The sequence below is a fragment of the Selenomonas sp. oral taxon 149 str. 67H29BP genome, assembly GCF_000146365.1.
Taxonomy (GTDB): domain Bacteria; phylum Bacillota; class Negativicutes; order Selenomonadales; family Selenomonadaceae; genus Centipeda; species Centipeda felix.
In genome coordinates, this window is the sequence record NZ_GL397087.1 from 1,813,455 (window position 1) to 1,870,192 (window position 56,738).

Sequence of the window (56,738 nt, forward strand, 5' to 3'; positions counted from 1 at the left end):
GGCATGGAGAGAGGATAGACACTATGTTCGCTGTCGTGCTATACTGAATGTGTTGCCGCCTCCAATACCGGCACCGAAAGGAGGTGTGCTGATGGAGCAGTGTACGTCATTTTTACTTTCCGTTATGGCGGGCATAGTCACCCACTATGCCTGCAAATGGCTAGACGGAGAGTAACGGCAATCAGCCTGAGGTTTCTTGAACTCTTTCCTCGTGTCAAATAAGAGAGCCCCCGCAACGGCAATTGCGGGGGCTTTTTCTGTGCAGATGGATGTACGTCATTTCTGCGTACCCTTATTATACCACAAACAGCGGCAGAATCAAGATCTTAGTCTCACGCGCACGTCCGCCGCGATCTGTGGGGCGGTGAGATGATGCGCGCGTGCGAGAGTGGCTGGGTCGTAGCGGTTGAAGAAGGCCTTCGGCAGGCCGTAGCTCTTCACCTCGACGTCCCTGTCCACCCCATAGAACGCCGCGACCTTTTCCCCAAAACCGCCGTCCAGGATGCCGTCCTCGACAGTGACGATGAGACGGTGCTTTTCCTTGAGACGTGTGAGGAGCGCCTCGTCCAGTCCCGAGAGGTAGAGCGGGTTCACGACGGTGGCGTGGATGCCGTCGCGCGCGAGTTCCTCTGCCGCCGCCGTAGCGAGCGCGGCAAAGTTCCCCACGCCGATGAGTGCGACCTCCGCGCCCTCCGTGACGACGATGGAGCGATGGAGCGCGCTGTAGTCCGCGCGGACGGGATAGGGGCTCTCCGCATAGCCGCCGAGCGGCGTGCGGATCATGACGGGATGCTCCGTCTGCGCGATGGCCCAGCGCAGGACAGCGAGGTGCTCTTCGATGCTCGTCGGTGCGAGAAAGACGAGGTTCGGAACATGGGAGAAAATCGAGATGTCATAGAACCCGAGATGCGTCACATCGGTCGAGCGATAGAGCGACGCCCCCGTCACGAGAAAGACCGCAGGGCTGCGGTTGATGCAGACGTCCTGCGCCATCTGATCGTACGTGCGCTGATAGAACGTGCTGTATGTGCCAAAGACGGGGCGCGCCCCGCCGCGTGCGAGCCCCGACGCCATCGCGACGGCGTGCTCCTCGGCGATGCCCACATCGACGTACTGCGCACCGAGTTCTGCACGCTCAGCAGGCGTGAGCCCGATGCCGCCGACGATGCCCGCTGAGAGATAGACAAAGTTCGGATTTCGCTTTGCCTCGGCTAGGACAAAATCGACCGTTGCAGCAAGACACGGATCGGGCGCAGACGGATGTTTGACCGCGCCGCTCTCCGTGTGGAACGGCGCATGACGATGCCAGTCCTCGGGATCATCCTCGGCAAAGGAGAGCCCCTTGCCCTTCTGCGTGTGGATGTGAATGACGACGGGCTTTTGGCTGTCCTTTACCGCAGCGAACGCCGCGATCAGTGCCTCGGTATCGTTTCCGTCCGCGACGTAGCGGTAGTCGAGCCCCATCGCGCGGAAAAGATTGTCCGCCCCCGTCCCGTTCGTCTCGCGCAGACGGCGGAGCATCTCGTACATGCCGCCGTGATTCTCGGAGATCGACCAGTCGTTGTCGTTGAGGATGATGATGAGGTTCGACCGCATCTCGCCCGCAACGTTCAGCCCCTCAAGCGCCTCGCCGCCCGAGAGCGCACCGTCGCCGATGAAGGCAACGACATTCTCACTGCGTCCCGCGAGATCACGTGCCTTCGCGAGCCCCGTTGCGAGACTGATCGAGGTCGAGGTGTGCCCGATGTTAAAGTGGTCGTACGGGCTCTCCTCCGTATTCGTAAAGCCCGACACCTCGCCGTAGTGCGTGGGATCGAGGTAGGCGGCGGCACGTCCCGTCAGCATCTTGTGCGGATAGCACTGATGCGACACATCGTAGATGATCTTGTCCGTCGGCGCGTCAAACACCGTGTGCAGGGCGATAGTCGCCTCGATCACGCCGAGGTTCGGCCCAATGTGCCCGCCGACACTGCTGGCTCGTGTGATGAGCGCCGCGCGCATCTCCGCTGCGAGCGCACGCCGCTGCGCGGGGGTATAGCCCTTGATGTCCGATGGGCTGTGGATCTGTTCAAGATACAAGGGGAAAGCCCTCCTAGAGAACGTGCGGCGACATCCGCACGCCTGATCATGAAATACACTCCTATCATTATATCATATATTCTAATAACTTGTTGGAAAAAATATTGCTTACGGGAAAATACGATGAAAAAACAGGACACACGGGATCCATTGGCCGGAAAAGCCCATGGATGCCGTATGTCCCGCTTATTTTGTCGTGGATCGTACGCTCTCAGGTAATCGACGCGGCGTAAATTCCGTCGACCGCCTTTTCCAGTACGGCGTTGAACTCCGCGTCGCTCTGGCTCACGCGCAGATCCTGCGCGAGTGCACGCGAGAAGCTGGCGATGAGGCCGTGATTGCGTGCGAGCTTCTCATTCGCCTCGCTCTGGGAGTAGCCGCCGCTGAGCGCGACGATGCGGACGACGTGCGGATCCTTCATGATCTCTGAGTAGAGATTGTCGACGCTCGGGATGGTGAACTTGAACATGAGCTTTGCACCAGAGGAGAGCTTGGTGAGATTCTCCTTGATGATGCCGAGCATGATATCCTCTGCCATTGCCTTATCGGGGCAGTGGATATCGACCTCAGGCTCGAGGATGGGGACGAGCCCCTTTGCGATGATGTCCTCACCGAACGCAAACTGTTGGTCGATGATGGAGCGGATGCCGCCGGGATTTGCCTCCTTGATGACGGAGCGCATCTTCGTCCCGAATATGTGACGTTCATTTGCACGGTCGAGGAGTGCGCCGAGCCCCGGGATGGGCTTCATGAGCTGAACGCCGTCCGCCTCAGGCGCGAGCCCCTTGTCGACCTTCAGGATGGGGATAATGCCCTTCTTCTCCCAGAGATAGTCGGCCGTGTAGAGTCCGTCGATCTTGCGGTCCATCGTGTTCTCAAAGAGAATGGCGGCAAGGATCTTGCTCTTGTCGAATGCGGGACTCTTGATGATGCGCGTGCGCATCTCGTGAACTCGCGTAAACATCTCCTCATCGCCGTGGTAGGCGCTCTCATCGATGCCGTATGCCTTCAGAGCCTTTGGCGTCGAGCCGCCGCTCTGATCGAGTGCGGCAATAAAGCCCTTATCGTGCTCCATGCGGGTGAGCTGCTGCTGATTCATGGTGGATTCCTCCTTGTCGTATCCGTGGGGCAGACAGCCCGCACACAGATCCATTCGGCTCCATGTTCTTCCGGACTGCACCCCGATCGAAATCCTTACGCGTCCTATTATACCGCAATGAGATAAAAAAGGCAATGAATATGAAAGTACCTATCAGAGACACTGCACTTTCAATCTTGCACATATCTTAAAATCATGTTGCAATTTTATATTATCGATGGTGATCCATGCTTCCTGAAAAAAGGAGGGGAGTTCATGGCAGAGACGAAACTAATGCAGATTCGCGTTGACGCCGCCGTCCGGGCGGAGGTCGATGAGATCTGCCATGCACTTGGGCTCTCGACGAACGAGGCGATCAATCTGTTCTTTCACCAGATCCTCCTGCACGACGGCATCCCATTTCCCCTGCAGAAATCGCGCCCCGACGGAGGCGTGTTCGTCGCGCTGGACGACGCCGACGCGGTCGCGTGCGGTGTCCTGCATACAAAGTCTTGCGCGAACGCCTCCAAGGCACGCGGACGGAGTTTCATGCTGACGATCAAACAGATGTCACAGAATAAAAAGTCGAACAAGAAGAAAAAAAAGAGATGACAACACCGTTGCGGAGGACAAAAGGGGGGGGACGACGCCCCATTGCTCTCCTGCGTCGTTGACGTGCATGCATAGGACTGCTTTGTGGGCATACCGCCCGCACGGCAGTTCTTTTTCTTTACTCTCTGCCCCTAAAATGGTAAAATTTGAGCAGAATGGGATTCGAAAGGGAGATCGTCATGCAGAAGCAATATACCGCCCTCGTGTTCGCGGCATCACTTATGCTGCTCACCGGCTGCGGCAGCGATACAGCCAAAGAGCCGCCGCCCCCCGTCGTGCGCACGATGGCGCTCAGCGCAGCAGGTGCATCGGAGGCAGACTACAGCGGGATCGTCCGCGCACGCTATGAGACGAAGCTCGCCTTTCAGGTCGGCGGGCAGATCCTCTCGCGCAATGTGAGCTTGGGTGCGCACGTCCATGCAGGCGACGTGCTCATGGTCATCAACGCACGCGACATACAGCAGCAGGTGAATGCGGCAGGTGCAGGCGTCGCCTCCGCGCGCGCACAGCTTGATCTCGCCCGCGCCAACCGTGCGCGCTATGAGGAGCTCTATGCCGCACAGGCAATCTCGGAGGCGATGCTCGATCAGTACCGTACAAACGAACGCGCCGCCGAGGCCGCCTACCGTCAGGCACTCGCACAGAACACACAGAGCAGCAACGCGCTCGGCTATACGAACCTCATCGCAGGCGCGGACGGCGTGATCTCGGGCATCGCCGCCGAGGAGGGACAGGTCGTCGCCGCAGGGCAGACCGTCATGACTCTCACACAGGATGGAGAACGTGAAATCGAGATCGCCGTCCCCGAGAGCCGCCTCGCCGAGGTCTCCATCGGCATGCCCGCCGCCGTCTCCCTCTGGGCAAACCACGCGGCACTCACGGGCACGGTACGTGAGATCGCGCCCGTCGCTGATGCCGCAGGCGGCACATACGCTGTACGCATTGCCCTCGCGGATGCCCCCGCCGACCTCCCGCTCGGCATGACGGCACACGTGCGTCTCGGTGCATCGGACGAGGCCGGTGTTGTCCTCCCGCTCTCCGCCATCTATCAGACGGGTGACACGGCAGAGGTTTTTGTCGTGGAGGACGGCATCGTACACCTGCGCCCTGTCACCGTGACTGCATTCCGCGACAACGACGTCGTCGCCGCAGGGCTTCCGCAGGATGCCGTCGTTGTGACGGCAGGCATCCACCGTCTCCATGACGGAGAGGCGGTGCGCACGAAATGAGAAACCTCACCGAGCTCTCCCTGCGCCACCGCACCCTTGTCTGGTACTTTATCATCGTCTTTGCCGTCGGCGGCATCTTTGCCTATACGTCCCTCGGCCGCATGGAGGATCCTGCCTTTACCATCCGCCAGATGGTCGTCTCCGCCGCATGGCCGGGCGCGACGGCAGAGGAGATGCAGGATCAGGTCACGGATAAACTTGAGCGGCGTTTTCAGGACACGCCGGGACTCAAGGAGATCACAAGCGAGACGCGCGCAGGTCAGACCATCATCTACGTCAGACTGCGCGACGACGTAGATACGGACCTCATCCGCCCGACATGGCGCGACGTCCGCAACTTCGGCGAGGACGTCAAGGGAGACCTGCCGAACGGCGTTCTCGGTCCATTCTACAACGATCGCTTTGACGACGTATTCGGCTCGATCTATGCCGTTACAGGCGAGGATTACTCCTATGAGGAGCTGCGTGCCATCGCGGAGGACGTGCGCCGCCGCATTCTCACCGTGCCAAGCGTGCAAAAAGTCGAGCTGATTGGCGTCCAGCGCGAACGCGTCTACGTCGAGATCAGCCGCGACCGCCTCGCCTCCCTCGGCATCGCCCCGACGGCGATCACGGACGCCCTGCGCACGCAGGACACCGTCCTTCCCGGCGGATCGATCGAGACGGCGGACGGGACGCTCAACCTGCGCGTCTCGGGTGTCTTTGACAGCCTCGACGACATCCGTGCCCTCCCCATCCCCGCAGAGGGCAGAGTCCTCCGCCTTGGCGACATAGCGGACATCACGCGCCGCCCGATCGACCCGGCCGACCCCAAAATGATGTATAACGGCGCACCTGCCATCGGCATCGCCGTCTCCATGGAGAATGGCGGCAACATCCTCGCCCTCGGCAAAGACCTCGATGCGCTCACCGCGCAGATTCGGCAGGATCTCCCGCTCGGCACGGAACTGAGCGAGGTGTCGAACCAGCCTGCCGTCGTTCAGCACTCCATCCATGACTTTGTGGAGACGCTCGCCATCGCCATCGTCATTGTCCTCGCGGTCAGCTTCCTCTCACTCGGTCTGCGCACCGGACTTGTTGTCGCATGCTGCATCCCGCTCGTCCTCGCGGGCACATTCGTCTGTATGTACGCCCTTGGCATCGACCTGCACAAAGTCTCTCTCGGCGCACTCATCATTGCACTCGGGCTTCTCGTCGACGATGCCATCATCGCCGTCGAGATGATGAGCGTCCAGCTTGAGCGCGGCAAGGATCGCTTCGACGCCGCGTGCTACGCTTTTACCCAGACGGCAAAGCCCATGCTCACGGGCACGCTCATCACCTGCGCGGGCTTTATTCCTGTTGCCTTCTCCAAAGGCATGGCGAGCGAGTTCTGCTCCGCCCTCTTCCCCGTGATCGGCATTGCCCTCCTCCTCAGCTGGATCGTCTCTGTCATGGTCGCACCGCTCTTCGGCTGCCATCTGATCCGCGTCAAGCAGAGGGCGGACGGTGCACTGCACGATCCGTACGCAACACCCTTCTACCGTCTCTTTCGCCGCGTGCTCACCCTCTTCCTCGCACATCGTGCCGTCGTCCTCATCGGCACCGTACTCCTTTTCGCCATGAGCCTTGTCGCCTTCCCGCACATCAAGCAAACCTTCTTTCCGCCCTCCCTGCGCCCTGAGCTGCTCGTCCGCCTCACCCTGCCGCAGGGGGCATCCTTGAAGGCGACGCAGACAGAGGCGGATCGCCTCACGGCCATCCTTGACGCGAACAGCGAGAAGGTATCCAACTACGCCGCCTATATCGGGCGGTCCACGCCGCGCTTCGTCCTCACCGTTGAGCCGAAGGCGGACGCCGCGAACGAAGCACAGTTCGTCATCACGGCAAAGGATACAGAGCAGCGCGAGGCGCTCGCCGCCATCATCCGCAGTGCCGCCAACGACGAGCTCTCGGGCGCGCGCGTCACGACGCAGTACATTCAGACGGGGCCGCCTGCGAGCCACCCCGTCATGCTGCGCGTCTCTGCACCGACAACCGATGCCGTGCGCCGCGTCGCCGAGCAGGTCGCCGCCATCGCCGCCGCCGACCCTGTGACCGACAACGTCCATCTCGACTGGACGGAAAAAGCAAAAGGCATCCGCATCGACCTCGACAAGGACAAACTGAAACGTTATGGACTCAGTGCCAAGGATGTAAAGCAGATGCTCTACACCGAAATCTCGGGCGCACAGGCAGCGGAGTTCTACACGGGCGACCGCACCCTCGGCATCGTCCTGCGTCTCACGGAAGAGGACCGCACGAACCTCGGGCAGCTCGGCGCCCTCCCCATCCCTACGCGCGGCGGCACGATCCCGCTGGATCAGATTGCCCGTCTCTCCTACGAGGCGGAGGACGGCCTGATCAAGCGGCATAACCTCCTCCCATCCATCATGGTCGAGGCGGATATCAAGGACGGCGAGGGCAACGATGCCGCTCTGCGCATCTACGACGCGACGAAGGAGCTGCGTGAAAACCTCCCCGCCGGCACCACCATTGTCCCGTCGGGCGCACTTGAAAACGCGGACGACTCCATGGGCTTTCTCGTAAAGCCCGTCCCCGCAATGATCTTCATCATCATGACGCTGCTCATGTTCCAGGTCGGCACCATGGGCAAGATGGCGCTCACCATCCTCGTCGCACCGCTCGGGCTCATCGGCGTCGTCCTTGCCATGCTCCTGACGGACTCTGCCATGGGCTTCGTCGCCTACCTCGGCGTACTCGCCCTCTTCGGCATGATCATCCGCAACTCCGTCATCCTCATCGACCAGATCAAGAAACATGAGGCGGCGGGCGAGAAGCCCATGGACGCTATCATCGACTCCGCCGTTCTGCGATTCCGCCCCATCATGCTCACTGCAGCTGCTGCCATCCTCGGCATGCTCCCCCTCATGCGCAGCATCTTCTGGGGGCCTATGGCCGTCGCCATCGCAGGCGGCCTCATCGTCGCCACCGTCCTGACCCTCCTCGTCCTCCCCGTCATGTACGCCGCGGCGTATCGGATCAAATAATTCCATCAACGAAAATAAACTGCCGTACGAGACATCCTCGTGCGGCAGTTTTTTTGCGCTTCTCCCGCTGTGCTAAGCCCCCGCCGCAGCGGGAGAGGGGCATGCGTTAGCGTGACGGAGCGGGCGCCATGAGCGACATCTCGATGTCTGTGAAACACCAAATACAAACTCCACGTATGTTCCTGCATAAAAGCAGGACAACGATTCATCCGTGGCGAATGATAAAAAGATATTGTTGCTATTGGGACATCGGAGGATTTGACATGTCAGAGACAATATTTACGTGTGACGAGATAAAACAACGCCTGCAGCCGATTCTGGCAGAGCATCAGATTCGGCAGGCGATACTCTTTGGCTCCTACGGCAAGGGGACGGCGACGAAAAACAGCGATGTGGACTTGCTCGTTGACAGCAATCTCCGTGGGCTGCAATTCATGGGGCTTGTTGAGGATCTGCGTGAGGCACTGGATGATAAGGACATGGATGTGTTCGATATCACTCATATCGAGCCGAAGTCTCGCCTCGCTGAGGAAATTCGACAAACGGGGATTCAGATTTATGCGCGATAAGGTCATCATTGACAAAATGCTCCGTTATACCGACAAGATATGTGCATACTGCGAAGGCATGTCTTATGAGGAATTTCGCGTGAACGATATGCTCGTTGAGGCCTGTGTGTTCAATCTTGGTCAGATCGGAGAATTGACGGCGAGGCTGGGCCAGTCATTCAAGCAGGAGAACGCGCAGGTGGCATGGGCGCAAATCTACGGCTTGCGAAATCGCATCGTCCACGACTACGAGGGCGTGAACCTGCGGTTGATTTGGGAGATCATTGCCGATGATATGCCGGAACTGAGAAACTCATTGATCTGTATAAAAAAGCATTTCGCGAAAATGGATCATGATACGGGCGGATGCCCTCACTTATAACGACGCGATTCTGTCGACGGAGGAAAGACCATGGACAACAAGAAAGAAGTAGAGCGGGCGGAGCTGCACCGCGCCATCTGGCAGATCGCGAACGACCTGCGCGGCAGTGTGGACGGCTGGGACTTCAAACAGTACGTCCTCGGCACGCTCTTCTACCGCTATATCTCAGAGAAACTGACCGACTACCTCAACGCAGAGGAGCGCGAGGCGGGGGATACAGACTTTGACTATGCCGCCCTGCCTGATGATGAGGCAATGGCGGAGAAGGACAACATCGTCCAGATCCTCGGCTTCTTCATCCCGCCGAGCGAGCTTTTTCAGAACGTCCTCGCACGGGCGGAGACCAACGAGAGCCTCAACGAGACACTCGAGCAGGTCTTTCGTCACATCGAGAGCTCGGCGACGGGCACGCCTAGTCAGGATGACCTCACGGGACTCTTTGACGAATTCGACGTGAACAGCAGCAAGCTCGGCGCGACCGTCAAGGAGCGCAACGCCAAGCTGACGAAACTCCTCAGCGGCGTCGGCGCGATGCGCCTCGGACACTATCAGAACAACACCATCGACGCATTCGGCGACGCGTACGAATACCTCATGCGGATGTACGCCTCGAACGCGGGCAAGAGCGGCGGCGAGTACTACACCCCGCAGGAGGTCTCCGAGCTCCTCACGCGCCTCACCGTCATTGGGAAAACGCAGGTGAACAAAGTCTATGACCCCGCCTGCGGCAGCGGCTCACTCCTGCTGAAATTCGCCAAGGTCATTGGCAGGGAGAACGTCCGCAACGGATTCTACGGGCAGGACGAGAACATCACCGCGTACAACCTCTGCCGCATCAACATGTTCCTGCACGACATCAACTTCGACGACTTCGACATTGCGCATGGGGACACACTCATCAACCCCCACCACTGGGACGATGAGCCGTTCGAGGCGATCGTCTCCAACCCGCCGTACTCAAAGAAATGGGCGGGGAAAGACAACCCTCTGCTCATCAATGATCCACGCTATGCGCCTGCCGGCGTGCTTGCACCCGTGAGCAAATCGGATTTTGCGTTTATTATGCATGCGCTTGCATGGCTTGCGAACAATGGGACGGCTGCAATCGTCTGCTTCCCCGGCATCATGTACCGCAGCGGCGCAGAGAGGAAAATCCGTCAGTACCTCGTGGACAGCAACTACGTCGATGCCGTGATTCAGCTGCCGGACAACCTATTCTTTGGCACAACGATTGCGACCTGCATTATGGTGCTCAAGAAGTCAAAACCAGATACCACGACGGTCTTTATCGACGCATCGAAGGAATGTGTCAAGGTCACAAACAGCAACAAACTCTCACAGGAAAACATTGAGAACATCCTAAAGCTCTATACGGATCGGGTAGATGTGGAGCATACCGTGTGCGTCGCAAAGGGGGCGGAGATCGCTGCCGAGGACTATAACTTCTCCGTCAGCACCTATGTCGAGCCGGAGGATACACGCGAGATCATAGATATCGTGCAGTTGAACGCCGAGATTCGCACCCTCGTCGCACGCGAGACTGTTCTGCGTGACGAGATTGAGAAGATCATCGCCGAGATCGAGGGAGAGGAGGGCATCGCGCTATGAGTCGGCTGCGTGAGATGATAAAGGAACTGTGTCCCGATGGGGTGGAGTATAAAAAATTGGGGGAGATTGCGACTAATGTATTTCGTGGTGCAGGAATCAAACGGGATGAACTGACCGCAATGGGAATCCCATGCGTTCGATACGGTGAAATTTATACGACCTATGGCATCTGGTTTGACTCCTGTGTTTCGCATACCGACGAAACGTTTCTCACAAATCCTAAATATTTTGGGCATGGTGATATCTTATTTGCCATCACGGGGGAGAGTGTCGAGGAGATTGCAAAATCGACGGCGTACATTGGACATGATAAATGTGTGGCAGGTGGCGATATTGTCGTCTTACAGCATGAGCAGAATCCCAAATATCTTTCCTATGTATTGTCTACCGAAATGGCACAGCGGCAAAAAAGCAAGGGGCGCGTCAAGAGTAAGGTTGTTCATTCGAGTGTTCCTGCCATTAAGGAAATCGTCATTCCTGTCCCGCCGCTCCCCATCCAAAATGAAATTGTGAAAATGTTGGACAATTTTACGGAGCTAACAGCGGAGCTAACAGCGGAGCTAACGTTGCGAAAAAAGCAGTATTCTTTCTATCGTGACAGTCTTTTGAACTTTTCGCGGGATGATGTAGATGTTGAGTGGAAAACGTTGGGGGATGTTTGTGATATTTTATCAGGTTATCCCTTTGACAGTTCACAATTTGTCAACAATGGAATTCGATTGATGAGGGGTATGAACGTAAAAAGAGGTGTCCTTGATTTTCAGGAGGGAAATAATAGATATTGGAAAAATACTGACGGCTTAGATAAATATAAACTGAAAGCGGATGATATTATAATAGCGATGGATGGCTCTTTGGTTGGACAAAGCTATGGACTTGTCAAAAAGGAGCACCTTCCCCTCTTGCTTGTTCAACGTGTTGCAAGGGTTCGTTCAAAAGAATCAAATTCACATTATGTATATCACTATATTTCTAGTGGAAAACTTACTGAATATGTAAATGCAAAACGTACCGCTGGCGCAGTTCCACATATCAGCTTGAAGGATATTGAGAAGTTTGAGATCCCTTTTCCTGATATTGAAAAGCAAAATAAAATAGCGGAAATCCTCGATCGTTTCGATGCGCTCTGCAATGACCTCACGCAGGGGCTTCCCGCCGAGATCGCCGCACGCAAGAAGCAGTATGAATACTATCGGGATAAGCGCCTCACGTTTCGACGGAAGGAGGCATGAGGTGCGCTCCTGTCACATCCTTTGTCAGTTTTACAATCGGTGCGGTCGCCATCTCCCACGTTACGTTCGTGGCATAGCTATATTTTGACTGATAGCGTCGCCACAGCTCACGCATCTGCGGACTGTCTGCTACCATGTGAATGATGGTGTCCATCTCAGTCATTTGCGCCGATGTGCCTCGTCTTTCGGCGGTGTTTTGCAGTGCGGTTCGGAATATCTCCGGATCGAATGGATGAGATACAGTCAGAATGTATATATCGTAAAAATCTCTCATGCGTGTGTTGGCGGTGCTACGTGTGATGATTGTTTCAAATTTCTCGGCGAGGATCGTCTCGACGTTGTACGCCATGATGTCGATGCTTCTGTCCTCGAACATCAACTTAAATGGATATATGATTTCCCTTGGCGTGACGAAATCTCCTGTTGTAATGTCAATCTTTAGCATCTGCCGCGTCTTATCCAGACGTGCGCTGATGGAGATACGAAAGCCAGGATAGTCGGTCTCCTCACGGATTTCCTCAATTCCGTGCATGGTGAGAAAAACACCGTCATCCATTGGAATGGAGAGAATTTCCTCAATCATGGCAGTAATTTCAGATGCGTTCAGCGTCCTGCCCTTTAGGGTTGCATCCATATCCATTGTCGTCCGTTCCGCGATGCCGACCATCGCCGCAATTAGCATACCTCCTTTGAGAATGAAGTGGTGTCGGTAGGAAGAGTGGGCGATGCGTTCCAAGAAGCGCTCCATCATAAAGCTGCGCAGAAGAATCTCGGCCTGCACATTGGTCGCCTTTGCGCGGTTGCGAATGTGCGCCTTCAATTGCTCCGATGTCCTCATAGCAGTGCCTCCATATAGCGGTGAAGTAGCTGTTCTACGCGGAATGTTTTCGCCATCTTCATGAGTGTATTTAGGTTTTTATCCTTTCGTCTAACATAGCGTCTGAGCGCATTGGTCAGCAGTGTCACATCCATCCTGCTGCGACTGCGCAGACAATCACAGATGGTGCGCTCCATGGTGTAAACTCGTACCGTGTGTCCAAACATCGTCTCTGCTTCCGTTGTTCCAACTGTGTGCAGGTCGCGTTTAATGGTATATACTGTAAAGCCCTCCTTGCGCAGTTTTACAGTATTATACCCCGTTGGGACGGTCACGGCGTAAGAAATGGGATCGCGGTCGGTCAGGTCGTGGAGAAATAACGCTGTTTCATGGGAGTAGATGATTTTCGGGCGGCGTTTCTGTATGGCATACATCCGATCGACGAAATCATGCGGCAGGACATATACGCCGAAGGAGGGGTGTTCTAATACTCCCCCCTGAACAAGCAGGCGCAGACGCTCGTTTGAGATGCCCGCTGCGTTTGCTTCAGCTGCTGTGATTGTATTACCGTTTTGTGTTAAAATCGTTTTAAGTTCTGCGGGAATCGTCATTTCATTCACCTTGCTTGATTTTCATGCTTACTTTATAACCTAAATAAGCATGAAAATCAAGATGTTGTATTATTTTATCAAGAAACGAGGGTCATCATGTACTACAATCTCATCGCGAGTGCGGAGGAGAGTACGGTGCTCGCGCAGTATGTGCGGGAGGAGCGTGCGCCGTACGGCTCGTACCAGTCGGAGGCGGCACTGGAGCGGGCGCTCATCCGTCTGCTGGAGGAGGAGGGCTATGCGTATCTCCCCATTCACGATGAGGCGGAGCTGATCGCCAATCTCCGCACGCAGCTCGCGGCGCTGAATGGCTATGACTTTACAGATGCGGAGTGGGAACGCTTTTTCAAGACATCGATCGCACCCGCGAGTGACGGAATTGTGGAGAAGACGCGCCGCATCCAGACGGACTATATTCAGAATCTAAAACGTGACGATGGCACGACGAAAAATATACGTCTGATTGACAAGGATCATATCCACAACAACCGACTGCAGGTGATCCATCAGTATGCGGTGGAGGGCGGCGCGGGCGTGGGGGAGAATGCGGCGGCGCATGCGAATCGCTACGATGTGACGATCCTCGTGAACGGGCTGCCGCTCGTGCATCTGGAGCTGAAACGGCGCGGCGTGGAGATCCGTCAGGCGTTCAACCAGATCAAACGCTATCAGCGGGATTCGTTCTGGGCGGGCACAGGGCTCTATGAATACGTCCAGATTTTTGTGATCTCGAACGGGACGAATACGAAGTACTATTCCAATACGACGCGCGAGAGCCATATCCGTGAGACGGATGCGGCGGGGCGCAAGGCGAGCAAAAAGACGAGCAACAGCTTTGAGTTTACGTCCTATTGGGCGGATGCGGGCAACCGTCTCATCACCGATCTGATGGATTTCGGGCGGACGTTCCTCGCACGCCACACGCTGCTCGCGCTCCTGACGCGCTACTGCATTTTCACGACGGAAGAAGTGCTGATGATCATGCGCCCGTATCAGATCGCGGCGACGGAGCGGATTCTCGCCCGGATCAAGATTTCGTCGAACTACAAGACGTGGGGGCGTATCGAGGGCGGCGGCTATATCTGGCACACGACGGGCTCGGGCAAGACGCTGACCTCGTTCAAGACAGCGCAGCTCGCTGCGGCGATGCCTGAGATCGAGAAGGTGCTCTTCGTGGTCGACCGCAAGGATCTCGACTACCAGACGATGAAGGAGTACGACCGCTTCGAGAAGGGCGCGGCGAACGGCAATACGTCGACGGCGGTGCTCGCGCGCCAGCTGGCGGACGATGGCGCACGCATTGTAGTGACGACGATCCAGAAGCTGTCGAATTTTATCCGGCAGAACAGGACGCACCCGATCTATGGAAAACATGTGGTGTTGATTTTCGATGAGTGCCACCGCTCGCAGTTCGGGGAGATGCACACGGCGATCACCAAGGCGTTCAAGAAGTACCACGTCTTCGGCTTTACGGGGACGCCGATATTTGCGCCGAATGCGGCAGGTGCGGGGCGTCCCTCGGCGCGGACGACGCCGCAGCTCTTCGGGGACAAGCTGCACACCTATACGATTGTGAATGCGATCAATGACGGGAATGTCCTGCCGTTCCGCATCGACTACATCAATACGATCAAGAGCAAGGAGGCGGTCGATGACAAGGAGGTGCGCGCGATTGATCGGGAAAAGGCACTCGCTGCACCCGAGCGCATCCGTGAGGTGACGAAGTATATCCTCGCGCATTTCGATCAGAAGACGATGCGGAGCAAGGCGTATTCGCTGAAGGGGCAGCGTGTGCTCGGCTTTAACTCGATGTTTGCCGTCGCGTCGATTCCCGCCTGCATGGCGTACTATGAGGAGTTTCGCCGCCAGCTGAGCGCGGCGGGGCGCGACCTCACGATGGCGACCATTTTCAGCTATGCGGCGAACGAAGACGATCCCGAGGATGCGCTGCCCGATGAGGATTTTGATACGGCGAGCCTCACCCCAACGAGCCGCGACTTTCTTGCGCATGCGATTGCGGACTACAACGCGCACTTTCACACGAATTTCTCGACGGACGGGGATTCGTTCCAGAATTACTACAAGGATCTCTCGCAGCGGATGAAGAAACGCGAGATCGATCTCCTCATCGTGGTGAATATGTTCCTCACGGGCTTTGACGCGACGACGCTCAATACGCTCTGGGTGGACAAGAATCTGAAATACCACGGGCTGATTCAGGCGTTCTCGCGGACGAATCGGATCCTGAACTCCGTCAAAACATTCGGCAATATTGTCGCGTTCCGCAATCTCGCGAAGGCGACGGACGATGCGATCTCGCTCTTTGGTGATGAGAATGCCGAGAGCGTCGTGCTCCTGCGCGGTTTCCGCGACTACTACGATGGCTATGACGATGAAAAGGGGCAGCACCACAAGGGCTATGCGGAGCTCATCGCAGAGCTGCGTGCGAAGTTCGCCGTCGGTGAGCAGGTCTTAGGCGAGGCGGCACAGAAAGACTTTGTGCGGATCTTCGGCAGCATCCTGCGCCTGCGGAATATCCTCACGGCGTTTGACGACTTTGCGGAGGACGATCCTCTGCTGCCGCCGCGCGATCTGCAGGACTACCAGAGCGTCTATCTCGATATACACCGTCTGCTGACGGGGCAGGGGAATGCCGAGAAGGAGAACATCAACGACGATGTCGTGTTCGAGCTGGAGCTCATTCGTCAGGTGGATATTAACATCGACTACATCCTCATGCTCGTGGAGAAGTATCACGCGTCGAACGGCGCGGATAAGAGCATCATCGGCGCGATTGACCGCGCCGTCGGATCGAGCCCCGAGCTCAGGAGCAAGAAGGAGCTGATCGACGGCTTCCTCGCGACCGTCAATACGGATACCAAGGTGATGGAGGACTGGCGCAAATACGTCGCGGAGGAGAAGGAAAAGGAACTCGCCTCCATTGTGGCGGAGGAGAACCTGAAACCCGCCGAGACGGAGAAATTCGTCGCAAGCACGTTCCGTGACGGACGGCTCAAGACAACGGGCACCGCGCTCGACGCTATCCTCCCACCCGTACGCCGTTTTGGCGGCGGACGCGCCGCAAAGAAGCGCAGTGTCATTGAGAAGCTCAAGGCGTTCTTCGACAAGTTCATGGGGGTTGTGGAGGCGTAGAAAAAGGGACTGCTGGCGAATGGGAGGAGGGCCCATTCTCTGCTATATCAGGGAGATGATTCCCCAGTCAAAATCACTGGAGAACGAGAGCAGGCGTCCACTTTCGAGACGAAGCTGCATTTCCTTGATATACGAAGGCAAATCGTCTGGAAGATCAATCCCGCAGGATCCTGTAAAATCAAAGTCTGCTGCATTGAAGGTCTGCTCGTGTACCGTGATGCCCGTTATTTTTTCGCCAATCAAATGGGACAATAGGTCTTGCAGATGAAAGCAAGCTAACTCCTCGGTGCTGCAGTAAAATTTTTCCGGAATGCAGTCTTTGGATATGCGAACAGAACTTGATTCAGCATACTCAATTTCAAATTTTCCGTGTGTGGTTATCAGAACGATCGGATTGCAAAGCTCAAATGACCATGCGTTTTCCCATATCGAAGGGGGGCCAAACATACAAGGATACTCTACCATAGCGACCTCTTGTATCACGGCATCAAAGATGCCGAGCAACTGAACGTATTCCTTCAAATGGTTTGGTTGTTGGATGACAGGAGCTGGCCACTTGTAGGGAGAAAATCCATCCTTGAGTAAAGGATCCTTATCCTTTACCATTTGAATATGGTTGTCCATAATGAACTGTTTTATTTGGTCCATACAAGCACCTCCTGAATTTGAAAAATTCCTTAGGTCATATATTTGGTTAGCATGATGTAGTCCATGCGGTTGCCGAATGCAAGATACTCGTCAGCGCCGATGGAGTAAATCCCGCTGCTGGAATAATGCGCGTCATAGTTGATCACGGGAACACGCTTCATGTGGTATGCCTGTGCAAACTCATACGGTGTATTTTCACAGTTTAGTCCGGAGCGTTCCAGAACCGCGCTGCTCCCTTTGAACAGCAGGATACGGTCAACGGTATCTGCATCGAACGTAATAGCGATGCGGCGGTCGGAGTAGTACCAACCGTACGTATTTACATAGGGGCTCAGATTCCCTGCTTGTGTGGGTGAGCCAAGCACGGCGAGCACTTCTCCTGAGGTCATGCCGAGGTGGATGCCTGCAACTGATTCATTGAAGGACGGCTTTGCTGTTCGATGCAGCATCTGACGATCATTCAGCTTGACGCTGTCCTTGTCCGAGTGACGGATATCCCAAGTGAGGTATAGATTGCGCGGTCCCGTACGCTCCAGAATCTCAAAGCGCCCGGTACCATTTGGTTTGCTTCCTGCAAAGTCGTATGCGGCAAGGACTTGACATCCGTTGATATACCCTCCTTTAATTTGGAGGATACAGGCGCCGGAAGTATCATACCAATCGCCCTCCATCAGTTTCAACACAGATGTTACATATTGCTGCTCCATCCGTGCCGCATATACAGGCTGCGTCTCAGAAAGTCCGATCAGGAGAATAGCGACGAGAAGCGAGGCGTAGAGGGCTTGTCGAACTGCATTCATGGGGAATCTCCTTTCTCTTTATCGTATGGTAGGCGTACGTTCATATTACTTGTTTTCCAGTTGGATCGGCGCGACCTTGCCGTATCCTTGACTTGGAATGAGGAGAGGACCGACCGAGCAATCCCACAGAATATATACATTATTATAGCACAAATAAAGTGAAATTAGAGAATCAACATGCTCTTGATCAGGAATACAGAGGCTTCTGCAAAGCTATTCAGCAAATTCTTCCACCGCAGGATAAGCCCAAAAGTCATCTGTAAAAGCACCACATACACATGAAAAACGGGGCGTCGTACGAAGCCAGAACTTCGTACAATGCCCCTTATTTCTGCCCGAAGGCATTCACTCAAAGGCTCCAGCGTTTTTCTCTGTGACGCATGTCCGCATCAATGCGGTCTTTCCACGTGCCCGTCAGCGGCGCGGCACAGGTCCGCACGTGGTGTATGGCTTCCTGCAAGACCTCGTAGTTGAGCGCTGTCCCCTGCTGGTCACTTTGGTAGGTGACCGCACGATCCGCGCAGATGCCGATATCGCTCGCCGCCGCGATGGCGTCCATGTTCGCCCCGAGGAAGAGGAACTCCCAGCCGTATTTTGCCTTTTGTCGCTCGACCATCTGCTTCACCTTGTCATAGGTATAACGGTGGCTGGCATTCTCCATGCCGTCCGTGGTGATGATAAAGAGCGTCTTCTCTGGCCGGTCCTCGTCGCGGGCGTATTTGTGAATGTTGCCGATGTGATGGATCGCACCGCCCACGGCATCAAGGAGCGCCGTACACCCCCGGACAAAGTAGGTGTCCGCGGTCATTTCCTCCACCTGCTCCATCGGCACGCGGTCATGGAGCACTTCGCACACATCGTCGAACAGCACGGAGGAGACAAGAGCCTCACCGCTCTCCTTGCGCTGTTTTTTGATGAGCCCGTTGAACCCTTCGATGGTGTCCGCCTCCAAGCCGGCCATCGAACCGCTCCGATCCAGAATGAACACGATTTCCGTTAAACCCTTTTTCATGATAAGCGCCTCCTTCTTTTATCTGACTACATTCTAGCAAAGATACGGAGGCGCAAGGGCGCCTGTCAGGCGACATCGAAAGAATCGCTATATTTACCCGTGTGCATCCCTCAGCAGCCAAGCAAGGGCTGCTGGAACGCAAAGAGTGTCTCGTTGATGGTGAAGATATCGTACTCCTTCCGCTCAATAAAATACTCCACAATGACATCCATCTTAGAACTGCGGGAGAGCGCATATCCCGCGCGTCCGATAAAATCACGCGTTTCCTCGAGATCGAGTTCCAACGCCACAGCGAGGGTCAGGGCTGTATTCTTGCTGGGCTGGTAGGCGGGATTGTTGCGGATCTTCGAGAAATGCCTGCGATCCACATTCGCCCGTTTGTATATCTCCGGATCACTCTTCCCCTTGCGGTCAATGAGCCGAAGAAGCGTCTCAGAGAATGTATCGTCGATTTCGTCCAGTAAATTCTCCAACGAACCGGCGCCCGCATCAGCATCCTCCGCCGCAGGCGTCGGTGCAGCTTCTCTCACGCAGGCCTCCGCAGCATCCAAATATGCCGTCTCGTGACAGACCGTGATCCGACGGTCGCGGTCATCGCCGCGATATTCCTCATCCAGCAGTTCCGCGACATATCTTTCGTCGAGATAGCTCTGCACGTCGTCAAAGAGCGTGTCTGAGATCTTAAAGCTCTTTCGGTCGAACACCACCAGATAGACGTCCATGTCATGTTCCTGCAGGAAATCACGAATGGCCTGCACTGCTGCAGCAATCGCGATCTCAGAAGGACAGCCGAACACGCCCGCGGACAGGAGAGGGAAAGCAATGGAGGAGCAGTCGCGTTCTGCCGCCAGCCGAAGGGAGTTTTGATACGCACGGCTGAGAAGTTCGCGTTCCCCATGACTGCCGTCCTGCCAGACCGGCCCCACCGTATGGATGACATAACGGGCATGGAGAAGGTACGCAGGCGTAACAGCAGCCGTACCCGCGGCAATATTGCCGATCTTCCTGCGCGCGGCTAGGAGTTCCGCTCCCGCCGCCTGATGGATGGCGCGATCCACACCGCCGCCCACAATGGCGCGGGGGTTGGCAGAATTGACAATGGCGTCCACCTGCATCTTTGTGATATCGTTGCGTACAATCGCAAATGGCATGATATCGAACCTCCTAAAAGGAAACGCTGCTCTTCCTTACGTCTTTTTTGACAATTCGACATAAACGGTCTCGCTCCTGCTGTATGGTTGATGTTATCCATGGCAGAAGGGGCGTAAATCGTGTGCGCCGCAGGGCATGAAATGGATTATTGCTTCCTAAAGCATAGGATAATTTTATTTTCCTGCACCTCTATCTATTTTTCTTTTTTATGGTATACTGTATACAATTGTTGATAATCTATGTACGGATGTAAAAAGGAGAGATCACGATGCGAAAAGAACACGATTTTCTCGGCGAGCTGGAGGTACCGGACGAGGTCTACTACGGCGTACAGACGATGCGTGCCGTGGAGAACTTCAACATCACGGGGCAGAAGCTCGACCCCGATTTCATCATTGCTCTTGCGAAGGTGAAAAAGGCGGCGGCTCTCGCGAATATGGATACGGGACGTCTGCCGCACGAGATCGGCGATGTGCTTGTGCAGGCGGCAGATGAGATCATCGCAGGCGGACTGATCGACCAGTTCCCCGTTGACCCGATTCAGGGCGGTGCGGGCACATCGGTCAACATGAACATGAACGAGGTGCTCTGCAACCGTGCGCTTGAACTGCGCGGTGAGCCGAAGGGACGCTACGACATCATCTCGCCGAACAACCATGCGAACATGGCGCAGTCGACAAACGATTCCTTCCCTACAGGCATCAAGGTTTGTCTCTCAAAGAAGGGGGACGATTTCCTCGCCGCGCTCGACCGTCTTGCGGTCGAACTGGAAAAGAAGGCTGTCGCCTATCGCGGTATCCTCAAGATGGGGCGTACGCATCTGCAGGATGCTGTCCCCATCACGCTCGGGCAAGAGATGGGTGCCTATGCCTCCGCTGTGCGCCGCTGCATGAAGCGCACGCGCATTGTCCAGCGCGCGATCCACACGATCAACATGGGCGGCACAGCCGTCGGCACGGGGCTGAACGCGGAACCCGCGTACATCAAGGCGGTCGCCAAGCGTCTCTCGGAGATCACGGGGGAGACATACCGTACGTCGCAGAATATCATCGATGCGACAAACAACACAGATGCGTTCGCCGATTTCTCCTCGGCGCTCAAGAATGCCGCGCTCGTCCTCATCAAGATGGCGAACGACTTCCGTCTCATGGCATCGGGACCACGCTGCGGGCTGAACGAGCTGCATCTGCCGATGCGCCAGCCTGGCTCCTCGATCATGCCCGGCAAGGTCAATCCCGTCATTGCCGAGGTGCTCGATCAGGCGTGCTATCAGGTCATCGCAGGCGATCTCGCCGTGACGTTCGGTGTAGAGAACGGCCAGTTCGAGCTGAACGTGATGGAGCCGGTCATGGCGTTCAATATGTTCAACTCGCTGAACTACATCACGCGTGCCGTCGATACGTTTGTCGACAAGCTCCTCATCGGCCTCGAGCCGAACATCGAGCAGTGCCAGAAATGGCTCGACAACAGCGTCGGCATCGTCACCGCGCTCCTGCCGCACATCGGCTATGAGAAATCCGCTGAGCTCGCGAAGGAGGCGTATACGACAGGAAAGCCCATCCGCGAGATCATCCTCGACCGCGGCATCCTCACGAAGAAGGAGCTGTCGCACATCCTCTCGCCGCGCCAGATGACGCACCCCGGCATCGCGGAATAGCGATTCCTTAACTTTGATTTAATTAGGGGAAGCAGAGGTTTTTCTATTATTTCGGCGAAATTACTTATAGATAGTAATTTTTCTATGGTAGTTTTTTGCTGTCTTATCGAAGGAGGTTTTCTTATTGGCTATTGCCGGAGGGATTATCGTTATTCTCGCGTTTGCCGCCATTATCAAAAAGTACGAGACGCGCATGGTGCTGCTTGCCGCAGGCTTTCTTATGTGCTTTATCGGCGGCGTTATGGGAAATGCCGTGACGACGTTCAGCAAGACGATGGTGCACGGCTCGCTCGTCCCCGTCATCTGTACGGTGATGGGGTTCTCGTTCGTCATGAAGATCACGACCTGTGACCGACATCTCGTCGAGTCCATCTCGGGGGTCATCACGCGGAGCAAGTTGATCCTGATCCCGCTCGCGACCCTGCTCACGTGGTGGATCAATATCGCCATCCCGAGCGCGGCGGGCTGCTCGGCGGCGGTCGGCAGCATCCTCATCCCAACGCTCATGGCGGCGGGGGTCCACCCCGCGATGGCGGCGGCCGCAGTTCTCGCAGGGACGTGGGGCAGTGCAATCAGCCCGGGGCAGGCGCACAATATCTTCGTCGCCGATCTCGCACAGACCGACCTCATGACGGTCATCATGGCGCAGGTGCCGGCGGCGATCATCGCCTCCATCGTCGCCGTCGTGACCCTGACGGCGATTGCGGTTCTGCGCGGGGAGGGCCCCGACGACGCGCGCCGCGAAGCATACCATCTCCGCCTCGAGCGGGAGGAGGGTGGCAAGAATTTTAAGGTCAATCCGATCTACGCACTCGTGCCGCTCGTACCGCTCGTCCTGCTCGTGCTCGGCAGCAAGCAGATCGCCGTCCTGCCGCTCACTGATGTGCCGACGGCCATGATCGTCGGCACGGTGCTCGCCCTCGTCGTCACGCGTGCCAATCCGCAGGAGATCACGCGGAAGTTCTTCGACGGCATGGGGGAGGCGTATGGCGGTGTGATCGGTCTCATCGTCTCCGCCGCCGTCTTTACCGCCGGCATGACCGCCATGGGGCTGACGGACGCCCTGATCGAGGCGATGAAGGGCTCTGAGTCCGTCGCAAAGATCGCGGGGGCGTTCGGTCCCTTCATCATTGCGGTGATCTCCGGCTCAGGCGACGCGGCGGCACTCGCGTTCAACGGGGCGATTACCCCGCATGCGGAGACGTTCGGCATGACCATCATCGACCTCGGCTCGCTCGCCCAGATGGCCGGCTCGATCGGACGCTCCATGTCGCCGGTGGCAGGCGCGGCACTCGTCTGCGCAGGCCTTGCAAAGGTCAGCCCGATGGAGCTGTCAAAGCGCAACGCGCTCCCGATGCTGCTCGCGACCATCACCTTTATGATTGTGCTCTTCCTCGGAAAGTAGGCATCTCATGATCGATCAACAAAGAGTCTTGGACGATTTCCTGCATCTCGTCTCCATCCGCTGCTCGACGCTCGATGAGCGCGAGATCGGCGATCTCCTCACGGTGCGCCTGCGTGAGCTCGGCGCGGCGGAGATTCACGAGGATGCTGCGGGAAAGTTCCTCGGCGGCAGCTGCGGCAATATCGTCGCGAATTTTAAGGGGACGGCGGCGGGCGCACCGACCGCGATGCTCACAGCACACATGGACTGTGTGGAGCCGTGTGCCAATATAAAGCCGATCGTCGAGGACGGCGTGATCCGCTCCGACGGCACGACCATCCTCGGTGCGGACGACAAGGCAGGCGTCGCCGCCATTCTCGAGACCCTGCGCTGTCTCAAGGAGCAGAACCTCCCGCACGGCGACCTGCAGATCGTCTTTACCGTCGCCGAGGAGGGCGGGGTCAACGGGTCACGCTGCCTCGATACGGCGCTGCTCCACGCGGATTTCGGCTATACACTCGATACCCACGGGCACGCGGGGACAGCGGCGTTTAAGGCACCGGGCAAGAACCAGCTGGCGGTGCGCATCATCGGCAAGGCGGCGCACGCCGGTATCGACCCCGAGGCGGGGGAAAACGCGATCACGGCGGCGGGGCGCGTGCTCACCGCCGTCCCGCAGGGGCGCATCGACGAGGAGACAACCTGCAACGTCGGCAAGATCGTGGGCGGCACAGCGACGAATGTCGTCGCAGAGTTCTGCACGCTGAATTTCGAGACGCGCAGCCGCGACAAGGGGAAGCTCGACGCCCTCACACAGCGCATGGTGGACGCCGTCCACGGCGCGCTTGAGGGGACGGGATGCCGTGCCGAGATCGAGATCAAGAAGGACTATGATCCGTACGAGCTGCCTGCCGATGCACTGCCCATCCGCTACCTGCGGCGCGCGGCGGAGAAGTGCCATTTTCCCGTTGTGCTCGAGGAGGAGGGCGGCGGCTCGGATGCGAACCACTTTAACGCCTACGGCGTGCCGACCACCGTCCTTGGCGTCGGCATGACGGACTGCCACACGAAGGCGGAGAGTATCCTCGTACAGGATCTCTATGATGCGGCAGAGCTCACTCTCGCGATCGTACAGGAGATCGCGAGGGACTGATATGAGAATACACGAAAAGACACGGACGCGTTATCCGTGTCTTTTCGTGCATTTGTGCACTCACGATTGGGGCACCGAGGAACATCCATTATGGTGCAACAGGAGATATGCCATGGGACTTTATCAGTGGATGCAGGAAAAAATCTTTCATACTTACGAGACGTGGCGGCTGAAGAGCAGTATATACAACAGATCCGGATTCCATATTGTTGCCATCGAAAATCATCTCGCGGCGATGCGGGACGGTGTCAATATGTACGTGGAGTTATACCCGCCGCAGGCGATTGAGGGCTGTACGTGCATGAAGGCGACGCGCGGGCGTGCACATGGCACGGTGAATCTATCCCTCACGATCGACGGAAAAACCTGCGGGATCCCCGACCTGCGCGACGAGGAGGCCGCTGCGATCATGCGGGCGTTTGTGCAGCGCAGGGTACTGCCGCCCAAAGAGCGGTATCAAGAGATGCACGCGACGAGCGGCGCAGAGCAAAAGGCGGCGTTCACGGCACTGGCGGAGATGCTGCTCGGGGCGGAACGCACGGAGGCGTTCTGCCGCCGTGTGGAGCTGCCGACGCATACCGAGGAGAGCGACGCGTGGAATGATGCGTGGTATGAGCTCTCGGAGGAGATGATCTCCTGCGGGCGGGCTGTCGTACTGGCTACGAGAACGGCGAAGGAGGACTTCGTCGCGGCACTGGAGGAGCTCGTCGCGGGACGGGCGCTCTCACTGCCGGCGTCACTCAGCGCAGAATATGGCGTCCCTGCGTGGTGTGAGGAGGTAAACGCGCAGTGGACGGATACGCTTCTCGCGGGGATGGACGTCGGCACGGATGACTACGTGCTGCTCATTCTGTCCACGGAGGAATTTCGCCGTGCGAAGGAATACGCACAGACCATCCTGCAGCGCATCGCACGCGCGGAGGAGATGTGAGGCGCGGAAAAGCCTGAAATCATCGTTTCATTTGCATTTACATAGCAAGGTGTGGGCATTTGCCTGCGCCTTTTTCTATCTCGTGAGAAATCGCGCTTTTTGTGCGACGCCCGCCCCCGCTCGCCTGCGACAGCACAGGGGGGCGCGAGACCTTCGCATCACTCGGGGCAATGATCATGGAGTTTTCCTCGATGGGGGTTGTTCCACAAATATGATCGCAGAAGATTGGGCGACATCTTTTGAAAAATTGTTTACGTTGTACCGCAAAAACGATATAATAGGCCTATCGAATGTAAAAAGGAGGTGATCCTATGGCAACCGTATCCGCACAGATCCGTATTGATGCTGATGTCAAGGCACAGTCGATGGCACTCTTCCAGAATCTCGGGCTCGATCTCTCCACCGCCGTCAATGTATTCCTGCGTCAGTGCCTCATCCATCGTGGGCTGCCGTTCTCTGTGAAGGAACAGGAGGCAACACGGCCGCTCCATCGTGCCGATCTCAGTGAGGCAGAGCTCGAGTGCGAACTGAAAAAGGGCTTAGAAGACCTTGCGGCAGGCAGAGTCCGTCCAGCGGAGGAAGTGTTTGCGGAGATGATGGAGGGACATCATGCAGTATCGGGTTGATGTTTCATCTCAGGCGGCGGCAGATCTTAGAAATCTCTTTCGATATATTTCGGATACTTTGCGAGCACCGGAGAACGCATATACACAGCTTGCGCGGATCAGGAAACAGATTCTCAGTCTTGCAGAGCTGCCGATGCGATTTCGCGCATACCCGAAACACTTTGCGGGATATCCGCAAGTCCGCATCATGCCCGTGGATCATTTCGAGGTATTCTACACGGTAGACACAGCGCAGGAAAAAGTTACCATCCTTCGCGTCATCTATGGTGGCAGAGATATAGATCGTGCGTTTATGCCATAGACTGCACGCAAAAATCCCCCGCACATCGTGTGCGGGGGATTCGCTGCTTTTCTGCTGCTTAGCAGGTGTGGCACTTGTCGTAGAGGCCCTTTTCCTTGAGGAGTTTGACCATGGTCTCGCCGATGTGGGCGACGGTGTCCGCGACGGGAATGCCTGCCGCGTTGAGCGCTGCGACCTTATCCGCTGCCGTGCCCTTGCCGCCGGAGATGATGGCGCCGGCGTGGCCCATGCGCTTGCCCGGAGGCGCCTGACGCCCTGCGATGAAGGCGGAGACGGGCTTGTTCGGCATGTTCTCCTTGATCCACTTCGCCGCGTCCTCCTCGGCCGTGCCGCCGATCTCGCCGATGATGAGGACGGCGTAGGTGTCGGGGTCGTCCTTAAAGAGCTGGAGTGCGTCGATGAAGTCCGTGCCCTTGACGGGGTCGCCGCCGATGCCGACGGTGGTCGTCTGGCCGATGCCCGCGTTCGTGAGCTGGAACGCCGCCTCATAGGTGAGGGTGCCGGAGCGCGAGATGAGTCCGACGTGGCCGGGCTTGCTGACGGTGAAGGGCGTGCATGGTGCGGACGATCCGAAGTATGCCTACGGCGGCAGGAACGAGGGCACGACGGGCGATGTCACGGCGAACACGGTCACCAGCGATATGGCAAATGCCGCAGATCTCGTGGAGGAGGTCTACGGCGGCATGGCGAGTGCCGAGGATAACACGGGTGCAGTCGTGAAGAACGGCACGGCGCATGTGGTCTATGGCGGTAATGCGACGACAGGTGATGCGATAAAGAACATCGTTACCATCACGGGCGGCACGGTCACGGACAACATCTACGGCGGACAGTCCCGCGCCGGTGCAGCAAGCGGGAACATTGTCGACATCGGTGCGGTGCACATCCAGAACGGCATCGCAGACAAGGCGGTCGTCGGCGGCTATGCTGCTGTCACTGACCACAATACGATTCATCTGCGCGGCACGGAGATCGACGGCATTGTCCTCGGCGGTGCCATCGAGGATACCGCTTCGCCGCTTGGTATGAAGGCGAACCCGGACGGCAAGGATAACACCCTCGCCATCCACGCGGCAGGGACGAAGATTGCCGACTTCGCAGGCGTACAGAACCTGCATTTCTATGTTCCTGAGGAGCGCACAGCGGCGGATACCATCCCGATGCTCACCCTGACAGCGAATGCCGACAAAGATATCCGTGGAGTGAAAGTCGGTATCGGCATCGCGGGTGACCACGGCGTTCTCGCGAAGGGTGACACCTCAGCCTCCTGAAGATTGCGGCCGGCAAGACACTCACTACGGACGCGGAACTAAAAAATGAGACGACGGGTATGCAGGGCGTCAGCATGAGATATCGCTTTAACCTTGCAAGACAGGGGGACAACGAACTCATCGCCACCGTCAGCGACACCGACCTCAACCCGCAGACAAAATCGCTTGTTGAGACCCCGTGCCGCCTCTGCCGCACTCATTAACAGCGGTGCAGATCTTCTCGCGGGCGGCGGCATGAACGCCGCTGTGAACGCCGCCGACGCGGGGACAGGAGCGGGTGCACAGAGCACGGCAAATGACCAGACCTATCATCTCTGGGCGGCACAAAGCGGCTCTGCCGTCCGCCTCAATATCGGTTCCCATGTCGACGCGAAGGGCTGGAACCTCAACCTCGGCTTTGCACGGCAGAAGGCATCAGAGCGCAACACGCTCACGTATGGTCCCTTTGTCGAGTACGGACACGGAAATTACGACTCCTATCTGGATGACGGCACGCACGGCGACGGTACGGCGAGCTACATCGGCGCGGGCGTTATGGCGAAGTCAGCCGCAGAGAGCGGCTCCTATATTGAGGGCAGCGTGCGTGTCGGCCGCGCGAAGAGCGACTACACGGGAGACATCGCAGGCCGTCATGCGGGCTACGATATGAGCAGTACCTACTACGCCGCGCACATCGGCATCGGGCAGGAGAAGAAACTCGGAAACGGGACCATCGAGACCTATGCGAAGTACTTCTACACGCACCAGAACGGAGGCAGTGAGCGACTGACCTCAGGTGACCTCTATGACTTTGATGACGTAGACTCCCACCGCCTGCGCGTCGGTGCACGTTATACGAAGCAGAATGGCACAGGCGGATCATTCTATACGGGACTCGCCTACGAGTACGAGTTTGATGGAGATGCGCGTGTCTCCTATGCAGGGTACAGCACTCCGACACCGACGCTGAAGGGCGGCACGGGTATCCTCGAACTCGGCTACCGCTTCGCCCGCCCGGGCAGCAACGTCAGCTATGGACTCAATCTCATGGGCATGACGGGCAAATGCCGCGCCATCACAGGCAGTCTGCAGGTGAACTGGGCACTGTAAGAGAGTTACACACGCATCATGAAAAACGGGACAGCACAATTTTGTAGTGACCCCCAAAAGTTAGACCTGAAAGCGTAGGAAAGCAAAATCCTGTGCTTTTTGCTATGCGGCGAGATGTTTGCGGCGATACTGCGCAGGACTGAGCCAGCCGAGAGATTCCTTGATGCGGTGGTCGCTATGGTAGACGATATATATTCCGCAATTGCTGGTTTTGAGTTCCTCGTAGCTATGGGTATACAACAATAGTAAATCGCTTGCTAAGAGCCCCGGAGAAGTTTTCCATCACTGTTATCCAGACGGTTTCCCTTCTGTGCAACAGTCCTTTCCTATTTCCATCGTTTCATATACGACTTTATCTGAATGTCCTTCTCTAATTAATGTACGCCGATAGGGTGTAAATCCACTACACTGTTTTGTGATTGATTGTGTGCCCAAAGAAGGGATACCCGTAATCTTTATGTTTTTCCTGAATGACAAGCATGAGTCGTGTCTTGTATTTTCATATCAATCAAATGAGCATGATCGAGAGAAGAGATGCATATATCGAAGAATGAGATTGTCCGGTTGTCGGTGGTTCCTTTACAATGAATATGGCACCAAGATATAGAAAAATCTTAAAATTATGATTTACAAAATTCTTCGGATGTGCTATTATTCTTTTAGATAAAACGATTTATCAAATAAGAGCACATGGAAAATGATTGAGATAGGTTGTTTTATCGGTATGCAGAGCAACGTTTTATCAAGATGGGAGTGATGCACTGTGAAAGGCATTGGAAAACTGACTGTCTTTTTGATTCCAGTAGGAATCGCAGTCAATATTGTCGGAGGGCAGATCGCTATCCTACTGAAGTTGCCGATTTGGCTGGATGGGATCGGAACCATTCTGATTGGAGGTATTTGTGGCCTCGTACCTGGATTGATTGTTGCAGCGATTACACAGATTATCAATGCTATTTCCCTTCCGACGGTTTTGCCCTACATGATCGTCGGATTCGCAATGGCCGCAATGGGGGCATATTTTTCGAAGAAAGGCTTTTTTCTTTCCTTCCGAAAGTCTGTATTGCTGGGCGTCTTTGTAGCGATTGTTACGACAGCGATGGCCGTTCCGATGGATGTTATTATCTTTGGCGGCTTTATTGGGACTGGCAACAGCATAGTTGCGGCGGGGCTGATGAGCCTTGGCTTGTCGATTCCTGTTGCGGTGACGATCAGTTCGTTTTCATTCGGCCTTGTGGATAAGACTTTGAGCGTGCTGGCTTGTTACTTCATTATCAAGAGTATGCCGTTGAATTTCTTGTCCAAACTGCCGATGAGTGAGTATATTCTTTCGCGCAAACAGTAAGGAAAAGATGGCGTATATATTTAGATAAAACGATTTATCAAATATATGCGCCTGTTTTGTAAGAGGCCATGAAAGAAAACAGTTTGGTTTAGCTTGAAATAGGGGGATACCACATGAAAGGCGTTGGAAAGCTGACGGCGTTTTTGATTCCAGTGGGAATTGCCGTCAATGTTGTCGGCGGGCAGATTGCGCTTCTGCTGAAGCTGCCGATTTGGCTGGATGGGATTGGAACCATCCTGATCGGAGGTATTTGTGGGCTTGTGCCGGGACTGATTGTTGCGGCGATCACACAGATCATCAATGCCATTTCGCTTCCGACAGTTTTGCCCTATATGATTGTCGGTTTTGCAATGGCGTTGATGGGGACATATTTTTCAAAGAGGGGATTCTTCCTTTCCTTCCAGAAAGCCGTCATTCTCGGCATTCTCGTAGCGATCGTTACGACCGTAATGGCTGTGCCAATTGATGTTATCCTGTTTGGCGGGTTCATGGGAGACGGCAACAGCCTTCTGGCGGCCGGGCTAATGACGATGGGTCTGTCGATTCCAGTTGCCGTGGCGGTTAGTTCCTTTACGTTCGGACTGGTAGATAAGACGCTGAGCGTTCTGGTCTGCTACTTTATCATTAAGAGCATGCCCTTGAACTTCCTGGCAAAGCTGCCAATGAGCGACTATATTCTCCCGTCGAAGAAGTGAGCGCGCCGCTGCAGCGTCAAATAAAACTTTCGACGGTGCTGAGGAGCTGATCTTAGCGTGAGAGAGGAGATGAACCGCTTGGACTGGTCGTTTACAGATACCTTTCTGCGCCCTCGTATCAAGGGAAATGTGCTGCTCGATATGAATCCGATGAGTAAGGCCAACATTTTAGCGTCACTTACGGTATCGGCATTCATTCTGTTTGACATTGTGTACGCATTTATCCTTTCCGGGGTGATGGTATTGCTTGCCGCGTGCGCAGGCCGGTTGAGATCTTTTGTTTCGGTATATTGGAAAATTGTCGTGTTCTTCGCGTCCTTGTTGTTTCTCGTGCGCGCGGCTTTTACGAATGGTTCTGAGGTGCTTTTTCAACTGGGAGGGATTCATGTGACACCCGAGGGCATTCATCTGGGACTTATATCGGCCGGCCTCGTGATGGCGTTCAGTGGTGCTTTCATCCTTTTCATCAAGACGACGGAGATGGAGGAACTCGTCTGGGTGCTTGAGCAAAAAGGCATGTCGCATACATTCTCCTACATCGTGCTGTCGGCATTTCAGACGATAATTGATCTGGGCAAATCCGCGCAGACGATTATGGACTCGCAGAAATGCAGAGGCATCGAGACGGAGGGTGGCATGATGACGAGGGCGAAGGCCTTTATCCCGATTCTCGGCCCACTGGTTCTCGGTGCGATTTCCAATGCTGAGGAAAAGACGATCGCAATGGACGCGCGAGCGTTCTCGTCGCCGACAAAGCATACGAGTCTGATGTTGCTGAAGGAGCCACCGCTCGCCGAAAAGCTCGTCGTTTGGGCGCTTGATCTGGCTCTTTTGGCCCTCATAGCTTGGAGGATTTACACATGGATCGGATAGAACTGCAGCATGTGTCGTTTTCCTATGCCCTGTCGAATAAAAAGGCACTGAACGATGTGTCCTTTACGTTTGAGAAAGGCCGTTTTTACGGTGTGATCGGTGAGAATGGCGGCGGTAAGACCTCCCTATGTAGTCTGATTCGCGGTCTGATTCCTCATTTCTACAAAGGGGAATTTTCGGGACACGTTCTATATGACGGGACGGATATGTCCGAAATGGACGTTGATGCACTTTCTGTGGACATTGGATATGTCTTTCAGAACCCCTTTACGCAGATCAGTGGAGTCAAAAAGACGGTGTTTGAAGAGGTCGCACTGGGGCTGGAAAATTTGGGCATTCCGCCGAAGGAGATTGTTGAGCGGGTCGTTGCGGTATTGGAGCTGCTCGATATCGGTCATCTTGCACAGAACAATCCGACGGAACTTTCTGGCGGTCAGCGGCAGCGTGTCGCATTTGCCTCAATCATCGTGATGGATCCCGATATTCTCGTCATTGACGAGCCAACGTCGCAGCTGGATCCAGAAGGCTCACAGCAGATCTTTCGGATCATTGAGCAGCTGAAGAAACGAGATAAGACGATTATTCTCGTGGAGCACAAAATCGATATGATTGCGGCCTACTGTGATGAGGTTCTTGTTGTTAAAGACGGCAGTATCGTAAAATGCGGGACAACTCAGGAAGTTCTGTCTGATGTTGGGCTTCCTGCACTCGGCGTGAAGCTGCCGGAGGCTGCGCAGCTGGCATACGAATTGGCAGAGGCTGGGATTCCGCTGCCCTCTATTCCGATTACAGATGAGGAATGCTGTCGCATGATCCGCGAAGGGTGGGGATTCTAATGGAAGGTATTGAACTGAAGGATGTTTCGTTCTCCTATCCGAACGGATTCTTGGCAAATGAGCAGCTGAACCTTACCGTGCGGCCCGGCGAGCGCGTCGCCATTGTTGGACAGAACGGTGCAGGAAAGACGACAGCTGTCAAGATGATGAATGGGCTAAACCGACCGACACAGGGAGATGTTCTGGTGGACGGCATCAATACCAAGGATCGGACGACTGCCCAAGTTGCGAGAATGGTGGGGTATGTCTTTCAGAATCCGGATGAGCAGATTTTCAACAGTACAGTAGTGAAAGAGATCGAGTATATGCCGCGCTATTTTCACATGGAGGAGGATGAGATCGGGCGGCGCACGGAAGAAGTTCTGCGCCTCACAGGGCTCGAAGAGTGCAGAGATATGAACCCCTTTGATATTTCCTACTCCACTAGAAAATTTGTAACGATCGCGGCGGTACTTGCGACAAAGCCGCGCTACACGATCTGGGATGAGCCCACTGCAGGACAGGATTGCTGGCATATTGCGATCCTGTGTGATATTTTGGACCATCTGCAGCGAGAGAATACGGCGGTCGTTGTCATAACGCACGATATGGAGTTCGTTGTCAGTGCGTTTGAGCGTGTTATTGTCATGGCGAATAAGCATATTATCGCGGACGGGCGGCCGGAGGATATATTCAGCCGCGATGACATTATCAAAGAGGCACGAATTACGCGACCACAGATTGGAGCGATTGCCCATAAGATCGGGTTAGAGAAAACAATCCTTCATCGCTCGGAATTCGTGTCCTATCTACGGGAGAGGAGATGTGTCCCACATGGATAAACTGATGAAATTCATTGATGCACACGCAGATGAGTATGTGAAGTATCTCGTCGAGTTGGTGAAGATCGATACGCACGATATAGAGCACGGCATCGGCGGCGGACGTGAAAAAGAGGGACAGCTGTATATGAAGCAGCTGTTTTCCTCCATGGGAGCTTCTCGTATCGTTGAGGATCCTCTGACGGAGGATGTCATCCTAGCGTGTCGGGAAAAATATCATGAGGGAAATCTCGGTCATGCTTATGATGATCGGTTCAATGTCTATGCGGAATTTACCGGCTGCGGATCGAAGAGCATTCTCTTCAACGGTCATATTGATACGATGCCCGTCGGTGATCCAGAGAAATGGGAATACGATCCCTATGGCGGCATCATCACGGGCGGACGACTCTATGGCGTCGGTGCCTGTGATATGAAAGCAGGGCTCATGGGAGCGGTCATGGCAGTCAAGGCGATACAGGATGCGGGGCTTGAGCTGCCTGGTACGGTCAAATTCGCCTCGGTCTGTGATGAGGAGGGCGGGGGCAACGGCTCTCTCGTTGCGGCGATGCATGGGCAAAAGGCAGATGCCGTCGTTGTATGTGAACCTACGGACTATGAACTGGTTGCCGCCCATATGGGATGGGTCTTTTTCAAAATCGAGACAGAGGGTGTTGCCGTCCACTCAGGTTTGAAGATCGGTGGTGTGAATGCCATCGATAAGACTGTCAAGATTATGCGCGCTCTGGAGGAACTGGAACATCGCTGGCTCCTGACACATAAACATATACTGCTTCCGCCTCCATCGGGCAATGTCGGTGTTATTCAGGGCGGTGAAGCGGGGTCTACGGTTCCGAACTACTGCTGCATACAGCTTTGCGTGCACTATCTTCCTGGCATGACGTACGATGAGGTCGTCAAGGACTATACGGATACCGTAATGCGCTGTGCAGACGGCGATGAGTGGCTCAGGGAACATCGACCGAAGATCAGTATTTATCAGACGGGGAATCCGTTCGAGATGGATTTAGCACATCCTTTTGTCGAGGCATTCAAGACTTCCTATGAGCGGGCGATGGGCGAACCTGTCCGTATTGTCGGCTCTCCTGCCGGGTGCGATTCTCGGACGTGGCGCAATATCGCGGGGTGTCCAACGCTTCAATACGGTCCCGGACGGCTTGCACAGTGCCATGCAGTGAATGAGTATGTGGAGATCAAGCAATACCTTGATGCCATAAAGATATATGCGAATTTGATCATGAATTATTGCGCGTAAGGAGGAGTTATCATGGAAATGAAGAAAATATTGGTAGCGGGGGAATCGTGGACGAGTTTTACCACCCATGTGAAGGGCTTTGACACCTTTGTGACAAGTGTGTATGAAGAGGGGATTGAGTTCCTGGCGAAGGCGATTGATAAGGCCGGCTATGAACTCGTCTATCTCCCAGGACAGTATGTTGCGGAACGCTTTCCCCGTACAGCAGAGGAACTTTCTGAATACGCATGCGTTGTGCTCTCCGATATCGGCTCGAATACACTGTTGCTTTCGGATGATACTTTTAAGCGCGGTGTCAAAGCTCCGAACCGCTGCCAGTCGATTGCGGAATATGTTCAAGGGGGCGGCTCCTTCCTCATGGTAGGCGGTTATATGTCGTTCTCCGGTATTGATGGGAAAGCGCGTTACGGAGAGACCGCAGTTCAGGACATTCTCCCCATTGTTTGTATTCCCGGTGACGACCGCGCAGAGCATCCGGAGGGCATCACTCCGCAGGTTGTGGCTCCGCATCCGGCGTTGGCTTCCCTGCCAAATCAGTGGCCGCATTTCCTTGGGTACAACAAGGTCCTTCCGCGTGAGGGATGTGACGTTCCCATTACGATCGGTGGAGACCCTCTGGTCGCATTCGGACAGTTCGGGAAGGGGAAGACGGCTGCCTTTACCTCGGACTGCGCGCCGCACTGGGGGCCGCAGGAATTCCTTGCATGGGAAGGCTATAATGTGCTCTGGAAGGGAATCTTTGACTATCTGACAAATTGAGAGAGGCAAAAACGATGGAACGTGATGAGGCACTGTCCGTCCTAAAGATGCTTGTCGAAACCAATACGACAAATCCACCGGGCAATGAACAACGGCTCGCTGAAAAAATCAAGGGACTTTTGGACGGCAGTGTTGCTGAGAGTTATATCGTACCCTGCGGAGAGGACAGAGCCAGTCTTGTTTCCAGGATTGTTGGTACGGGGAAGGAACCGCCCTTGATTCTCTGCGGTCATATGGATACAGTTCCGTTCGGTGATCCGGAGCGTTGGTCATTCCCGCCCGATCAGCTCACGCAGAAGGGAGATCTCCAGTACGGTCGCGGAACGAGCGATATGAAGAGCGGTCTCGCAGCAATGCTCTGCGCATTTCGCACCGCTGCACAGCGGGAAGAGTCGCCCAGAGGAGATATCTACCTCGCATTGACGGCGGATGAAGAGTCGTCAGGACTGGGAGCCGAGACGATTGCGGCGGAGCTCCCGCTCCAAGGCGGTATTCTATATATTGCAGAGCCGACCGATAATGCGATCGGTATATGCTCCAAGGGGACGCTGTGGGTCAGACTCAATGTACAGGGCCAGACGGCACATGGTGCCTATCCTGAGAAAGGCGTCAATGCTGTTGATGCTGCTTATGAAGCGTACACAAATATACGCAAATATGTTGAGGGGTTTCATCATGCACTGCTCGGGCACGCGACCTGTACGCTTTCGGGAATTTCCGGCGGTGTAAAGGAGAATATGGTAGCGGATCGGTGTACGATGACACTTGATATTCGAACGACGCCGAATCTGTCGAACCAAGATGCTCTGCAGCAGATAAAGCGCATCTGCTGCGAGGTCTGTGGAGGGCACACAGGTGCTTTTATAAGCCTTGATGTCCTGAACGATCGGAGTCCCGTGTCGATCGACCCAGAGGCATCTGCCGTCCAATCCCTCCGGAAAATAGTGCATAAATGCACGGGGGTGATGCCTATGCATAAGGGAATTAAGTTTTTTTCGGATGCATCGATCTTCATACGTCACTGCTCGAAACTTCAATGCATTCAGTTCGGCCCTGGACGGGATGACTGCGCACACATTGCGGATGAGTTCGTTGAGACGAACAAATATCTTGCTGCCGTTGTTTGCTATGACGAACTGCTGCGTGCGTATTTTGACTAAGGATTGGAAGATGGCTACAACGCTGAAGGATGTTGCGAAGGCGACTGGGCTCTCGACGACCACTGTTTCTTTGGTCCTTAATGGGAAACCCCACCGTATTTCTGAGGAAAAATGCAAACTGGTCGAGGATACAGCCAAGAAAATGGACTATCACCCGAATAAATTTGCCGTCGGTTTGGTAAAAAACATTACGAAGATCATCGGTCTCATTATTCCGGATATCACGAATGTATTCTTCTCGGAGATTGTAAAGGGGCTTGAAGACAAGCTCCACGAAAATGAGTACAACCTGATGCTCGGCAACTCCAATGACAAGCACCGTTTGGAACTGTCCTCCGTCAATATGATGAATACTCAGATGGTTGATGGTTTGGTTATGATCATGTCATCGGAAACCTTGGGGGAGAAAGAGAGACAGACGCTCTCGGCACTCAGAAAGATGAATCGGCCGGTCGTTCTCATCGATTGCTTTAACGAACCTGGCGGGTTCAGCACTGTTTCGATCGACAACTACAAAGCTTCTTATATGGCCGTGGAATACTTGCTCTCACTGGGACATCATCGTATTGCATGTATTTGTGGTCCGTTGGGGCTCAAGACGAATGACGATCGCTTGCGCGGCTACACGACAGCGCTGGAACAGCATGGGGTTTCCTATGACCCGGCGCTGATTGTTGAAGGGGATTTTCGTTACCGTAGCGGTTATGCCTCCATACCTGTTCTTCTCCCAAAGGCTCCCACTGCGATTCTCTGTTTGAATGACATGATGGCATACGGTGCGATCAATGCCTTGAAGGATCAGGGAGTTGAAGTTCCGGATGATATCTCCGTTATGGGGTTTGACGATATCTTTTTCTCACAGATTATCGCCGTTCCGCTGACCTCTATCCGTCAGCCGGCATATACCATGGGAAATAAAGCAGGGGATCTCATCCTGCAGGAGATTTCTCGTCACACAAAACCTCGGCGCGTGATTCTTGATCCCACCATCGAGATTCGAAAAAGCACACAAAAACTTAGAGAAGCGGGAGGAAAGCCGGAATGATTGCCGTGATTGGTTCCAACAACATGGATTTAATCTCCTATGCACAGCGAATGCCAGAGCCGGGCGAGACGCTTGCAATGAAGGATTTTTCGATCGCGTATGGCGGGAAAGGTGCCAACCAAGCTGTGGCTGCTGCACGCATGGGAGCGGATATTCTGATGCTGACTGCTGTCGGCACAGATGTTTTCGGACAGGATATCGATGTACATCTGCGTGCAGAGGGAATCCGAGGAGATTACATAAAGCACGTTGATGCTCCCAATGGAACCGCCAGCATCTGGGTGGATGATACGGCACAAAATCGCATTCTGATCCATAAGGGGGCGAATGCCCTGCTCAATGTTCAAGATATTGAGCGTGCAGCAGAGGATTTGCGGAAGTGTTCGATGATTATTCTGCAGTTAGAAGTCAACTACGATGTCGTTTATCATGCTGTTTCCTTTGGGCGGGAGCATGGTGTACCTATTTTGCTTAATCCGGCGCCTGCCAGCACGGAACTGGATATGGCACGTATCTCTTGCTGTGATTTTTTCATGCCGAATGAGACGGAGTTGGAGATTCTCACGAACCATGTGGTCGACACGATGGATGCCATCCAGGAGGCGGGAGCAATTCTGCTTGCACAGGGGATGAAAAATGTTATTGTAACACTCGGTTCAAAGGGCGTTCTTTGGCTGCATGCAGGTGGAGCTGAATTGATTCCAGCATTTGTGGTAGAGGCAGTGGATACGACCGGTGCGGGAGATTCCTTTATTGGATGCTTTGCTGCCATGTATGAACAAGAGAAAAATGTCAGAGATGCACTTCGGTGGGCGAATGCGTTTGCTGCATTGGGGGTACAGAAGCGAGGTGCGCAGTCATCATATCCAACCCGCGGAGATGTGGAGCGATTTATCACGGGAGGCGGTACGGAGTCTCTCAAAAATTAGGATTGAAGCGCAGGGAAAAGATTCCTTGCGCTTTTATGGTTGTCGAAAGGGACGACACCATCCCCCGCCGGAATGCGGTGGGGGATGGTGTCGTGAGAATATAGGGAGAAGGACAGTACGGACAAACGTGCATCAGGTAATGGACGCCTTGTAAATGCTGTCGACGGCCTTTTCCAGCACGGCGTCAAACTCCGCGTCGCTCTGGCTCGCGCGCAGATCCTGCGCGAGGGCGCGGGAGAAGCTGGCGATGAGGCCGTGGTTGCGTGCGAGTTTCTCGTTCGCCTCGCTCTGGGAGTAGCCTCCGCTGAGGGCGACGACGCGAACGACATGCGGGTTCTTCATAATCTCGGCGTAGAGATTATCGACACTGGGGATGGTGAACTTGAACATGAGTTTTGCATCGGCAGGGAGCTTGGCGAGGTTCTCCTTGATGACGCCGCACATGATCTCCTCTGCCATCGCCTTGTCGGGGCAGTGGATGTCGACCTCTGGCTCGAGGATGGGGACGAGGCCCTTTGCGATGATCTCCTTGCCAAACGCAAACTGTTGGTCGATGATGGCACGGATGCCGTCAGGGTTTGCCTCCTTGATGACAGAGCGCATCTTCGTACCGAAAATGTGGCGTGCGTTCGCGCGGTCAAGGAGTGTGCTGAGGTCAGGGATGGGCTTCATGAGTTGGACGCCGTCCGCCTCGGGCGCAAGCCCCTTGTCGACCTTCAGGATGGGGATGATGCCCTTTTTCTCCCAGAGATAGTCGGCGGTGTAGAGGCCGTCGATCTTGCGGTCCATTGTGTTCTCAAAGAGGATGGCGGCAAGGATTTTGCTCTTGTCGAATGCGGGGCTCTTGATGATGCGCGTGCGCATCTCGTGAACGCGCGTAAACATCTCCTCGTCACCGTGGTAGGCGCTCTCGTCGATGCCGTATGCTTTCAATGCCTTCGGCGTCGAGCCGCCGCTCTGATCGAGTGCGGCGACAAAGCCCTTGTCGTGCTCCATGCGGGTGAGCTGCTGCTGGTTCATAACAGATTCCTCCTTGTTTGTTTTGCTGCACAAGCAGAAACTTCTGCTTTATCGTATTATAACGCAGATAAAGCAGAAACACAACGAAGATGATATTTTTTATCAAAAAACAGCAAGCGGCGAATTGAGCCGATGCGGTGAATATGATAGAGTATTCAGCAGATGTGTGTATGGAATAAGGAGATACGCTATGAGTCTTTATGATTGGATGCAGGAAAAAGTCTTTCATACCTACGAGACATGGCGGCTGAAAAGCAGCATATACAATAGGACTGGATTTCACATTGTCGCCATCGAAAAGCAGCTTGGGGCGATGCGGGACGGTGTCAATATGTACGTGGAGCTGTATCCGCCGCACGCGATACAGGGCTGTACGTGTATGAAGGCAATGCACGGGCGGCAGCGCGGTCGGGTGAATCTGCTGCTCGTGATGGATGGAAAAACGTATGGGCTCACCGATCTCAGCAGTGATGATGCTGCTGTGATGATGCGGTCTTTCGTGGAGCATGCGGTACTTCCGCCCGCCGACGCGTATGTGGACATGCACGAGACGGGCAGTGCGGAGAAAAAGGAAGCGTTCACGGCAGTGGCAGAGCTGCTGCTCGGCGATGATGCGCAGACATTCTGCCGACGGGTGAAGCCGCCGAAGTGCACCGAGGAGAGCGATGCATGGAATGACGCATGGTATGAGCTTGCGGAGGAACTGGTCTCCTGCGGGCGGGCCGTCATGCTGGACACAAAAACTGCGAAGGAGGAATTTTTCGCCGCGCTGTATGAGCTGACAGCGGGACGGACGATCGGCCTTCCTGCAGCGCTCAGCGCGGAATACGGCGTCCCGGCGTGGAGCAAAGAAATTAATGCGCAGTGGACGGATACGCTGCTCGCGGGGATGGACATTGGTACGGATGACTACGTGCTGCTCGTTCTGCCTGTGGAGGTGTTTTACCGCGCGAAAGAACTCGCGGAGACTTTCCTGCAGCGGATTGCGCGTGCGGAGGAGCTGTAAGGTGACGCATTGTTCCTTAACAATTGTTTACCGATTTGAGGTGTTCTACACCGTGGATACCGAAGGTGCAGTAGTGACAGTGCTCCGTGTGATCTATGGCGGGCGGGATATTGATCAGGCGTTTCACACATAAAAATGCGGTCGGACGAAGATAAATTTCTTCATCCGACCGTGTTTTACTTTTTATTGCCTTTTAGCAGGTATGGCACTTGTCGTAGAGACCTTTCTCCTTGAGGAGCTTGACCATGGTCTCGCCGATGTGGGCGACGGTATCCGCGACGGGGATGCCTGCCGCGTTGAGCGCTGCGACTTTGTCCGCTGCCGTGCCCTTGCCGCCGGAGATGATGGCGCCGGCATGGCCCATGCGCTTGCCCGGAGGCGCCTGACGTCCTGCGATAAAGGCGGAGACGGGCTTGTTCGGCATGTTCTCCTTGATCCACTTCGCCGCGTCCTCCTCGGCCGTGCCGCCGATCTCGCCGATGATGAGGACGGCGTAGGTGTCGGGGTCGTCCTTAAAGAGCTGGAGTGCGTCGATGAAGTCCGTGCCCTTGACGGGGTCGCCGCCGATGCCGACGGTGGTCGTCTGGCCGATGCCCGCGTTCGTGAGCTGGAACGCCGCCTCGTAGGTGAGGGTGCCGGAGCGCGAGATGAGGCCGACGTGGCCGGGCTTGCTGACGGTGCCCGGCGTGATGCCGAGCTTCGACTGCTGAGAGGTGAGGAGGCCGGGGCAGTTCGGCCCGACGAGGCGCGTCTTTTTGCCCTGCATGTAGCGGCGTACCTTCACCATGTCGAGCACGGGGATGTGCTCGGTGATGCAGACGACGAGGTCGAGCTCTGCGTCAACCGCCTCGAGGATGGAGTCCGCCGCAAAGCGCGCGGGGACGTAGATGACAGATGCCGTTGCGCCCGTTGCCTTGACGGCGTCGGCGACGGTGTTGAAGACGGGGACGCCGTGCACCTCCTGGCCTGCCTTGCCGGGGGTGACGCCTGCGACGATCTTTGTGCCGTAGGCGAGCATCTGCTGCGTGTGGAACATGGCCGCTTTGCCCGTAATGCCCTGGACGATGACTTTGGTGTCCTTATCGATCATGACTGACATATCGTATACCTCCCTCTCTCACGCCTTCGCCTGTGCGACGAGTTTCACGATCTGCTCTGCGCCGCCCTCCATCGTGGGTGCGGGGAAGACGTTGCCGATCGGCGTATTCTTGAGGATCTCGCGTCCCTCCTCGACCTTCGTACCCTCGAGGCGGACGACAACGGGAACCGGGAGGGATTTCCCGTCCTTCGAGATGATCTTGGCCGCCTCGATGATGCCGTTGGCGATGTTGTCACAGCGGTTGATGCCGCCGAAGATGTTGACGAAGATGCCCTTTGCCTGACCGCCCTCAAGCATGATGCTGAATGCTTTGGCGATCTTCTCGGGCTCGGAGTCGCCGCCGACATCGAGGAAGTTCGCAGGCTCGCCGCCATAGTGCTTGATGATGTCGACGGTCGCCATGGCGAGGCCTGCGCCGTTGACCATGCACGCAACATCGCCGCCAAGGTTGACGTAGTTGAGCCCTGCGGCCGCTGCCTCGCGCTCCTTCGGATCCTCCTCGGTCTCATCGCGCAGCTCCGCGATGTCGGGGTGACGGAAGAGAGCACTGTCGTCAAAGTTGAGCTTCGCGTCGAGTGCGATCACATCGTCGTCCTCGGTGACGACGAGCGGGTTGATCTCGACCTGCGAGCAGTCCTTGCCGATGAATGCGGCATAGAGTCCCTGCATGAGCGCCGCCGCCTTGCGGACCGCGGGGCCGGGGATGTTGATGGCGTACGCCATGCGCGTCGCCTGGAATGGAGCAAGCCCGATGACGGGGTCGATATACTCCTTGATGATCTTCTCGGGAGACTCGGCGGCGACCTTCTCGATCTCCACGCCGCCTTCCTCAGAGCCCATCATGACGATGCTCGCCGTCTGGCGGTCAACGACGAAGGAGAGGTAGTATTCCTTTTTGATCTTCGAGCCTTCTTCGATGAGGAGGCGGTTCACAACCTTGCCCTCGGGGCCGGTCTGGTGGGTGACGAGTGTCTTGCCGAGGAGCTCCTGCGCGTAGGCGCGGACCTCGTCCTTGTTCTTCGCGATCTTGACGCCGCCTGCCTTGCCGCGTCCGCCTGCGTGGATCTGCGCCTTGACGACGATGACGGGGGTACTGAGCTTCTCCGCGTTCGCGACCGCCTCATCGACGGTAAACGCCGGCAGTCCGTTCGGGACATTGACGCCGAATTCGCGCAGAACCTGCTTGGATTGGTACTCGTGAATGTTCATTTACAATCCTCCCTTAGCTTTTGTGACTGAAGCACAACTCTTGTTCCTATCTTACCGCGCGGCCCAGGAAAAGTCTAGCAATTTTGTATAAATGAACGATTGAAAAAACCTCGCACAACATAAAGAATCTCTATGGATGAGGGACTATGCAGGTACAAAAAGCTGCTGCGCAGAAGGTGCGCAGCAGTCTCACGATGAAATACGCCCGCTCAGAGCTCACTCAGGCGGTAGACGGTTTCCGCCGTCCAGACCTCGCCCTCACGCAGGATGGGCTGTGGGAAATGCGGATGCGCGAATGCGTTCGGGAAGAACTGTGTCTCAAGGCAGAACGCACTGCGCCGTGTGTAGGGGGCACCGCCCTTGCCGACGAGGGGCGACTTGCCGAGGGCGTTTGCCGTGTAGAACTGCAGCCCCGGCTGGCTCGTCCAGCAGTCGAGGGCGAGCCCTGTCTGCGCGCTCGTGACGCGCGCTGCCTTTTTGAGATGGGCATAGGGCGCGGGGGCGGGATCGCCGCGCAGGACCCAGTTGTGGTCGTAGCCGCCGGCCATGCGGAGCTCGTCGTAGTCCGCGTCGATGCGCTCGCCGATGCGATGTGGCGCACGGAAGTCCATCGGCGTGTCCGCGACGGGGAGGATGCGCCCGTCGGGCAGGGACTCGGCGTCCGCCCATGTAAATTCATCGGCGAAGATTTCCGCCGTGTGCTCCATGACGGAGGGGGCGGCTGTGCCGTCGAGGTTAAAGTAGGCATGGTTCGTGAGGTTGCAGACGGTGTCTGCGTCGCTCACGGCGCGGTAGGAGAGGATGAGCGCGTCGTCGTCGGTGAGGCGGTAGGTCACAGTCGCCTCGAGGTTGCCGGGGTAGCCGCCCTCTCCCTCGGGGCTGATCGCTGTGAGCGCCACGCCGTCCGCGACGGGCTCTGCCGCCCAGAGATGGTAGTGCAGGCCGTGCGTTCCGCCGTGAATGTGGTTCTGCTTGTGCGAGCCCGAGTTCTGCTCGAGCTGGTAGGTATGCCCGCCGATCGTGACGCGCCCGTCCGCGATGCGGTTGGCGTGTCGTCCGACGACGCCGCCCATCGACGTTGTGTCGCGCAGGTAGTCCGCGCCGCTCCGATAGCCGAGTACGATGTCGATCGGTGTGCCGTTCACCTCGCGTGTAAACGAGACGAGCCGCGCCCCATAGGTCGTGACGGCGACGGTTGTCCCGCGTGCGTTCCGCAGTGTATAGAGCTCGATCGCGCGCCCATCCGGCATCGTGCCGAACGGTGATTTCGTTACCTCTGTCATGATATATCCCCCTTTGTCCCTGACACAAAATGATATTCTTATTTTATCACAAAGAGACGGCTTTCGTACAAAAAACTATCGCCCCCGTCGGGCAGTCCTCCGCCGCCTCGAGGGCATCGTCCTCCTCCATCAGGGCGGGCTGACGCAGGAGGCGGGCGCAGCGCAGCGTGCGATCGATCACGAAGAGGTCGGGCAGCCGCTCCGCGCACATGCCGCAGGAGACACAGGCGGTGCTGTCGATGGATAGGGTCATTATGTCCTCCACATGGAAAATGGGGCTGCCCCCATCGGCTCACTGCGTTCGCCACTTCCCCCGCAAGCGGGGGAAGCTGCTATGCCGTTATCCAAAGCCTTCCCGCTATCACGGGGAAGGGGGACCGCGAGAGCGGTGGAAGGGGCACAAAACAGGGGCTGTGATACGAAGTTTGTCACTTCGTCAACAGCCCCTAGTCTGCATAGATTTTCAGAGAATCACGGATCAGCGATTCCTTAGGGAAGCACTGATAAATTCAGCACCGCCATCTTAGCGCATCTTTTTTGCCCGCTTTTTGTCGGCAAATCCTCCACATAGCTTTGGCTATGCGTCCGGTTTGCCTCCTCAATCGGACGAAAAATCTACGCCAATCTGACGGACTTTATTTTATCAGTGATTCCCTTAGATTTTCGCGCTGGCGTCCGATGCCTCGAGCGTCTTGTGCATGTAGGCGCGGATATCGACGCCGTGCTCCATCTTCATCACATCGTCGAGGAGCTGCTTTGCCTGTTCCATGGTGACGGAGCGGATCATCTCCTTGACGCGCGGAATGGACGGCGCGCTCATGGAGAGCTCCGAGATGCCCATGCCGAGGAGGAGGACGGCGGCGTACGGGTCGCTTGCCATCTCGCCGCACATGCCCACCCAGATGCCCGCTTCGCGCGCACTCTCGATTGTGCGCTTGATGAGACGCAGGACGGCGGGATTGAACGGGTTGTAGAGATGGGCGATCTGCGCGTTGCCGCGGTCGACCGCGAGGGTGTACTGAATGAGATCATTCGTTCCGATGCTGAAGAAGTCCACGTACGGTGCGAGGAGTGAGGAGACGACAGCGGCGGCAGGGGTCTCGACCATGATGCCGACCTGTACGTCGTCGGAGTACTCCTTGCCCTCGTGGGCGAGCTCAACCTTGGCCTGCTCGACGAGCTTCTGCACGCGCTGGATCTCGCTGACGCTGATGACCATCGGCACCATCATCGCCGCCTTGCCGTAGAGGCCGGCGCGCAGGATCGCCTTGATCTGCGGGAGGAAGAGGTCGTGCCGATCGAGGCTGATGCGCAGGGCGCGATAGCCGAGGAATGGGTTCTCCTCCGGGTCGATGTTGAGATAGGGCAGGGGCTTGTCGCCGCCGATGTCCATCGTGCGTATGACGCAGATGTTGCCGCCGCATTTCTCGACCGCAGCGCGGTATGCCTTGAACTGATCCTCCTCCGTCGGGATCGTTGTCGAGCCCATGAAGATGAACTCGGAGCGGAACAGCCCGACGCCCTCCGCACCGTAGGTCAGTGCGTTGTCCACGTCCATGTGCGTGCCGATGTTTGCCGTCAGCTCGACGCGCACGCCGTCCTTTGTGACGGCGGGGAGATCCTTGAGCGCGGCGTAGTGCGCCGCAAGTTTTTTCTGCTCCTCGATCTTCGTCTCGTAGAGGGAGCGCTCCTCCTCCGTCGGGCGGATGACGATGTCGCCGCGGCTGCCGTCGAGGATGACCTCGTCGCCGTCATGGATGAGGTCGATCTTGTCGCCGATGCCGAGGACGGTCGGGATGGCGCGTGCTTTTGCGATGATGACGACGTGGCTCGTCGCGCTGCCCGAGCCGAGGATGACGCCCGCGATCTGCTCGGTGGGCATGCCTGCGACGACGGACGGCTCGATCTCCTCGCCGACGAGGATGACCTGACTGGAGCCGATCTCCGGCTCCTTGACGCCGAGGACGTATTTCGCGATGCGCTTGCCCACGTCGCGCAGATCGACCGCGCGCGCGGCGAAGTACTCGTCCTCCATCTGCTCAAAGAGCTGTGCCTGCTCGTTCGCCGCGTCGAGGATGCCCTGCGGTGCGCTGCCCGTCGCCGCGATCTTGGCGGCGATGTTCTCCGCCATCATGGGGTCCTGCACCATCATGCGGTGCGCCTCGAGAATGGCGGCCTGCTCCGTCTGCTCCTCTTTGCGCAGACGGTCGATGGTTGAGAGCAGCACCTCAGTGACGGCGGAGATTGCCTCATTCGCCTTTGCCTGCTCCTCGTCCACCGTACCTGGTTTATAGGCGGCAAGGTAGCCGTCAAGGTTTTGCCCAGCGAGCAGGACCTGTCCGACAGCGATGCCGGAGATGACGCCTTTTCCACGGATGGTTTCTGCCATAACAATCCCCTTTCCCCATGGGAATCTGCACAGTGAAAATTTTTCTGTGGTGACTGATGAAAAAACGCCGCGAGGAATATGTACCCTCGGGCGTCCTCCGTATGATTTTACTCCTCGCCGAACTTCGAGTTGACGAGATCGGCAAGAGCCTTCACGGCATCTGCCTCATCCTCACCCTCGGCAATGATATTCATCTGCGTGCCCTGCACGAGCCCCATGCTCATCAGCATGAGAATGCTCTTGGCATCGACCTTCTTGCCCTTTGCCTCGATCTGGATCTTGGACTTGAACTTCGTCGCCGTCTGAACGAAAACCGATGCGGGACGCGCGTGAATGCCCGTCTTGTTCTCGATGGTTACTGTCTCCTGCGTCATATAAAACCTCTCCCATCCGAATAGATAGATGACCATATCCCCTGTGCCGCACCGATGTGGGGGCACACGTGAACCAATAATATAGATATTATACTATAAATGAAGGGGCTTTTCAATAACTCTCACCGCTGTGAGCGCGGGATAATTTTGGCGGATGATTGATCCGGTGAAGCCTGCTGACTGCTGTCAATGGTTCGTCTGAGCGGCACTCATTTTTTTCTTCAGCGTGCGCAGTGTATCCGCCACGATCTGCTCGGCGGTGAGATGATGCTCCCGCGCCAGTTCCTCGGGATTGTAGCGGTCGTGGAATTCCTTCGAGAGCCCGTAGCAGCGCACGCGGATGTGCTCGTCCATGCCGTAGTATGCGGCGATCTTCTGCCCGAAGCCGCCCTCGAGCGTGCCGTCCTCGAGGGTGAGGATGAGGCGGTGTTTCGCCTTCAGCCTGTCGAGCAGCTCCGTATCGAGCCCCGAGAGGAAGATCGGGTTGATGACCGTCGTGTGCACGCCGTCCTTCGCGAGCTCGGCGGCCGCGTCACTCGCCATCTGTGCGAAGTTGCCGGTACCGATGATGGCGACCTCCGCGCCCTCCGTGACGACCTGATAGCGATTGAGTGCGCTGTAGTCCGTGCGCACGGGGTAGGGCGACGTCTCATAGCCCATGACGGGCACGCGGATCATGACAGGATGCGCCGTCTGCGCGAGCGCCCAGCGCAGCACCGCGAGATACTCCTCGATACCTGCGGGCGCGAGAAAGACGAGGTTCGGGATATTCGCAAAGAGCGGGATGTCGAAGAAGCCGAGATGCGTCACGTCGTTCATGTAGTACATGGATGCTCCGACGGTGAGGAAAACGGCGGGGTTGTTGTTGACCGCGACATCCTGCGCCATCTGATCGTAGACGCGCTGGAAGAACGTGCTGTACGTACCGAAGATGGGGCGCGCGCCGCCGCGCGCGAGCCCCGATGCCATCGCGACGGCCTGCTCCTCTGCGATGCCCACGTCGACGTACTGCGTGCCGAGCGCCGCGCGGTCGGCGGGCGTGAGCCCAATGCCGCCCATCGTGCCCGCCGCGAGGAAGACAAAGTTCGGATTCCTCTGTGCCTCTGCCTTGACGAAGTCCACCGTCGCCGCGAGGAAGGGATCGGTGTACGGCTGCTTCAGTGCGCCCGTCTCAATGTCAAAAGGCATACGGTAGTGCCACGTCTCATGGTCTTCCTCGGCGAATTTGTAGCCCTTGCCCTTCTGCGTATGGATGTGGACGACGACGGGCGTTTGGCTGTCCTTTACCGCACGGAACGCATCAATCAGTGCCTCGCAGTCGTTGCCGTCGGCGACGTAGCGGTAGTCGAGGCCCATCGCGCGAAAGAGGTTATTCTCCGCCATGCCGTTCGTCTCGCGCAGGCGGCGGAATTCCTTATACATGCCGCCGTGGTTCTCGGCGATGGACTGATCATTGTCGTTAAAGACGATGATGAAGTTCGTCTGCATCTCGCCCGCGACGTTCAGCCCCTCGAGTGCCTCACCGCCCGACATCGAGCCGTCGCCGATGAAGGCGATGATGTTCTCGTGGCGTCCCGCGAGGTCACGCGCCTTGGCGAGACCCGTCGCGAGGCTGATCGAGGTGGACGTATGTCCGACGTTGAAGAAGTCGTGCGGGCTCTCTTCGGGATTCGTATAGCCCGATACCTCGTTGTACTCCTTTTCCACGAGATACGCCTCGACGCGCCCCGTCAGCATCTTGTGCGGGTAGGACTGATGCGACACGTCGTAGACGATCTTGTCCGTCGGCGAGTCGAACACCGTGTGCAGGGCGATGATCGCCTCGACTGCGCCAAAGTCGGGGCCGAAGTGCCCGCCGTGAATGCTCGCGCGCTTTAGGAGTGCCTCGCGCATCTCCTGTGCGAGCGCCCTGCGCTGCTCTGCCGTATACCCCTTGATGTCGGCAGGCGACGTGATTTTTTCCAGATACAAAGAAATCCCCCTTTTCCTGTATTCCAATCCATTCCTATGGCGATTATACCACCGATGGAGCCGCAGGTGTCAAGGAGGATTTTTGCCGGGCATCTTTTGTTTCCAATGCGACGGTTTTTTTCAGTAAAGTGTGGTAGAATCGTCATCGTTTACGTAATTTATGGAAGGGATGGAACAGAATATGAGTGAATGCAAAATGAAGGACAGCCGCATCGTCATCAGCGAGGTCATGATGCCGAGTCAGGCCAACCCGAACGGGAATGTCCACGGCGGTGAGATCATGAAGCTGATGGACTCGGCAGCATACGCGGCGGCGCGGCGCTATGCGCGCTCGAACGTCGTCACGGCACGTGTCGATGAGCTCGAGTTTCACCTGCCGATCCGCATCGGCGACCTCGTCGTCGTGACGGCAGATATCGTCTACGTCGGACACAGCTCGATGGAGATCTCCGTCAACGTCATCGTCGAGGATCTTGACGAGGGCAGCGATCCGCAGCTCGGACTCTCGGCGTACTTTACCATGGTTGCGCTCGACCGCAATGCACGCCCGAAGGCCGTGCCGCCGCTCGAGCTCAAGACCGAGGAGGCGCGTGCCGCCTTCGAGGAGGGCAAACGCCGCTACGAGGCGCACAAGGCGCGCAAGCGCGGCGTCCCTATTCCCACGGGCGGCTGTGTCTGTGACGCGATTGCTCAGCAGGCGAAGGCGTCACGTGAACAGAGAGAGGCGGAGGAGGAGTAAGACCTGATTGATGAGGTGCGGGCTTTCTGCTATAATGAAGGAAGAATCCCTACTTTTCCTACTTTGAGGAGGTGTTCACCGTGGCAATGGCTGTTTCATCGGATACGTTTATTGACAATGCAAAGGTCATGGCAAAGGGGCAAGTGACGATCCCCAAGGATGTGCGCAACATCCTTGGGGTCACAAACGGTAGTCATGTGACCTTCGTGGTGGAGCAGGGCTCCGTGCGGCTGGTGAACTCTGCCATCTATGCGATGCAGACGATACATCGCGAGATGGGCAGCGTGGGAGCAGATCTGACGGAGGACGATGTCATGGCACTGGTGGAAGAGGAACGCCGCGGAGGGAATCGCGCGCATTCTGGTTGATATGAATGTCCTAATTTCTGCAATCCTTGGACATGGGACACCGTATCGTGCCTATGTAAAAGCCGTCACATATCCGTATACAGCGATCCTCTGCGATCAGAATGTCAGTGAATTGAAGCGTATTTTTGCGCGGAAATTTCCGCAGAAGATACCAGCCATGGAACACTTTTTGCAGCTTGCATACGAGACAATCGAACTCGTTGCCGTGCCGGAACAGATCATCCCGGCAGAACAGCAGATTCGTGATGCGGCAGACCGACCAATCCTTCGGGCTGCCTATGCTGCCAAGGCAGATGTGCTGTTGACAGGGGATAAGGACTTCTTGGCGTCTGGTTTGACGACGCCCCGCATCCTTACCCCCGCAGAGTTTCTACACCTGTAGGAGGGAGCTGTACGCCCTCCAGCCGCAGCAGTGCTTCCTTCTTGTCGAGCCCGCCCGCATAGCCCGTGAGGCTGCTATCTGCACCGATCACGCGGTGACAGGGAATGAGGATGGAGATCGGGTTGCGCCCGACCGCACCGCCGACGGCCTGTGCCGACATCCGCCCGCCGCGTGCGGCGGCGATATGCGCGGCAATCCTGCCGTATGTCGTCGTCGTGCCGTAGGGAATCCTGCGCAGGATCTTCCATACCGCCTGCTGAAATGCCGTGCCGTGCGGCGCGAGCGGCGGCAGAGCACCGGGATCACGCCCCGCAAAGTACACATCGAGCCAACGAGAGACCTCCTCGAACACGGGGAGGTCTTTTTGCGTGCGCGTCGCTGATGCGGCGGAGACATCCTCTGCAAAGTCCAGCTCCGTCAGTGCCGTACCGTTGCTCACGAGGATAATTTTGCCGAGCGGCGAGGAATAGCGTGTCGTGTAGGTCATGCGGATGCGCCCCTTTTCACAGGCGGCAGGAGGAAGGCGAACACAGCGGGGATGAGGGCGATGGCGGCGACGGTGAAGAGTGCCGTCGTGAGTCCCTGTCCATCTGCGATATGGCCGAGCACGGGCGTAAAGACGCCGCCGACACTGACCGCGAGTCCGAGCGTCACGCCTGAGGCGAGCCCCACGCGGTTCGGGAGGTACTGCTGACCGAGCACCACCATCGGGCTGTAGATGAGACTGAGCGACGCCGCAATCGGTAGGAGGAGCAGGGCGGCGAGCACGAGGGAGTGTACCTGCGTAAAGAGGAAGATGCACGGCGGCAGAATCACCGCTCCGATGCGGATCATGCGGTGATAGCCATAGCGGTCGGCGAGCCGCCCGCCGAGCAGCGTGCACGCCGCGCCGATTGCATAGTAGACGCTCAGCACGGCGTTGCCCATCGCCTCCGTCTGTCCGAGCGCCTGAATCCAGTACAGCGCGAGGAAGGTATTGATGCCGAAAAAAATGATCGAACGCCCGAAGACAATGGCGGTCAGACGCAGGAACGAGCTCCACTGATTGACGCCCTGCGGACGTGCCTTTTCCTCCGCCGCCTGCGGTGCAGCGTTCAGCTCGTAGAGCCCACGCAGATGATGGCGGAAGACGGCGCAGATGATGACCTCGGGGATGAGAAAGACGAGCGTTCCCACGAGGCCGAACGTTGTCACGGCGGCGGTCATGACCACAGGACCGAGGGCAAAGCCGAGATTGCCGCCAAAAGAAAAGATGCTGATATTCTTCGCGCGCTCGCCCTCCGCCGAGGCGTGATGCACGAGCCGCGCCGCCTGCGGGTGGAACATCGCCGCGCCCGTCCCGCTCACCGCGACTGCTGCGCACAGAGCGGGGAACGTCGTCACCACACCCGTGAGTGCCATGCCGCCGCCGGCGAGGAGGAGCCCGAGCGGAATCAGCCACGGGCGATTGTGTCGATCGGCGAGCTGCCCGAAGATCGGCTGCACCACCGAGCCAACGAGATTTGAGAACAGCACGAGCGTCGCCGCCGTCGCATAGTCGTAGTGATAGGCCGCGATCAGGAACGGCAGCACCGCCGCGAGCGCGCCCTGATTGATGTCCGAGCACAGATGCCCGCACGAGATCAGATAGTTATAGGTCCTTACCTTTGTTGTTGCCACACAAAATGCCCCCTGCCGAATGAGATGCGTTCTATTATAGAACATAATGAGAAGCGGACGGGAAAACCCACTATAGATAAGGGGTTAGCGACTTCTCTCATCGGCTTGTCTACAAATTGTCTACGACAATCATTTGTCTACAAGCCCGCCAAAGATGCGCGCCGTCTCCTTCCTCATCTCCTCCGTGTCGTGCGCGTAAAGATTCTGCGTGATTGTTGCGTCGGCGTGCCCGAGACGTGCGGCAACGTCAACAGGCTTCGCACCTGCTTCGATGAGACGCGTCGCGTGTGTATGGCGGAAGCTGTGAGAGTTCAGTCCGAGCCTTGACACTGCGTTTTTTACCGCCTCATGCGTATAGATTGTACCGTCGGGCTTGATGCAGATCAGCGAGCGGTGCACGTAATTATGAGGAGCGTGAATCTTTTTCGGGAGCATAACAAGCGCACCGCCGTTTTGCACATCCTCGTAGACAAGCTGATATGCTTCGCCACGGCGCATCTCATTTTTTGCCTGTTCTCGTTTGAGTGCTTGCAGGAAGGCCATGAGATTTGGGTCGGTGTAGAACGAGCGGATGCTGGTCTCTGTTTTCGGCGTCTCAAAATACTTGTGCTGATTCCGTTGGCGTACGACATGAATCTCACCCGTAGACAGATCAACATCATCCCACGTGAGGCCTAGCACCTCGCCGATGCGCATTCCCGTGTGATACATGAGCTTCATTACGGCATAGTATCTTGAATCTGTTGGTATTGCGGCGAACTGCTCTGGTGTGATAACGGTGCGTTCGATCACCTTGCGCGGGGCACTGCGCGGAATGGGAATTCCCGTGACGGGATTGGAAGAGATCAGTTCGGCGGGGTATACCGCATAGCGTAGAGCGACGGAAAGCACCGTCTTTGTCTGCTGAATTGTTCCGTGACTCATCCCCGCACGCGCCAGCTGCATAAGCCATGCATCCACGTCGCGCGGACGCAGCTCCTGCACATAGACATCTCCAATTATGGGAAGAATATGCGTATTGATTTCTGATTTGTAATTTTGGTACGTTGTGCGCTTCACATTCGGACGCACGACATTCTCCAGCCACGATGCGAGATAGTCCCGCAGCTTGACTTTCTCAGAGGTGATACCAATGTTGCCGTTTTTCCAGTCGGTGTATGCTTTCACGCCTGCATCAAATGCATCATCCTCTGTAGCAAAACCTCCTTTTTCTTTCATTCGGCGCGGATTCTTTGAGATATCAAAGCTGTAGGAATACGTCTTTCCGCGCTTTCGGATTCTGATTTTGCTCGACATAAAAAAATACCTCCCTTGTCATAGGAGGCGAATCATGGTAGGATTTAGGTGCAATAGGGCATGATTCGCGTCATGTCTGCCGCTCGGTGTTGGTAGCGCCGGGCGGCTTTTATTTTGCAATTTGCCGGCGTTAACAAATTGCATTTCCAACCCCGTCGAAATCGACTGGTTTAACCGTGTCGGATTCGAGGCGGTTAGACCGTATAGCGGAATGCTCTGAACTGTGTTATACTGGATGCGTTGCCTCCTCCATACCGGCACGGGAAGGAGGTGTGTCAAGGATGTTAATCTCGTTTTTGCTCTCCGTTCTGGCGGGGATAGTCTGCCACTATCTCTGCAAATGGCTTGACGGATGAGAAAAAGGCAACAAGCCTAGGCGTTAAGCCCTGCCTGCACGATGGGAACAGAAAAGCCCCCAAGTTCGCACCTTGGGGGCTTTTCGTGTGTCGTAATGCTAATCTCGTTTGCCAAGCACATTATAGCACAGTCCCCCGATGGGATGCAAGTAGTGTCTTTTTACGGCCTCTTCACCAGTCAATCTCACTATGAGAAACGGTTTCACCGCTCCTATATTCCTCCATGGCGCGTCGGTGGGAATTCAAGTCGTCTTCTGTCATGCGGTCATCAATATCGCTTGGGATAAAACGTTTGACCACCTCCAAGATAATTGGGAGTTCACGCTCGGGAACAAAGTCCATCATTTCTACAATCTGTGCTTTTACGGTCATATCAATAACCCTCCTTTGTAGGCATCTCCGCGTGGAGCGATTTTCTCAATCAGAATCGTATTCGTATCAGGAAAAGAGAAAACAATGCGCCAACCGCCGACGCGAAGCCGATACATTGAATCGCTTCCTTTGAGCGGTTTTACATCACCTTTTGGCAAACCCTCAATCGCTTTTTTGAGGCGTTGTTTTGTTGGCTTGTCCATACCTCCAATGGCTTTCACAGCGGCCTTGGCATACTCTATGTCCATATATTCACCTTCCCACCGCCTACGATGGCGTTGTTTTATGTCCTCCACCTAGCGGCACACATGACGTTCAGCAATCACTAGACGGCGAGAGTTTAGATAGGATCGCCAGTATTACATCACTGATCGAGCGCAGCCCCGGATGGGTTCTTTCTAGATGTCTCCCCAATCCGAGATAGGACAACAGCTCAAACTCATACCGATAGCTCTCCAGCCAAGATGAAAAGAAATACATATCCGACAACAATTTGAAATGGTGCTCACGTAAGTAGTCCTCATACATCTCGGCAACAGGAATACCGCCTAAATAACGTGCGCCCCTTGCATATACACTATAGTTACGGGCTAAGTCTGTGGCGATGTAGTAGGATGCCTCCTTGCTTAGTCTAAAAACTGATCGGGCAACCGTATAAAAGCATAACGCCTCACGAACATTGTATGTTTCTGCGATGTAGATAAATACCGTCGATGGGGCTAATAACTCACGGGCAAACACATTGGCTTCGGCTTCGAGGATTCTGTAGCTTGATTTTTTAAGGGCAGGGCGTTTTGTTCCTGTTTCGGGGAAGTCCCTCAGATGTCCCAATTCGATATGTCCAAGCTCGTGTGCGAGCGTCCATTGGATGCGCCCGCATGGCTTTATCGTGTCGTTGTAGCATATTACGTGTTTATCGCGTCGGTCGCGGTATTTTGCTGTTCCATCTTTCGAACCAAGGGATTCACAGACATCGAAGAGTGATGCATCGCTTTTTTCGGCAATATGGGAATATGTTTTTAGGCTGTATCCATGTGATTTCAGAGCTTTATGAAGGTCAAGGGGAAGAGTGCGTTCCTCGTTCTCAATGAGAAAATTGTATGCAGCCTGTATGGAGCGTTTCCAGCGCGGGGCTTTGGGAAGCCTACTCATCGTCGTCTTCATCGAATACAACGCTCATGATCTTTTTGAATTGCGCTTTCTTTTTTTCCTGTTGTTCGGGTGGCAGGTTTTCCAGACCATTACGCGCAAGCGTGCGGATTTCTTCATCGTCCAATAAGATACTCGCTGGATCGGAGGGAGTATTTGATTGCGGCGAGGTATCGGAAGTTTCCCAGCCCATAAGAGCCTCCGGCGTTGTTCTCAATGCCTGAGCAAAAGCGACGATCTTAGATTGTGGAATATCATTCTCCCCCTTTTCAATCTTGTTGATCGAGGATCGTGACTTATACCCCATGCGTTTTGCTAGTTCCTCTTGTGATATGCCGAGTTCTTCTCTTCGGGCGCGAATCCTTTTATATATCTCCAACATATAAACACCACCTAGACATAAACTATAGTGTATGTTCAGTGTACTATATCGTTTCTTGAAAATCAACATTTATTTATTTTTGCAAATAAAAATGTTGACATATAATCTACGCAATGATATTATACGAGTGTAGATTTATATTCAACAAAGGAGGAGTGAGGATGACAGATACTATAGAGTTTGAGATTGCGCTGAAACGCGCAGGACTTACGAAGAAAAAAGTTGCACAAAGCCTTGGTATTTCTGAGATGGGACTGTATCAGAAGGTCAATAACATCACGGAGTTCAAGGCAAGTGAAATCTCGAAACTGTACGAACTGTTGAATCTCAGCAACCTTGCTGAGCAGCAGAAGATTTTTTTTGCCAATTAGGTTGAATTATAATCAACACAGAGGAGAAAAATGAACGCCACAGTCGAACGTGCAGCGCATGAAATTCACCGTGATGCAGAGTTCTTCTGCAAGTTCGGCGGTGACAAGGATGCCGCCATCGAAAGAGGGCTTCGCAGACTGGACGAGCGAGAGGTTAATGTGGAGGCTGTCAGGAAGCGCATCCATGCCATGTCGATGAAAAACGCACCTCTGATTGACTGTCCTTGCACGGTCGCGGAGTGCGCGGAGCAGATTCGACGGGATGCAATGTCCCTGCGAAGGATTTTTCGTGTCGCGGATGATGTTGCCATTGCAGAGGCAATCCGAATGATGAACGGGGTGTACGACGTTGACATGGCGGCGGTAGAGACGGTCGTCCGCTCCATCCCGCTGGAAGCAGAGGAGGAACAAACCCCCGATGAGCCGTGGTGGTATGCGTTGGGGGAATGAAAGGAGTAAATGTATGGCAAACATCATGACGATCGGCAATGTACGAGGTTATATTGCCAAAGACGGCAACGCTTGGCTGAATGCTGAGGACGTGGCGCGTGGCTGGGGATTTACACAGATTGCCAAAAGTGGCAATGAGGTAGTGCGCTGGGAGCGTGTCAACAGCTATCTCAAGGAATTTGGATTCATCCCCACAAGTGGGGACGGTATCAAACCCGGTGATTTCCTTCCCGAGAACATGGTCTATCGTCTCGGATTCAAGGCGAACAACGAACGAGCGCAACTGTTCCAGGCAAAACTGGCCGATGAAGTCCTCCCTGCAATCCGCAAGACAGGCAGCTACACCGTCCCGAAACTTGAGAAGAATCCGAAGTACCGCACGCGCATGGTCGGGACGGCGGTACGGGACATTCACAGCACGGCTGCAGAGCTTCAAAAACTCTTCGGCGTGAAGAGCGGCATCGCGCTCGCCAAGGCAACGAGCATGATTGAGCGGGCGTACGGCGTGGACATGGAGGAGGTCAAGGAACTCATCCCTCCAGCAGAGCATGAGACGGGTTTTCTCAACGCAACGCAGATCGGCGCGCGGCTCGGCGTGAACGCACGCAAGGCGAACGCACTGCTCCAAAACGCAGGCTTACAGGTGCGTTTCAACGGTATGTGGAGACTCACCAACAAGGGCAAGTGCTACGGTGAGGAGATGCCATACGAGCGCAACGGGCACAGCGGGTATCAGATTCGGT

At 55.9% G+C, this 56,738-nt stretch carries 57 protein-coding genes and 1 pseudogene (1 of these 58 only partly in view); 33 read left to right on the plus strand and 25 right to left on the minus strand.

Going from position 1 to position 56,738, the window contains the following annotated elements; translation table 11 throughout:
* Positions 1-318 precede the first annotated feature (318 nt).
* Both HMPREF9166_RS08565 and HMPREF9166_RS08570 read right to left on the minus strand, forming a co-directional pair.
* The gene (locus HMPREF9166_RS08565; RefSeq protein ID WP_009753610.1) at positions 319-2,079 is read right to left on the minus strand and encodes a 1-deoxy-D-xylulose-5-phosphate synthase; all 1,761 of its coding nucleotides are present in this window, start codon (positions 2,077-2,079) and stop codon (positions 319-321) included.
* Between the two features lie 211 nt (positions 2,080-2,290).
* Complete coding sequence (locus HMPREF9166_RS08570) at positions 2,291-3,178, minus strand: fructose bisphosphate aldolase (RefSeq protein WP_039981278.1); 888 nt, start codon at positions 3,176-3,178, stop codon at positions 2,291-2,293.
* 255 nt (positions 3,179-3,433) lie between these two features.
* Here HMPREF9166_RS08570 and HMPREF9166_RS08575 point away from each other — a divergent pair, with 255 nt between their 5' ends.
* The 7 genes from HMPREF9166_RS08575 to HMPREF9166_RS08605 all read left to right on the plus strand — a co-directional run bounded on the left by HMPREF9166_RS08575 (position 3,434) and on the right by HMPREF9166_RS08605 (position 11,797).
* Positions 3,434-3,769: a type II toxin-antitoxin system RelB/DinJ family antitoxin gene (locus HMPREF9166_RS08575; RefSeq protein WP_039981280.1), complete on the plus strand. Its 336-nt coding sequence runs from the start codon at positions 3,434-3,436 to the stop codon at positions 3,767-3,769.
* A 179-nt stretch (positions 3,770-3,948) separates the two neighbouring features.
* Positions 3,949-4,998 carry an efflux RND transporter periplasmic adaptor subunit gene (locus HMPREF9166_RS08580; RefSeq protein WP_175279234.1) on the plus strand — a complete coding sequence of 350 codons (1,050 nt, stop codon included), beginning with the start codon at positions 3,949-3,951 and terminating at the stop codon, positions 4,996-4,998.
* A complete protein-coding gene (locus HMPREF9166_RS08585) occupies positions 4,995-8,027 on the plus strand; it encodes an efflux RND transporter permease subunit (RefSeq protein WP_009753615.1) in 3,033 nt (1,010 codons plus the stop codon). The genes HMPREF9166_RS08580 and HMPREF9166_RS08585 overlap by 4 nt, the downstream gene beginning before the upstream one ends.
* 263 nt (positions 8,028-8,290) lie before the next feature.
* On the plus strand, positions 8,291-8,596 hold the full coding sequence (locus tag HMPREF9166_RS08590) for a nucleotidyltransferase family protein (protein WP_039981282.1): 306 nt from the start codon (positions 8,291-8,293) through the stop codon (positions 8,594-8,596).
* Positions 8,586-8,957, plus strand: a complete 372-nt coding sequence (locus tag HMPREF9166_RS08595; RefSeq protein WP_009753617.1) for a DUF86 domain-containing protein — start codon at positions 8,586-8,588, stop codon at positions 8,955-8,957. Before HMPREF9166_RS08590 ends, HMPREF9166_RS08595 begins: the two co-directional genes overlap by 11 nt.
* Positions 8,958-8,987: 30 nt before the next feature.
* Positions 8,988-10,565 carry a type I restriction-modification system subunit M gene (locus tag HMPREF9166_RS08600; RefSeq protein WP_009753618.1) on the plus strand — a complete coding sequence of 526 codons (1,578 nt, stop codon included), beginning with the start codon at positions 8,988-8,990 and terminating at the stop codon, positions 10,563-10,565.
* Complete coding sequence (locus HMPREF9166_RS08605; RefSeq protein WP_009753619.1) at positions 10,562-11,797, plus strand: restriction endonuclease subunit S; 1,236 nt, start codon at positions 10,562-10,564, stop codon at positions 11,795-11,797. Before HMPREF9166_RS08600 ends, HMPREF9166_RS08605 begins: the two co-directional genes overlap by 4 nt.
* Here the strand turns inward: HMPREF9166_RS08605 and HMPREF9166_RS08610 are convergent.
* Together HMPREF9166_RS08610 and HMPREF9166_RS08615 are read right to left on the minus strand one after the other, a co-directional pair.
* Positions 11,772-12,635: a nucleotidyl transferase AbiEii/AbiGii toxin family protein gene (locus HMPREF9166_RS08610; protein ID WP_009753620.1), complete on the minus strand. Its 864-nt coding sequence runs from the start codon at positions 12,633-12,635 to the stop codon at positions 11,772-11,774. The genes HMPREF9166_RS08605 and HMPREF9166_RS08610 overlap by 26 nt on opposite strands.
* Entirely contained in the window at positions 12,632-13,225 is a 594-nt protein-coding gene (locus HMPREF9166_RS08615; RefSeq protein ID WP_039981285.1) for a type IV toxin-antitoxin system AbiEi family antitoxin domain-containing protein, read from the minus strand. The genes HMPREF9166_RS08610 and HMPREF9166_RS08615 overlap by 4 nt, the downstream gene beginning before the upstream one ends.
* Positions 13,226-13,321: 96 nt before the next feature.
* Here HMPREF9166_RS08615 and HMPREF9166_RS08620 point away from each other — a divergent pair, with 96 nt between their 5' ends.
* Positions 13,322-16,378: a type I restriction endonuclease subunit R gene (locus HMPREF9166_RS08620; protein WP_009753622.1), complete on the plus strand. Its 3,057-nt coding sequence runs from the start codon at positions 13,322-13,324 to the stop codon at positions 16,376-16,378.
* Between the two features lie 42 nt (positions 16,379-16,420).
* Here HMPREF9166_RS08620 and HMPREF9166_RS08625 read toward each other — a convergent pair whose 3' ends face one another.
* The 4 genes from HMPREF9166_RS08625 to HMPREF9166_RS08640 form a co-directional block, all read right to left on the minus strand.
* Positions 16,421-17,026 (minus strand): hypothetical protein, encoded by a 606-nt coding sequence (locus tag HMPREF9166_RS08625; protein ID WP_009753623.1) that lies wholly within the window; start codon positions 17,024-17,026, stop codon positions 16,421-16,423.
* Between the two features lie 29 nt (positions 17,027-17,055).
* Positions 17,056-17,826 (minus strand): membrane protein, encoded by a 771-nt coding sequence (locus HMPREF9166_RS08630; RefSeq protein ID WP_009753624.1) that lies wholly within the window; start codon positions 17,824-17,826, stop codon positions 17,056-17,058.
* 349 nt (positions 17,827-18,175) lie between these two features.
* The gene (locus tag HMPREF9166_RS08635; RefSeq protein ID WP_009753625.1) at positions 18,176-18,838 is read right to left on the minus strand and encodes a hypothetical protein; all 663 of its coding nucleotides are present in this window, start codon (positions 18,836-18,838) and stop codon (positions 18,176-18,178) included.
* 110 nt (positions 18,839-18,948) lie between these two features.
* Complete coding sequence (locus HMPREF9166_RS08640; protein ID WP_009753626.1) at positions 18,949-19,989, minus strand: macro domain-containing protein; 1,041 nt, start codon at positions 19,987-19,989, stop codon at positions 18,949-18,951.
* 269 nt (positions 19,990-20,258) lie between these two features.
* Between HMPREF9166_RS08640 and HMPREF9166_RS08645 the strand changes: the two genes are divergently transcribed.
* From HMPREF9166_RS08645 to HMPREF9166_RS08670, 6 genes are all read left to right on the plus strand, one after another.
* Positions 20,259-21,647 (plus strand): aspartate ammonia-lyase, encoded by a 1,389-nt coding sequence (locus HMPREF9166_RS08645; protein WP_009753627.1) that lies wholly within the window; start codon positions 20,259-20,261, stop codon positions 21,645-21,647.
* Positions 21,648-21,771: 124 nt separating this feature from the next.
* A complete protein-coding gene (gene dcuC / locus HMPREF9166_RS08650) occupies positions 21,772-23,052 on the plus strand; it encodes a C4-dicarboxylate transporter DcuC (protein WP_009753628.1) in 1,281 nt (426 codons plus the stop codon).
* A 7-nt stretch (positions 23,053-23,059) separates the two neighbouring features.
* Positions 23,060-24,184: a M20/M25/M40 family metallo-hydrolase gene (locus tag HMPREF9166_RS08655; protein ID WP_009753629.1), complete on the plus strand. Its 1,125-nt coding sequence runs from the start codon at positions 23,060-23,062 to the stop codon at positions 24,182-24,184.
* A gap of 112 nt (positions 24,185-24,296) precedes the next feature.
* Positions 24,297-25,115 (plus strand): hypothetical protein, encoded by an 819-nt coding sequence (locus HMPREF9166_RS08660; RefSeq protein WP_009753630.1) that lies wholly within the window; start codon positions 24,297-24,299, stop codon positions 25,113-25,115.
* Between the two features lie 311 nt (positions 25,116-25,426).
* Positions 25,427-25,741: a type II toxin-antitoxin system RelB/DinJ family antitoxin gene (locus tag HMPREF9166_RS08665; protein ID WP_009753631.1), complete on the plus strand. Its 315-nt coding sequence runs from the start codon at positions 25,427-25,429 to the stop codon at positions 25,739-25,741.
* Positions 25,725-26,042, plus strand: a complete 318-nt coding sequence (locus HMPREF9166_RS08670) for a type II toxin-antitoxin system RelE/ParE family toxin (RefSeq protein WP_009753632.1) — start codon at positions 25,725-25,727, stop codon at positions 26,040-26,042. Before HMPREF9166_RS08665 ends, HMPREF9166_RS08670 begins: the two co-directional genes overlap by 17 nt.
* Before the next feature lie 58 nt (positions 26,043-26,100).
* On the opposite strand, the pseudogene HMPREF9166_RS08675 reads toward HMPREF9166_RS08670, so the two are convergent.
* A pseudogene (locus tag HMPREF9166_RS08675) lies at positions 26,101-26,595 on the minus strand (succinate--CoA ligase subunit alpha); the annotation flags it as partial.
* Here HMPREF9166_RS08675 and HMPREF9166_RS11720 point away from each other — a divergent pair.
* The 12 genes from HMPREF9166_RS11720 to rbsK all read left to right on the plus strand — a co-directional run bounded on the left by HMPREF9166_RS11720 (position 26,540) and on the right by rbsK (position 38,120).
* Positions 26,540-27,313, plus strand: coding sequence for a hypothetical protein (locus HMPREF9166_RS11720; protein WP_139062655.1), 774 nt, complete (start codon positions 26,540-26,542; stop codon positions 27,311-27,313). The pseudogene HMPREF9166_RS08675 and the gene HMPREF9166_RS11720 sit on opposite strands and share 56 nt — an antisense overlap.
* 165 nt (positions 27,314-27,478) lie before the next feature.
* Positions 27,479-28,402: an autotransporter outer membrane beta-barrel domain-containing protein gene (locus HMPREF9166_RS11725; RefSeq protein WP_009753636.1), complete on the plus strand. Its 924-nt coding sequence runs from the start codon at positions 27,479-27,481 to the stop codon at positions 28,400-28,402.
* Between the two features lie 763 nt (positions 28,403-29,165).
* Positions 29,166-29,747 (plus strand): hypothetical protein, encoded by a 582-nt coding sequence (locus HMPREF9166_RS08685; protein WP_009753638.1) that lies wholly within the window; start codon positions 29,166-29,168, stop codon positions 29,745-29,747.
* A 113-nt stretch (positions 29,748-29,860) separates the two neighbouring features.
* Positions 29,861-30,442: a hypothetical protein gene (locus HMPREF9166_RS08690; protein ID WP_009441481.1), complete on the plus strand. Its 582-nt coding sequence runs from the start codon at positions 29,861-29,863 to the stop codon at positions 30,440-30,442.
* A 57-nt stretch (positions 30,443-30,499) separates the two neighbouring features.
* Complete coding sequence (locus HMPREF9166_RS08695; RefSeq protein WP_254655027.1) at positions 30,500-31,315, plus strand: energy-coupling factor transporter transmembrane component T; 816 nt, start codon at positions 30,500-30,502, stop codon at positions 31,313-31,315.
* Positions 31,303-32,151: an energy-coupling factor ABC transporter ATP-binding protein gene (locus HMPREF9166_RS08700; protein ID WP_009753640.1), complete on the plus strand. Its 849-nt coding sequence runs from the start codon at positions 31,303-31,305 to the stop codon at positions 32,149-32,151. The genes HMPREF9166_RS08695 and HMPREF9166_RS08700 overlap by 13 nt, the downstream gene beginning before the upstream one ends.
* Complete coding sequence (locus tag HMPREF9166_RS08705) at positions 32,151-32,972, plus strand: energy-coupling factor ABC transporter ATP-binding protein (RefSeq protein WP_009753641.1); 822 nt, start codon at positions 32,151-32,153, stop codon at positions 32,970-32,972. Before HMPREF9166_RS08700 ends, HMPREF9166_RS08705 begins: the two co-directional genes overlap by 1 nt.
* The gene (locus HMPREF9166_RS08710; protein WP_009753642.1) at positions 32,965-34,227 is read left to right on the plus strand and encodes a M20 family metallopeptidase; all 1,263 of its coding nucleotides are present in this window, start codon (positions 32,965-32,967) and stop codon (positions 34,225-34,227) included. Before HMPREF9166_RS08705 ends, HMPREF9166_RS08710 begins: the two co-directional genes overlap by 8 nt.
* A 12-nt stretch (positions 34,228-34,239) precedes the next feature.
* The gene (locus HMPREF9166_RS08715; protein ID WP_009753643.1) at positions 34,240-34,986 is read left to right on the plus strand and encodes a glutamine amidotransferase; all 747 of its coding nucleotides are present in this window, start codon (positions 34,240-34,242) and stop codon (positions 34,984-34,986) included.
* 14 nt (positions 34,987-35,000) lie between these two features.
* Positions 35,001-36,146, plus strand: a complete 1,146-nt coding sequence (locus tag HMPREF9166_RS08720; protein WP_009753644.1) for a M20 family metallopeptidase — start codon at positions 35,001-35,003, stop codon at positions 36,144-36,146.
* A gap of 10 nt (positions 36,147-36,156) precedes the next feature.
* Positions 36,157-37,191 carry a LacI family DNA-binding transcriptional regulator gene (locus tag HMPREF9166_RS08725; RefSeq protein WP_009753645.1) on the plus strand — a complete coding sequence of 345 codons (1,035 nt, stop codon included), beginning with the start codon at positions 36,157-36,159 and terminating at the stop codon, positions 37,189-37,191.
* On the plus strand, positions 37,188-38,120 hold the full coding sequence (rbsK, locus tag HMPREF9166_RS08730; RefSeq protein ID WP_009753646.1) for a ribokinase: 933 nt from the start codon (positions 37,188-37,190) through the stop codon (positions 38,118-38,120). Before HMPREF9166_RS08725 ends, rbsK begins: the two co-directional genes overlap by 4 nt.
* A 132-nt stretch (positions 38,121-38,252) precedes the next feature.
* Here rbsK and HMPREF9166_RS08735 read toward each other — a convergent pair whose 3' ends face one another.
* Positions 38,253-39,140 (minus strand): fructose bisphosphate aldolase, encoded by an 888-nt coding sequence (locus tag HMPREF9166_RS08735; RefSeq protein ID WP_009753647.1) that lies wholly within the window; start codon positions 39,138-39,140, stop codon positions 38,253-38,255.
* Positions 39,141-39,330: 190 nt separating this feature from the next.
* Between HMPREF9166_RS08735 and HMPREF9166_RS08740 the strand changes: the two genes are divergently transcribed.
* Entirely contained in the window at positions 39,331-40,146 is an 816-nt protein-coding gene (locus HMPREF9166_RS08740; protein ID WP_254655028.1) for a hypothetical protein, read from the plus strand.
* A 193-nt stretch (positions 40,147-40,339) separates the two neighbouring features.
* Here HMPREF9166_RS08740 and sucD read toward each other — a convergent pair whose 3' ends face one another.
* The 8 genes from sucD to HMPREF9166_RS08775 form a co-directional block, all read right to left on the minus strand.
* Positions 40,340-41,245 (minus strand): succinate--CoA ligase subunit alpha, encoded by a 906-nt coding sequence (gene sucD / locus HMPREF9166_RS08745; protein ID WP_009753650.1) that lies wholly within the window; start codon positions 41,243-41,245, stop codon positions 40,340-40,342.
* 18 nt (positions 41,246-41,263) lie between these two features.
* On the minus strand, positions 41,264-42,454 hold the full coding sequence (sucC, locus tag HMPREF9166_RS08750) for an ADP-forming succinate--CoA ligase subunit beta (protein ID WP_006690570.1): 1,191 nt from the start codon (positions 42,452-42,454) through the stop codon (positions 41,264-41,266).
* 209 nt (positions 42,455-42,663) lie between these two features.
* Positions 42,664-43,737: an aldose epimerase family protein gene (locus HMPREF9166_RS08755; protein WP_009753651.1), complete on the minus strand. Its 1,074-nt coding sequence runs from the start codon at positions 43,735-43,737 to the stop codon at positions 42,664-42,666.
* 46 nt (positions 43,738-43,783) lie between these two features.
* On the minus strand, positions 43,784-43,990 hold the full coding sequence (locus tag HMPREF9166_RS08760; protein ID WP_039981288.1) for a ferredoxin: 207 nt from the start codon (positions 43,988-43,990) through the stop codon (positions 43,784-43,786).
* Between the two features lie 236 nt (positions 43,991-44,226).
* Positions 44,227-44,352, minus strand: a complete 126-nt coding sequence (locus tag HMPREF9166_RS13135; protein WP_071586095.1) for a secretion protein HlyD — start codon at positions 44,350-44,352, stop codon at positions 44,227-44,229.
* Positions 44,353-44,392: 40 nt separating this feature from the next.
* Complete coding sequence (gene ptsP / locus HMPREF9166_RS08765; RefSeq protein ID WP_006690567.1) at positions 44,393-46,126, minus strand: phosphoenolpyruvate--protein phosphotransferase; 1,734 nt, start codon at positions 46,124-46,126, stop codon at positions 44,393-44,395.
* Positions 46,127-46,233: 107 nt separating this feature from the next.
* Entirely contained in the window at positions 46,234-46,500 is a 267-nt protein-coding gene (locus HMPREF9166_RS08770; protein WP_039981290.1) for an HPr family phosphocarrier protein, read from the minus strand.
* 186 nt (positions 46,501-46,686) lie between these two features.
* A complete protein-coding gene (locus HMPREF9166_RS08775) occupies positions 46,687-48,471 on the minus strand; it encodes a 1-deoxy-D-xylulose-5-phosphate synthase (protein ID WP_009753654.1) in 1,785 nt (594 codons plus the stop codon).
* Positions 48,472-48,652: 181 nt separating this feature from the next.
* Between HMPREF9166_RS08775 and HMPREF9166_RS08780 the strand changes: the two genes are divergently transcribed.
* The 3 genes from HMPREF9166_RS08780 to HMPREF9166_RS08790 all read left to right on the plus strand — a co-directional run bounded on the left by HMPREF9166_RS08780 (position 48,653) and on the right by HMPREF9166_RS08790 (position 49,960).
* Positions 48,653-49,210: an acyl-CoA thioesterase gene (locus HMPREF9166_RS08780; RefSeq protein ID WP_039981702.1), complete on the plus strand. Its 558-nt coding sequence runs from the start codon at positions 48,653-48,655 to the stop codon at positions 49,208-49,210.
* Positions 49,211-49,296: 86 nt separating this feature from the next.
* The gene (locus tag HMPREF9166_RS08785) at positions 49,297-49,578 is read left to right on the plus strand and encodes an AbrB/MazE/SpoVT family DNA-binding domain-containing protein (protein ID WP_009753656.1); all 282 of its coding nucleotides are present in this window, start codon (positions 49,297-49,299) and stop codon (positions 49,576-49,578) included.
* A 1-nt stretch (position 49,579) separates the two neighbouring features.
* Complete coding sequence (locus tag HMPREF9166_RS08790) at positions 49,580-49,960, plus strand: putative toxin-antitoxin system toxin component, PIN family (RefSeq protein WP_039981291.1); 381 nt, start codon at positions 49,580-49,582, stop codon at positions 49,958-49,960.
* Here HMPREF9166_RS08790 and HMPREF9166_RS08795 read toward each other — a convergent pair.
* From HMPREF9166_RS08795 to HMPREF9166_RS11735, 7 genes are all read right to left on the minus strand, one after another.
* Positions 49,932-50,447, minus strand: coding sequence for a methylated-DNA--[protein]-cysteine S-methyltransferase (locus HMPREF9166_RS08795; RefSeq protein WP_009753658.1), 516 nt, complete (start codon positions 50,445-50,447; stop codon positions 49,932-49,934). The genes HMPREF9166_RS08790 and HMPREF9166_RS08795 overlap by 29 nt on opposite strands.
* Positions 50,444-51,619, minus strand: coding sequence for an MFS transporter (locus HMPREF9166_RS08800; RefSeq protein WP_039981293.1), 1,176 nt, complete (start codon positions 51,617-51,619; stop codon positions 50,444-50,446). The genes HMPREF9166_RS08795 and HMPREF9166_RS08800 overlap by 4 nt, the downstream gene beginning before the upstream one ends.
* 129 nt (positions 51,620-51,748) lie before the next feature.
* Positions 51,749-52,915 (minus strand): tyrosine recombinase XerC, encoded by a 1,167-nt coding sequence (gene xerC, locus HMPREF9166_RS08805; protein ID WP_009753660.1) that lies wholly within the window; start codon positions 52,913-52,915, stop codon positions 51,749-51,751.
* Positions 52,916-53,442: 527 nt separating this feature from the next.
* A complete protein-coding gene (locus HMPREF9166_RS08810) occupies positions 53,443-53,643 on the minus strand; it encodes a hypothetical protein (protein ID WP_009753661.1) in 201 nt (66 codons plus the stop codon).
* Positions 53,640-53,891 carry a type II toxin-antitoxin system RelE/ParE family toxin gene (locus HMPREF9166_RS08815; protein WP_009753662.1) on the minus strand — a complete coding sequence of 84 codons (252 nt, stop codon included), beginning with the start codon at positions 53,889-53,891 and terminating at the stop codon, positions 53,640-53,642. The genes HMPREF9166_RS08810 and HMPREF9166_RS08815 overlap by 4 nt, the downstream gene beginning before the upstream one ends.
* A 67-nt stretch (positions 53,892-53,958) precedes the next feature.
* Positions 53,959-54,807 carry an ImmA/IrrE family metallo-endopeptidase gene (locus HMPREF9166_RS11730; protein WP_009753663.1) on the minus strand — a complete coding sequence of 283 codons (849 nt, stop codon included), beginning with the start codon at positions 54,805-54,807 and terminating at the stop codon, positions 53,959-53,961.
* Positions 54,788-55,174 (minus strand): helix-turn-helix domain-containing protein, encoded by a 387-nt coding sequence (locus HMPREF9166_RS11735; RefSeq protein ID WP_009753664.1) that lies wholly within the window; start codon positions 55,172-55,174, stop codon positions 54,788-54,790. The genes HMPREF9166_RS11730 and HMPREF9166_RS11735 overlap by 20 nt, the downstream gene beginning before the upstream one ends.
* Positions 55,175-55,335: 161 nt before the next feature.
* Between HMPREF9166_RS11735 and HMPREF9166_RS08830 the strand changes: the two genes are divergently transcribed.
* The 3 genes in view from HMPREF9166_RS08830 to HMPREF9166_RS08840 are tightly spaced (at most 30 nt apart) and all read left to right on the plus strand, a layout consistent with a single transcriptional unit that may run on beyond the window.
* Complete coding sequence (locus HMPREF9166_RS08830; RefSeq protein ID WP_039981294.1) at positions 55,336-55,545, plus strand: hypothetical protein; 210 nt, start codon at positions 55,336-55,338, stop codon at positions 55,543-55,545.
* 30 nt (positions 55,546-55,575) lie between these two features.
* Positions 55,576-55,995 (plus strand): hypothetical protein, encoded by a 420-nt coding sequence (locus HMPREF9166_RS08835; RefSeq protein ID WP_009753666.1) that lies wholly within the window; start codon positions 55,576-55,578, stop codon positions 55,993-55,995.
* A 13-nt stretch (positions 55,996-56,008) separates the two neighbouring features.
* On the plus strand, positions 56,009-56,738 hold the 5' portion of the coding sequence (locus tag HMPREF9166_RS08840) for a BRO family protein (RefSeq protein ID WP_009753667.1). The gene runs 137 nt beyond the window's last position; 730 of the gene's 867 nt are visible here — the first part of the coding sequence; it begins with the start codon at positions 56,009-56,011; the stop codon falls past the right edge of the window.

Coding starts and splice junctions, on each gene's coding strand:
- HMPREF9166_RS08715 (WP_009753643.1), top strand. CDS start 34,240: ATGGAAATGAAGAAAATATTGGTAGCGGGGGAATCGTGGACGAGTTTT.
- HMPREF9166_RS08835 (WP_009753666.1), top strand. CDS start 55,576: ATGAACGCCACAGTCGAACGTGCAGCGCATGAAATTCACCGTGATGCA.
- HMPREF9166_RS08670 (WP_009753632.1), top strand. CDS start 25,725: ATGCAGTATCGGGTTGATGTTTCATCTCAGGCGGCGGCAGATCTTAGA.
- HMPREF9166_RS08585 (WP_009753615.1), top strand. CDS start 4,995: ATGAGAAACCTCACCGAGCTCTCCCTGCGCCACCGCACCCTTGTCTGG.
- HMPREF9166_RS08630 (WP_009753624.1), bottom strand. CDS start 17,826: ATGAATGCAGTTCGACAAGCCCTCTACGCCTCGCTTCTCGTCGCTATT.
- HMPREF9166_RS11735 (WP_009753664.1), bottom strand. CDS start 55,174: ATGTTGGAGATATATAAAAGGATTCGCGCCCGAAGAGAAGAACTCGGC.
- HMPREF9166_RS08710 (WP_009753642.1), top strand. CDS start 32,965: ATGGATAAACTGATGAAATTCATTGATGCACACGCAGATGAGTATGTG.
- HMPREF9166_RS08635 (WP_009753625.1), bottom strand. CDS start 18,838: ATGAAAAAGGGTTTAACGGAAATCGTGTTCATTCTGGATCGGAGCGGT.
- HMPREF9166_RS08645 (WP_009753627.1), top strand. CDS start 20,259: ATGCGAAAAGAACACGATTTTCTCGGCGAGCTGGAGGTACCGGACGAG.
- sucC (WP_006690570.1), bottom strand. CDS start 42,454: ATGAACATTCACGAGTACCAATCCAAGCAGGTTCTGCGCGAATTCGGC.
- ptsP (WP_006690567.1), bottom strand. CDS start 46,126: ATGGCAGAAACCATCCGTGGAAAAGGCGTCATCTCCGGCATCGCTGTC.
- HMPREF9166_RS08700 (WP_009753640.1), top strand. CDS start 31,303: ATGGATCGGATAGAACTGCAGCATGTGTCGTTTTCCTATGCCCTGTCG.
- HMPREF9166_RS08830 (WP_039981294.1), top strand. CDS start 55,336: ATGACAGATACTATAGAGTTTGAGATTGCGCTGAAACGCGCAGGACTT.
- HMPREF9166_RS08570 (WP_039981278.1), bottom strand. CDS start 3,178: ATGAATCAGCAGCAGCTCACCCGCATGGAGCACGATAAGGGCTTTATT.
- HMPREF9166_RS08590 (WP_039981282.1), top strand. CDS start 8,291: ATGTCAGAGACAATATTTACGTGTGACGAGATAAAACAACGCCTGCAG.
- HMPREF9166_RS08725 (WP_009753645.1), top strand. CDS start 36,157: ATGGCTACAACGCTGAAGGATGTTGCGAAGGCGACTGGGCTCTCGACG.
- HMPREF9166_RS08615 (WP_039981285.1), bottom strand. CDS start 13,225: ATGACGATTCCCGCAGAACTTAAAACGATTTTAACACAAAACGGTAAT.
- HMPREF9166_RS08795 (WP_009753658.1), bottom strand. CDS start 50,447: ATGACCTACACGACACGCTATTCCTCGCCGCTCGGCAAAATTATCCTC.
- HMPREF9166_RS08580 (WP_175279234.1), top strand. CDS start 3,949: ATGCAGAAGCAATATACCGCCCTCGTGTTCGCGGCATCACTTATGCTG.
- HMPREF9166_RS08705 (WP_009753641.1), top strand. CDS start 32,151: ATGGAAGGTATTGAACTGAAGGATGTTTCGTTCTCCTATCCGAACGGA.
- HMPREF9166_RS08815 (WP_009753662.1), bottom strand. CDS start 53,891: ATGGACATAGAGTATGCCAAGGCCGCTGTGAAAGCCATTGGAGGTATG.
- HMPREF9166_RS08605 (WP_009753619.1), top strand. CDS start 10,562: ATGAGTCGGCTGCGTGAGATGATAAAGGAACTGTGTCCCGATGGGGTG.
- HMPREF9166_RS08625 (WP_009753623.1), bottom strand. CDS start 17,026: ATGGACCAAATAAAACAGTTCATTATGGACAACCATATTCAAATGGTA.
- HMPREF9166_RS08785 (WP_009753656.1), top strand. CDS start 49,297: ATGGCTGTTTCATCGGATACGTTTATTGACAATGCAAAGGTCATGGCA.
- HMPREF9166_RS08760 (WP_039981288.1), bottom strand. CDS start 43,990: ATGACCCTATCCATCGACAGCACCGCCTGTGTCTCCTGCGGCATGTGC.
- HMPREF9166_RS08755 (WP_009753651.1), bottom strand. CDS start 43,737: ATGACAGAGGTAACGAAATCACCGTTCGGCACGATGCCGGATGGGCGC.
- HMPREF9166_RS08690 (WP_009441481.1), top strand. CDS start 29,861: ATGAAAGGCGTTGGAAAGCTGACGGCGTTTTTGATTCCAGTGGGAATT.
- HMPREF9166_RS08720 (WP_009753644.1), top strand. CDS start 35,001: ATGGAACGTGATGAGGCACTGTCCGTCCTAAAGATGCTTGTCGAAACC.
- rbsK (WP_009753646.1), top strand. CDS start 37,188: ATGATTGCCGTGATTGGTTCCAACAACATGGATTTAATCTCCTATGCA.
- xerC (WP_009753660.1), bottom strand. CDS start 52,915: ATGTCGAGCAAAATCAGAATCCGAAAGCGCGGAAAGACGTATTCCTAC.
- HMPREF9166_RS08790 (WP_039981291.1), top strand. CDS start 49,580: ATGAATGTCCTAATTTCTGCAATCCTTGGACATGGGACACCGTATCGT.
- HMPREF9166_RS08610 (WP_009753620.1), bottom strand. CDS start 12,635: ATGAGGACATCGGAGCAATTGAAGGCGCACATTCGCAACCGCGCAAAG.
- HMPREF9166_RS08740 (WP_254655028.1), top strand. CDS start 39,331: ATGAGTCTTTATGATTGGATGCAGGAAAAAGTCTTTCATACCTACGAG.
- HMPREF9166_RS08735 (WP_009753647.1), bottom strand. CDS start 39,140: ATGAACCAGCAGCAGCTCACCCGCATGGAGCACGACAAGGGCTTTGTC.
- HMPREF9166_RS11730 (WP_009753663.1), bottom strand. CDS start 54,807: ATGAAGACGACGATGAGTAGGCTTCCCAAAGCCCCGCGCTGGAAACGC.
- HMPREF9166_RS08600 (WP_009753618.1), top strand. CDS start 8,988: ATGGACAACAAGAAAGAAGTAGAGCGGGCGGAGCTGCACCGCGCCATC.
- HMPREF9166_RS08660 (WP_009753630.1), top strand. CDS start 24,297: ATGGGACTTTATCAGTGGATGCAGGAAAAAATCTTTCATACTTACGAG.
- HMPREF9166_RS08640 (WP_009753626.1), bottom strand. CDS start 19,989: ATGCCATTTGCGATTGTACGCAACGATATCACAAAGATGCAGGTGGAC.
- HMPREF9166_RS08595 (WP_009753617.1), top strand. CDS start 8,586: ATGCGCGATAAGGTCATCATTGACAAAATGCTCCGTTATACCGACAAG.
- HMPREF9166_RS08655 (WP_009753629.1), top strand. CDS start 23,060: ATGATCGATCAACAAAGAGTCTTGGACGATTTCCTGCATCTCGTCTCC.
- sucD (WP_009753650.1), bottom strand. CDS start 41,245: ATGTCAGTCATGATCGATAAGGACACCAAAGTCATCGTCCAGGGCATT.
- HMPREF9166_RS08810 (WP_009753661.1), bottom strand. CDS start 53,643: ATGACCGTAAAAGCACAGATTGTAGAAATGATGGACTTTGTTCCCGAG.
- HMPREF9166_RS08770 (WP_039981290.1), bottom strand. CDS start 46,500: ATGACGCAGGAGACAGTAACCATCGAGAACAAGACGGGCATTCACGCG.
- HMPREF9166_RS08575 (WP_039981280.1), top strand. CDS start 3,434: ATGGCAGAGACGAAACTAATGCAGATTCGCGTTGACGCCGCCGTCCGG.
- HMPREF9166_RS08780 (WP_039981702.1), top strand. CDS start 48,653: ATGAGTGAATGCAAAATGAAGGACAGCCGCATCGTCATCAGCGAGGTC.
- HMPREF9166_RS08665 (WP_009753631.1), top strand. CDS start 25,427: ATGGCAACCGTATCCGCACAGATCCGTATTGATGCTGATGTCAAGGCA.
- HMPREF9166_RS08620 (WP_009753622.1), top strand. CDS start 13,322: ATGTACTACAATCTCATCGCGAGTGCGGAGGAGAGTACGGTGCTCGCG.